Genomic DNA, 54677 nt, shown 5'->3' on the forward strand with positions numbered 1-54677 from the left:
CGACGATCGCGAGTCGGGTATTCATCTTCAGCGTACGGGTCACGGGACACAGCATCTCCCAGGGGAAGCGAACTGAGGACGGCGGCCCACTTCGCGAGCCGCAGGCAATAAAGACAGACTGAGGCTTATGCAAAACTCGCCCGAGCGTCACAAAACCCCAAGTCAGGAGCACCTTCATTGAGCGCGTGAAGCAATTTTGCATAACCCTCATGGCATCGAATTCGTGTCCCTCCTATCTAGCAGCTCTTCTGATTGCCGTCAATATCACAGTCATATTGACCATTCTCGGCATCCTCATCGCGAACGTAGTAACCGGATAGTTGCGTCGCGAGGACGTGCGCCGAGGCGCCGATAAGAGCGACGACGAACGGCTGGTTCCGATTCGCAGAGACCCTCGACCGCTCTTTCGCCACCGGGCTGATCACCGAGTCCACCTGCTGAGCCGTCTCGGTGCGCGCGCTCCCATAGGCATTCGCAGTATCGAACGTTTAGTATCCCCGATTCAATGCCGCCCTCATCATACGAAGCGCATCTCCCTCTGTGCGATGAAGCCATGTACAATACGTCAGTTCCGACACACGGAGCCTTGATCGCCCCACGTCCCTCGACTTCATGCCTGTTCCTCATTCAGTCTCTGAAACAACACGTGATCGCGCCATGCATCATTTATTCGCAGATACCCGGGCGCGCTCCCGAACAAGGAGAATCGCGCAGATCGGGGGACCTTCTGCGAGGCAACGTTGTCCGGCAGCGTTTCAGCCTGCACCCGATGAAGGCCCAACTCATCAAAGGCGTAGCTAAGGGCAAGACCTACGGCCCGAGTTGCGTGACCATGTCCCAGATGGCCCACGCCTACCCAGTAACTGATTGCACAGGAGCGGAACGCGCCAAGCGTCACGCCGTTGAGCATGATCTGGCCCACAATTCGCTCCTCCGCATCAACGATGACGAACGGCATGGAACGCCCCGCTTCAGCCGCGTCCAGCGGCCCACGTATCGTCACTAGCTGACCTGGCTCTGTGAAATACCGAGCATCACGGGCAGGCTGCCATGGTCGTAGATGATCAGCACTTGCCGCAAGGATCTTCGCTAGCTCAGCAGCGTCCTCGAGACGGACTTGCCGTAGTCGAGTCGCCGTGTCACACATCTGACAGCCTCCGATTGACAGCGAGACCTACACATGCACCGCTCGTGCCCGCACGCTACTCGTCAAGCGCGAGCTCCTTGGGCAGCTCGAACTCCTTGCGAGACAGCTCCTCCACATTAACGTCCTTAAACGTCAACACGCGCACCGACTTCACGAAGCGGTCGGAACGGTAGACGTCCCAGACCCACACGTCGCGCATGGTCAGCTCGAAGTAGAAGTCGTGCTCGGTGTCGCGGCGGACCAACTCGACCTCGTTTGCGAGGTAGAAGCGCCGCTCGGTCTCGACAACGTACGAGAACTGCGAGACGACGTCGCGGTACTCTCGGTACAGTGCCAGTTCGACCTCGCGGTCGTAGTCCTCGAATTCGTCCTCATCCATCGTTGGACAATCCTACGCCGGTGCCGAGACCCCGATTGCCGCTCGCCACCGGGCGGGCCGCCTCCCGCGACTTCGACAGCCACGTCACCCGGTGCAGCGGAGACGGGCCGACCCGCTCGATCCCCGCCCAGTGCGCGGCGCTGCCATAGCCCTTGTTGCTCTTCCACGCGTAGTCGGCGAAGTCGTCGTGGTGGCGCACCATCCGAGTGTCGCGGCTGACCTTCGCGAGCACGGACGCGGCGGACACGGCCGCGCAGTCACGGTCGGCCTTCACGCGGGTGACGATGGTGAGTTCCCCTGCCCAGGGTCCAAGCGCCGGCGACAGCCAATCGTGAGCACCGTCGAGGAGGACGACCGCGGTGCTGAGGTCGACGCCCTGGTCGGTCAGCTGCTCTATGCCCCGGGAGGCGGCGCGGCCGAGTCCGGCGATGATCCCCGTCTCGTCGATCTCGTCGGCGGAGGAGTCGCCGATCGCCCAGCCGGAAACCCATTTCACCACGCTGGGAAACAGGGCTTCGCGCCGCGCTGGCGCCAGCATCTTCGAGTCGCGCAGCCCCGTCGGGAACTTCCCGCAGCGGGACCGAATGGACACGACTCCCACCGACACAGGCCCAGCGATTGCACCACGGCCGACCTCGTCGCAGCCGATGACCGTCTCATAGCCCTGACGGAACAAGCGCCGCTCCTGGGTGAGGGTCGGATCCGCGACGACCACCTAGCCTTGCCCGCTCTGCGTGTCGTCCGGGCGCTCCTCGGCGGATGCAGTCTCGACTCCGCGGAACACCGACGGGTAGTCGTCGAGCCACGCCCACTGCTGCAGGGGCCAGGTGACCAGCACGGCGCGGCCGACGACGTTACTGATCGGCACGAAACCGCCGCCGGGCTTATCGGTGTTGTAGCGGGAGTCGGCCGAGTTGTAGCGGTTATCCCCCATCACCCAGAGCGAGCCCTGCGGGACGACGACGTCAAATGGCGTGGCCGAGACGGCCTGCACGCCATCGGGCAACTTCACATAGGGCTCGTCGATCGGATTGCCATTGATCTCGGCCTGGCCGAGCGGAGTGCAGCAGGTGACATGGTCGCCCGGCAGGCCGATCACGCGCTTGATCAGGTGATCGTTGCTGTCCGGAGCGGTGAGGCCGACGAGCGAAAGGGCCGAGTCGATCGCGGCCTGGATCGGGGGAACGGAGGGTTCGATGCTCGGAGAGAGCCACCCGCCCGGGTCTCGGAAAACGACGACGTCCCCGCGCGAGATCGGCACGACTCCGGGCACCAACTCATTGACGAGGATGCGGTCGTTCTCGACAAGAGTCTGCTCCATCGAGGAGGAGGGGATATAGAACGAGCGGATGAGGAAGGTTTTCACCAGGAAGGAGACCAGAACGGCGACGACCACGATGACGAGCACATCCCGCAGGAACAGCAGGACGCCCCGGCGGCGACGCGGCCGACCGGAGTGCTCCGCAGAGTGTCGGGCGTGCTCCTCGTCGCCGGGAAGGCGGACGGGGGCCGTACTATCTGTCATTGCTCGCGGTCGCCCCTACTGTGCATCGCCGGGTGGACTTCCCGGACGGGACCCCGGCGGAAACGAGGGAACCCCGGTCCATCATAGGTGGACCGGGGTTCCGAGAAGTCGTGAGGACGCCGCTCAGGCGTCGCGCTTTTCCTTGATTTTTGCCTTCTTGCCACGCAGGTTGCGGAGGTAGTAAAGCTTCGCGCGACGCACGTCACCGCGGGTGACGAGTTCGATGTGGTCGATGACCGGCGAGTGCACGGGGAACGTGCGCTCGACGCCGACCTGGAAGCTCACCTTGCGGACCGTGAAGGTTTCGCGAACGCCCTCGCCGGAGCGGCCAATAACGACGCCCTGGAAGACCTGGATGCGCGAGCGGTTGCCCTCAACGATGTTGACGTGGACCTTGACGGTGTCGCCAGCGCGGAACTCCGGGACATCGCTGCGGAGTGACGCCGCATCGACGGAATCGAGGATGTGCATGCTGTATCGCTCTCCGTGCCCGCCACAGGTCGAACACCGTGTCAATGATGGAAGTCGGTTGCGCACCCACGTCGTCGCGGCTCCCCTGTGGCAGAGCCTGCGCGGGCACAAGTGCTCATTCTGCCACGCGCGCCGACTCACGTCAAAACGACCAACTCGACGCTTCGCCCCTAATGATTTTCGCCCCTATCTGAAGGGAAGGTCATCGTCAGAGGACGATCGTCTGGCCGTCCTGTGGGCGCTCGGGGTCGAAGCCGTCGACCCGGCGGGGAGCGGCTTCCGTGTGCTCAGCGGATGCAGTGGCGAAGGCGAGCAGAGTGGCGCGGGCATCGCTCAGGAAGCGCCAGGTGGAGTACCACAGGGCGCCGACTCCGAGCACGACAGAGAGCAAACCCAGCGCTGCCCAGCCAGGAGGGACGAAGCCGAAGGCGACCAGGGAGACATGCCAGGCACCGACAACCGCGACGTCACTCCACTCGGGGGTGCGGGTTGGCCGCACGGTCACCCGGAAAGCGACGATGCTCGCCACGACGGCCAGGGCGACCGACAGAATGGGGAGGGCGATCACGAGACCGAGAACGGTCCAGCCGCTCGATCCTCCGAAGAGCCCGTATCCGAGGAGTATCCAGAGCGGCAGCACGATCGCCGCCGGAAACTGCCAAGAACCGAAGGCCCGTCGCGTGCGCATGCACCGACCGTACCCACCACCGCTGAGCAACGGCTCAGCGGACCCCGAGAGGATCAGGATGATCGAGCTACGAACGCCCGCCGAGATTGAGGAGATGCGTCCCGCCGGCCGCTTCGTCGGCGAGGTCCTGAAGGCCACCGCCGCTGCGGCAGCCGTCGGCGTCAATCTGCTGGAACTCGACCGGCTCGCGCACGACATGATCCGCCGGGCCGGAGCCGAATCCTGTTACATCGACTACCATCCCTCGTTTGGCGCCAGCCCGTTCGGCAAGGTCATCTGCACCTCCGTGAACGATGCCGTGCTGCACGGTCTCCCCTTCGACTACCGACTGCGCGACGGCGACCTGCTGACCCTCGACTTTGCCGCTTCCGTGAATGGCTGGGTCGCCGACTCCGCCATCAGTGTGGTCGTCGGGACGCCGCGGGACGAGGACGTGGCTCTGATCGACACCACCACGCGCGCGCTGGAGGCGGGCATCGCGGCGGCGCAGCCCGGCAAGCGGATCGGCGACATCTCGGCCGCGATCGCCGCGGTCGCGCGCGCCGACGGCCTCAGCATCAACACCGACTTCGGCGGCCACGGCGTCGGCCGGACGATGCACGGCGACCCGCACATCGCGAATGACGGTCGGGCGGGCCGCGGCTACCCCCTCCGCCCGGGCCTCGTGGTCGCGATCGAGCCGTGGTTCCTGCAGAGCACCGATGAGATCTTCACCGACAAGGACGGGTGGACACTGCGCAGCCGCGACGGCTCGCGCGGAGCGCACATGGAGCACACCATCGCGATCACCGACACCGGGAACATCGTCCTCTCGGCCCGCGACTGAGGCCACGGGGTGGGTCAGGGCAGGAGTTCGGGGCGGATGCGGCGGGTGCGCTCGACGCTCTGCTCGTGGCGCCAGGTGGCGATCGCTCCGTGGTTGCCACTGAGCAGCACTGGAGGCACGTCGAGTCCCCGCCACGACGCGGGCTTGGTATAGCTCGGGTACTCGAGCAGGCCGTCGGAGTGGCTCTCCTCCACCAGGCTCGCGGGATTGCCGACGACGCCGGGGACGAGGCGGCCGACCGCCTCGATCATCGCCATGACGGCGACCTCTCCCCCGTTGAGCACGTAGTCGCCGAGGCTGATCATCCGGACGCGGGCGCGCTCCGCGGTGTGCTCGATCACGCGCTGGTCGATGCCCTCGTAGCGGCCGCAGCCGAAGACGAGCGCCGACTCCTCCGCCAGTTCGCGCGCAGTGGCCTGAGTGAAGACCTCTCCGGCAGGCGAGGGAAAGATCACGACCGGATCCGCGGCGGGCGCCAGGATAGCGTCGAACGCCTCTCCCCACGGCTCCGGCCGCATGACCATACCGGCGCCGCCGCCATAGGGCGTGTCATCGACGGTACGGTGCCGGTCGTGGGTGAAGTCGCGCAGATCGTGGACGCCCAACTCGATGAGCCCGCTCTGGCGTGCGCGGCCGAGAAGGCTGATGTCGAGGACGCCGAAGAACTCCGGGAAGATCGTGACGATGTCGATCCTCACGACCGGGGCTCCTCCTCGGCGGGTGCGGAGTCATCGACCGGCGCCGCAGCGCTGAGCGTCGGATCTGCCAGATCGACCCCGCTGAGGTCAACGGCGGCGGGTTCCTCCTCCGGCGCCTCCTCGAAGAGGCCGACCGGAGGGGTCACGGTGACGACGCCCGCGACGGGATCGACGGAGGGCACGATCGCGTTGACGAACGGCACCATCACTTCGCCCGCGGGGGTACCGACAATGAGCAAGTCCTGCGCCGGGAAGTGGTCGACGCGACGCACGGTGCCGACCTCGACTCCCTCGCGGAGGACCTTCATCCCGACCAGCTGGTAGTCGTACCAGGAGTCGTCCTCGCCCGGCTGCGTCTGCACCTCCTCGTCAATCCAGAGGATCGCCTTGAGAAGGGACTCGGCGGCGTTGCGATCGTCGATGCCCCGGAAGAACGCGACCGCGTGGCTGTTGTACCAGCGCAACTCGACGAGCTCGAGTGTCTTCCCGTGCCATTCGGAGGTGCGAGGCACCTGCAACGTGAACGTGGCTCCGGGGGTGAAGCGCTTGTCGGGCTCGTCGGTGTAGAGCTCGAGCTTGATCGCGCCCTTGAGCCCGTGAGCTTTGGTGAGTCGGGCGACGCGGAGCTGCGTCGTGCCCGGACCGGGGACCGTCACCTCTACTTATCGGTGTCGACGACGTCGACGCGCACTCGACGGCCGTCGGCGAGGGCGGCGACGAGGGTACGGACGGCCTTGGCGGTGCGACCGGAGCGTCCGATCACGCGGCCGAGGTCCTCGGGGTGCACGCGCACCTCAAGGACCTCTCCGCGAGGGGAGCTCGTCGCCACGACGCGGACCTCGGCGGGATTTTCAACGATCCCCTTGACGAGGTGTTCGACGGCGGGAGCGAGCACGGACTACGCCTCGGTGGAGGTCTCGTCGGCGGCAGCCTCGGGCGCGGCGACCTTGGCGGGAGCCTCCGACTTCGGCTTGAGGACGGGCTTCTTCTTGGCGTCGACGACGAACGGAGCCTTGGGCTCCTTCACCTGGACGGTGCTGACAGCGTCGGCGTCGCCCTGGAAGCGGCCCCAGTCGCCGGTCAGCTTGAGGATGGCGGCGACCTGCTCGGTCGGCTGAGCGCCGACTCCGAGCCAGTACTGTGCGCGCTCCGAGTCGACCTGGATGAACGAGGGCTGCTCGGTGGGGTGGTACTTACCGATCTCCTCGATCACGCGACCGTCGCGCTTGGTGCGCGAGTCGGCGACGACGATGCGGTAGTAGGGCGCCCGGATCTTGCCGAGGCGCTTCAGACGAATCTTGACAGCCACAATTCTCCTATGTGGTCGTTGACCGGTGTGCGGTCGATGATGGATGAACTGAGCCGTGAGCGTGGGGGCACACCCGGCGGAAGCTCGAGGGGGTTTCGTCGGCGGTGAGTAGAGGGTCGACCGCCTCGGACCCGACGGATCATTCTGCCAGAAAAACCGCGCCGCCGCGGGCTCGGCACACCATCGCCGCACGCTGCTCCTGCAGGCCGGTCCTTTCGTGTCCCGGGGCCGAAGGCCGAGCGCGTCTACGCCGAGCCTCGGCGTCCGCCCTGGTGGCAGGTGCGAGGATGTCTGGGCGCGTCCCGAACTGGCGGACGCCCGGATCCGATGAGGACCACGCTATGGAGATCAGCTTCGCCGCGTCCGACCGCTCCACCCTCGGGATCGAGTGGGAGGTCGCGATCGTCGACGGGCAGACAGGCGACCTCGCCAACGTGGCTGACGTGGTGCTGGAGGCGCTGCGCGGCGACGACGGTGCCCCGCATCCGCACATCACCGGCGAGCTCTTGCGCAACACCGTCGAGCTGGTCTCCGGCGTGCACACGACTGTCAGCGATGCCGTCGCCGACCTGCAGGACCAGCTACGGCAGGTGCGCGAGATCACTGATCCGATGGGGCTGGACCTCGTCTGCGCGGGGACGCATCCGTTCGCCCAGTGGTTCGACCAGAGCATCACCGACAAGGAGCGGTACCACCGGCTCATCGACCGCACGCAGTGGTGGGGCAGGAACATGATGATCTGGGGCATTCATGTACACGTCGGGATCGAGCGCCGCGACAAGGTGCTGCCGATTCTGAACTCGCTGCTCGGCTACTACCCGCACCTGCAGGCGCTCTCGGCCTCCAGCCCTTTCTGGGGCGGAGTCGATACGGGTTACGCCTCCAACCGCGCGCTGATGTTCCAGCAGTTGCCCACGGCAGGACTGCCGCCACAGCTCGGCGCCTGGGCCAACTACGAGGAGTACGTCGATGACATGATGCGCACCGGCGTTATCGACGACCACACCGAGGTGCGCTGGGATATCCGCCCCTCGCCGCAGTGGGGCACCATCGAGATGCGCGCCTGCGACGGTCTCTCCTCCGCCCAGGAGATCGCAGCGGTCGCCGCGCTCATCCAGTGCCTCGTCGAGCACCTCTCCTCACGCCTGGACGCCGGTGAGGGCCTGCCGACGATGCAGCCCTGGTACGTCCGCGAGAACAAGTGGCGCGCGGCCCGCTACGGTCTGGACGCCGAGATCATCCTCGACTCGGCCGGAACGGAGCGGCTCGTCACTGACGACATCCGCGGTCTGCTCGTCACTCTCGCCCCGGTGGCCAAGCGGCTCCGCTGCGAGGAAGAACTGGCAGGCGTCGAACTCATCCTGGTCGCGGGGGCGAGTTACCAGCGCCAGCGGCGCACTGCCGCCGCGAATGACGGGGACCTGCCTGCGGTGGTGCGCGCGCTCGCCGGCGAACTGCGCGACGGACTCCGGGACCCGCGATCATGAAGCGCCGTGTCCCGGCCGCGGCGTCGGTGCTTGTCGTGCTCGCGCTCGGCCTCGCCGGCTGCTCGCCCCCCTCCAGCTTGACGATAGCGACCACGGCGTCGCCCGCGCCTGTGGCTCCGCCGATGGAAACGGAGGCGCCCGCGGAGACCGAGCCGTCCGGGGAGACCCCGCCCGAGAAGACGGCCGATCAGGAGCCTCCGGCGATCAGCGATTCGATTCCCGCGGGATCCCGCGTCACGGTCGTCGGCGACAGCATCGTCCGCGGGCTCGGAGTGGAGCCCGCGGAAGCGTGGCCTGCGCTGATTGGCGACGAGCTGGGCTGGAGCGTGACAGATCTCGGCTGCGACGGCGGCGGATTTATCGAGCCCGGCGCCTGCGACGCGGTGATCGGCGATCGCGCTGAGGAGATCGCGGAGACGGAGCCCGATGTCATTGTCCTGATTGCGAGCAGCAATGATCTGGGCTGGGATCCGGAGGATGTCACGGCGGCGATACCGCCCGCTGTGGACGCGATCGCCGCCGCCTCGCCTCACGCGCGCTTGATCGCAGTCGACTCCGTGTGGGGGCCCGATCCGCGGCCAAGCGATCTTGACGACTACGACGCTGCGCTGGTAGAGGCTGTCACGGCCGCCGGTGGCGAGGTGCTGGAGTACCCCGACCCGCTGCGCGAGGACGGTCTGCTCGCTGAGGACAATGTCCACCCGACCATCGAGGGACAGAAAATGCTGGCGGACGCCTTCGTGCGTGCGGCGGAGAAGGCGGGACTGGCGCACCCGGTGCCGAGCGACCAGCGCGCGACGGACGCTCCCGACTTCTGACCCGCTCGCGTCCGGGTCGTTTTTGCCGGGTCAGACCGCTTCGTGGGTCGATTTGGCGTTACGCCAGCTGAGCAGGTCGTGCACGGGGGCGAGGTCGATGGTGGGGCCGGAGATACCGAGCGTGAAGAGGCGCGCACCGAGATCGAACTGCTGATCGAGCACGTCAAAGGAGGCGTCGCCCACACCGCTACGGACGCTCGCGCCGGTGGAGATTTCGATGGCCGCGGGATCGCGGTCGACCCGGCCGCACCACTCGGCGAGGACGCCGAGCTTGCGCTCGAGAGTGGGGACGTCCGAGAAGCTGTGCCAGATGTCGGCGTGCTCGGCGACGATCCGCAGGGTCTTCTTCTCGCCGCCGCCCCCGATCATCACGGGGATGTCGCGGGTGGGAGCGGGGTTGAGCATCGACCAGCGGCTGCGAATGCGCTGCATCGAGTCGGAGAGCTCATTCAGGCGCGAGCCGGCAGTACCGAACTCGTAGCCGTACTCCTCGTAATCGCGCTCGAACCAGCCAGACCCGATGCCGAAGATCAGACGCCCTTCGGCGCCCTTGGCGCTGATGTGGTCGACAGTGCGCGCCATATCGGCGAGCAGATCGGGGTTGCGGTAGCTGTTGCAGGTGACGAGCGGGCCGAACTCGATGCGGCTGGTCTGCTCGGCCCAGGCGGCGAGCATGCTCCAGCCCTCGAAATGCAGGCCGTCGGGCTCGCCCGAGAGGGGGAAGAAGTGGTCCCAGTTGAACGCGATGTCGACGCCGAGGTCCTCGAGCTCGGCGAGGGTGTCGCGGATGACCTCGTAGGGCACGTGCTGCGGAGCGATCTGGACGCCGATGCGGACGGGGCGCGCGAGTGCTGTTGTCATGCCCTCACGCTAGCGAGCGGGGGCGCGCGGGGGGATCCCCGTTTTTCTGGTGAAACGCCTACTCCCCCGCGGGATTCGGGGACCCGGTCGGCGGCTGCTCGCTGGTCGAGCGGGCCAGCGTGACGGTGGTCGCGCCCTTGTCATCGAACAGGCGCAGGCGTCCTCCGTCGAGCGACGCCATTGCCGACTCCGAGAACAAGCGCGGCAGAGCGACTCCGTCGCAGGCGATGAAGGTGCTGGGGCCCGCGGTCACCGAGAGCGCGCCCTCGCCGTCGATCGACCACTCGCCCTGCGCGCCGTTGCAGCCGTCCGAGCCCGTCCAGGTGCCGTCCTCAGCGAGGAGGAGGAACGGGACGTCGGGCGCGCTGTACGCGACCCCGGTCACCCAGCGCCCTACGAGATCCGCTGGCGCAGGCACAGACCTCGTCTCCACGCCGGATCCGCCGGCGCACCCTGTGAGCGCGAGCGCGACAAAGGCGAGGACGCCGGCTGTCCTGGACCTGCGCGACCTCATCGGCCCAGGAGCTTCTGCAACTGCTCCAGCTCCTCCGGTGTGGGCTGCGCGCCCGTCGCGCCGCCACCCAGGCCGAAGCCGGAGCCGCCCGCGTCGCCGGAACGCGGTCCGGCCGTCAGCGCCGCGTTTTCGGCGGCCCGCTTGGCGGGGTTCCCCGACTTGCTGCCCTTCTTCTTCTGCGGCTTCGGACGGGCGGTGTAGCCCGCGCCGGGCACGGGGCCCATGCCCGGGACGTTCGGCATGCCGCCCTTGGCCACGGTCTTCATCATCTTGGCGGCCTGCTCGAAGCGCTGCACAAGTTGGTTGACGTCGGTCACGGTCATGCCGGAGCCGCGGGCGATGCGCAGGCGCCGCGAGCCGTTGAGCAGTTTCGGATTCTGCCGCTCCGCCTTCGTCATCGACTGGATGATTGCTTCGGTGCGCACGATCTCGTGCTCATCGAACTGGTCGAGCTGCTCGCGCATGCCCTTCGCGCCGGGCAGCATGCCGATCATCTTCTTGATCGAGCCCATGTTGCGCAGCTGCTGCATCTGGCCGAGGAAGTCGTCGAGCGTGAACGAGTCGCTCATGATCTTCTCGGCGACCTTGCGGGCCTCGTCCTCGTCGAAGGCGGCCTGCGCCTGCTCGATGAGGGTCAGCACGTCGCCGAGGTCGAGGATCCGACTCGCCATGCGGTCCGGGTGGAACTGCTCGAAGTCATCGAGCGACTCGCCCGTGGAGGCGAACAGGATCGGACGGCCGGTGAGCGACGCGACCGAGAGCGCAGCGCCTCCGCGAGCGTCGCCGTCAAGCTTGGACAGGACGACGCCGGTGAAGTCGACACCCTCCTGGAAGGCCTTGGCCGTCGCGACCGCGTCCTGGCCGATCATCGCGTCGATGACGAAGAGCACTTCATCGGGGTTCGTGACCCGGCGGATATCGGCGGCCTGCTTCATCATGTCGGCATCGACGCCGAGCCGCCCCGCGGTGTCGATGATGACGGTGTCGTACTGCTTGTCGGTCGCGAAGCGGATCGCGTCCCGGGCGACCGTGACCGGGTTGCCGACTCCGTTGCCGGGTTCCGGCGCGTACACCGCGACTCCGGCCTGCTCGCCGACGACCTGAAGCTGCTGCACTGCATTGGGACGCTGGAGGTCGGCCGCGACGAGGAGCGGCGTGTGCCCGTCCTTGCCGAGGTACTTGCCGAGCTTGCCGGCAAGCGTCGTCTTACCCGCGCCCTGGAGACCGGCGAGCATGATGACGGTCGGCGGACGCTTGGCAAACTCGAGACGGCGGGACTGACCACCGAGGATGCCGACGAGTTCTTCATTGACGATCTGGACGACCTGCTGAGCCGGGTTGAGTGCCTTATTGACCTCGTCGCCGAGCGCGCGCTCGCGCACCTTGCCGGTGAATTCCTTGACGACCTCGAGCGCGACGTCGGCATCGAGCAGCGCGCGCCGGATCTCGCGGACGGTGCCGTCGACGTCCGAGGCCGAGAGCTTGCCCTTGGTGCGGAGATTCTTGAAGGTCTCGACGAGTCGATCCGAGAGGGTGCCGAAAGTAGCCATGATGCGCCGAATTCTATCGGAGCCGCGTGAGAGGTCTCCGCGGGAGCGGGAGGCTTTATAGTCTCCGTTCAGCAACGGAGTTAGGGTAGCCCCATGATTGAGACTCTCGTCGCGGGCGACTCCGCTGAACCCCTCGACTACCGCGACGGCTGGGACCTCCAGCGCCGCCTCCATGCCGAGATCGCCGCCGGTGACCGGCCCGACACGCTCGTGCTCTGCGAGCACGCCTCCGTCTACACCGCGGGCAAGCGCACAGAGCCGCACGAACGCCCGGACGACGGCTCCCCCGTGGTCGATGTCGACCGCGGCGGGAGGATCACGTGGCACGGCCCGGGACAGCTGGTTGGCTATCCGATCGTGCGGCTGCGCGAGCCGGTCGACGTCCTCGCCTACGTCCGCTCACTCGAGGGGATCCTGATCGACGTGCTCGAGGACCTGGGCGTGCAGGGCAGCCGCGTCGAGGGGCGCTCGGGAGTCTGGGTCGTGCGGCCGGGAGGCGCGGAGAAGATCGCGGCCATCGGGATTCGAGTGGCGGCGGGTGTCACGATGCACGGCTTCGCGCTCAACGTCTCCAACAGCCTCGAGCCCTACTCCCGGATCGTCGCCTGCGGCATCGCGGACGCCGGTGTCACGACTGTGGAGCGCGAGCGTGGCGAGGCGCCACCGATGGCGGTAGTGCGGGCGCGGGTGATGGCGAGAGTCGCCCAGGCGGCGCCGGCTTTCGCGGCGCGAGTGGACGACACCGCTGGGGTGCGACGGAGTGCCTCCGGAGTCGCCGCGTGAGCGCCGAAGTGGGGGGGCGCAAGCTGCTGCGACTCGAGGTCCGCAACGCCGAGACACCCATCGAGCGCAAGCCCGAGTGGATCCGCACGAAGGCGTCGATGGGGCCCGAGTATCGGCAGTTGCAGTCGCTGGTGAAGAGCGAGGATCTGCACACGGTGTGCCAGGAGGCCGGTTGCCCGAACATCTTCGAGTGCTGGGAGGACCGCGAGGCGACGTTCCTCATCGGCGGCGCGCAGTGCACGCGGCGCTGCGACTTCTGCCAGATCGACACCGGCAAGCCGGCAGACTACGACGCCGACGAACCGCGGCGGGTCGGCGAGTCGGTGGCGCGGATGAAGCTCCGCTACGCGACCGTGACCGGGGTCGCGCGGGACGACCTACCCGACGAGGGCTCCTGGCTGTATGCCGAGACGATCCGGCAGATTCATGCCCAGGCGCCGGGCACGGGTGTCGAGATCCTCGTGCCCGACTTCACCGGGCGCGCCGAGCACCTCCAGCGCGTCTTCGACGCCCAGCCGGAGGTGTTCGCGCACAACGTCGAGACGGTGCCGCGGATCTTTAAGCGCATTCGCCCGGCGTTCCGCTACGAGCGCTCACTCGACGTCCTGACCCAGGGGCGCGAGGCGGGGCTGATCACGAAGTCGAACCTCATCCTCGGCATGGGCGAGGAGCGCGAGGAGATTTCGCAGGCGTTGCAGGACCTCTACGACGCGGGCACCGACATTGTGACCATCACGCAGTACCTTCGCCCGACTCCGCGGCACCTGCCGGTGGACCGCTGGGTGCACCCAGAAGAGTTCGTGGCGATCAAGGAAGAGGCGGAGGACATTGGCTTCCTCGGCGTGCTCGCGGGCCCTCTCGTGCGCTCCTCGTACCGGGCGGGCCGCCTCTGGGCGCGCTCGATGGACTCGAAGGGCCTGCCGGTGCCGGAGCACCTGCGCCATCTGGCCGACGCGGCGCTCGGCTTCTCGCAGGCGGTGTGAGGGCCTGCGCGAGATGTCTCGTGAGTACGCTTTCGTCGGCGTGTCGCGTACCCAAGTGACATCTCGCGGGTGGGAGGGCTGGGCGCGCGGAGGCTGAGGCGGGTGCGTATCCTGACAGCGTGGAACCCGTCACGGAGCGAGCGAAGACACTGCGAGCGGCAGTGCAGGCACACCATGCTGCACTCGCTGACGTTCTCGTTCGCTATGGAGCGAGCAACCCGAGGCTTTTCGGTTCCGTTGCGCGGGGCGACGCGCACGCGGAAAGTGACGTCGATCTCTTCGTTGATCTGGAAAGCGGGTCGGGTAACCCTCTGCTGCGTCTCGCCGGCATCGGCGAGGAACTTAGTCGCATTCTTGGAGTGCGGGTCGACGTCGTGGCCGAGTCGCTCCTGCGTGCGTCAGTCTCTACGTCCGCGCACCGCGACATGGTTCCCCTGTGAGCAGATCGTTGTGAGCAGATCATCGACCGAACGTTTCTCCGATATTCTCGCGGCGATCGAGCGTTGTCGTGAGTACCGGGCGTATCTCGATGGGGACGACGGTGCAGTCGCCGGAATGGCACTCGACGCAGTTCTGCGCAATCTCGCGGTGATCGGCGAGGCAGTGCGGGCCCTCCCCGATCCAGAGTTGAACGCCCTTGCCGATGTACCGTGGCCGGCCATCGCGGGGCTCCGGAACATCATCGTGCACGAGTACTTCCGAATCCAGCCCGCGCTGATCATGGAGATTCTCGACGAGGAACTCCTCCCCCTCGCCATCGCCCTCCGCGCACGGCACACCTGAGCAACGCGGAGGCTGGTCTGGGAGGGCTGGGCGGGGCGCGGGGTCAGGCGACCAGTTGCTGGGCGAAGACGTGGGGGGTGAAGCCGGCGAGGTCGCCGATGCCCTCGCCCTGGCCGACGAGCTTGATGGGGATGCCGGTGCGCTCCTGAACGGCGAGGACGAAGCCGCCCTTGGCCGAGCCGTCGAGCTTGGTGATGACCAGGCCGGTGACGCCCGCGTGCTCGATGAACGCCTCCGCCTGACTGAGGCCGTTCTGGCCGGTGGTCGCGTCGAGCACGAGCAGGATCTCGGAGATCGGGGCCTGCTTCTCGATGACCCGCTTGATCTTGGTGAGCTCATCCATCAGGCCGCCCTTGGTGTGCAGTCGTCCGGCCGTGTCGATGATGACCATTTCGACGCCGTTGTCCTTGGCGAACTGCACGGTCTGGAAGGCCACGGAGGCGGGATCCTGACGCTCCTGCTGCGGGCGAACGATCTGCGCGTCGGCCCGCTGGGCCCAGGTAGCGAGCTGGTCGACAGCGGCGGCGCGGAAGGTGTCCGCGGCTCCGACGACTACGCTGCGGCCGTAGTTGCGAAGGAACTTAGCGAATTTACCGATGGTGGTCGTCTTGCCGACGCCGTTCACGCCGACCACGAGGATCACGGCGGGGCGCTCGCTCAGCTTGAGTGTCGTGTCGTACTTGGACAGGCGCTCCTCGAGTGACTCGCGAAGCATCCGCTGGAGGTCGCGGGGGTCGGTCGTGGAGTAGCGGGCGACTTTCGACCGGAGGTCCTCCACGATGTCCTCGGTGATATCGGGACCGAAGTCAGCCGTAATGAGGGCCGTCTCGAGGTCGTCCCAGGTCTGGTCGTCAATTGTGCGCTTCTCGAACAGTCCGCGCAGTGCGCGACCGAGCGACCAGGAGGTGCGTTCTGCCATGCGTCCAGGCTACCGGCGCCGCCGCGGCCGGGTCCGCGTGCCGAGCGCGGAGGCGACCCATCCCGCGAGGGCCTGGCGGCCCAGACTCGGGTGGCGGAGCCACAGGGGCACCAGCGCGGCCATCGACACGAGGCGCTCCGCGAGGAGGCGAAGCGGAGGCACATCTCGCCGGAAGCCGAGCGACACGTCGAAGGATTGCTCCGCCGCCCTCGGGTGCACGCGCACGCCACGAATGTCGTTCATCAGATTACTGCCGTGAACGACCTGCAGCCACAGGGGTTCGACGCGGAGGGAGCGGACGGGGGCATGGTCGCGCGCACTGCTGTGCCGGCCGTCCTGAAACACCGTGCGGGGCGGGACCGAGGGGGTGCGGGCCTCGACGAAGCTGAGAAAGGGGTTCACTGCGTAGTCGTACCGATAGATGCGGCCGGAGCGATCGAGCTGGAGGCCACGAGTGGCGTTGAGGTAGAGGCCGTCGGCGCCGAGACCGGCGGCGATCGCCTCCGTCGCCTCCCGCTGAATGGTCTCGACGAAGCGGATTCCCAGCGCGTCGTCGCTGTCGAGCCGGGTGGTGATGAGCGGCGCTGCGGAATCGCTCCCGATGGCACGCCGGACGGCGTCGACGGAGAAGGGGCCGGACAGGTAGACCGGCTCGAACAGGCCGGCGGCGGCAGACATCCGCTCGCGCAGCCAATCGGGCGCGCGGTCATCGAGGAAGACGAGCCAGCGGAACGAGTGGACGGATTGCGACTCGAGGGAGGCGATCGTCGCCTCCTCGAAGAATGCCCATCGGTAGCGCAGCCAGTCGTCGGAGGCCGGCGCCTGCTCGGGCACGAAGACGACACTGAAGCGGGTCAGGATGACGTGATCCAGGGTCGGCACGACGTCACGGTAGTCGAGCGGGTCCCTACCACCGACTGGTGGCGCGGGAGACGGCGTGCGGCGCCGCGACCTCACGCGGGGGGCGCCGCCACACGCTGGCCGACCACTGCCGAGACGCCGTCCTGGCGCATCGAGACGCCGTAGAGCGCATCCGCGATCTCCATCGTCCGCTTCTGGTGCGTGATGACGATGAGCTGGCTCGAGGTCCGCAGGGTCTGGAAGATGCTCAGTAGCCGGCCGAGGTTCGCGTCGTCCAGGGCTGCTTCCACCTCGTCCATGATGTAGAAGGGGCTTGGCCGCGACGTGAAGATCGCGACCATGAACGCCACCGCGGCGAGCGAGCGCTCCCCTCCCGAGAGCAGCGACAGCCGTTCGATCTTCTTGCCTGCTGGGCGCACCGCGACCTCGATCCCAGTCGTGAGCAGGTTCTCCGGGTCGGTCAGGCGGATGCTGCCCGTGCCGCCCGGGAAGAGGACGGGGAACACCTCCGCGAACGCTGCTTGCGTGTCATCGAAGGCGGAGGCGAAGACCGTCTGCATGGTCTCGTCGAGCTCCTCGATGATGGTGAGCAGGTCGCGGCGAGTGCTGGTGAGGTCGGCGAGCTGCTCCGTGAGAAAGACGTGCCGCTGCTCCAGCGCCGCGAACTCCTCGAGAGCGAGCGGATTCACGCGGCCCAATTGGCCAAGCTGCTTCTGCGCTGTCGCGAGGCGCCGCCGCTGCTCCTCGCGGACGTACGCCCGCGGCTCCTCGTGCTCGCCCGTCTCGTCCGGGACGCCGACGTCTGGCCCGTACTCGGCGACCAGCACGTCCTCGCTGAGACCCAGCTCGGAGCCGGCGCGCTCCAGGAGCCCGGTCAGCTGTAGCCGCTTCTCGTAGATCTGGAGCTCGATCCCGTGCACGCTCTCGGTGACGGACTGGAGGCGGTCGCGCAAGGCAGCCTCCTCGCGGCGGAGCGTCTGCAACTCGGCGTTCTGCTGCGAGCGGGCCGCCTCGGCGGCGACGAGCTGTGCACGCGCCTGGTGAACGGAGCGGTCGACGGAGGCGAGGACGCCCGGGAGCGCGGCGGTCACCTCGGCCGCGGCGTCTCGCTGACGGCGGCGGATCACGGCGCGGCGGGCGGCTTCGTCGGCGGCGGCACGATCAGCGGCCAGCTGCCCGGCCAGAGACTCGCCGCGGGACTGCTCCGCGCGCACGCGCTCCTTCGCCGTCTCGACGGCCAGGCGCGCCTCGATCTCGCGCTCGCGCGCGACGTCCACCTCACGCTGAAGGCCGTCGCGCGCGCCGGCGTCGAGGACCGGCCTCGGGCGCGCGCGGGCGGTCTCGAGCGCGCTCTTCGCGTTCTGCGCGGCGGTCTCGGCGTCGCCGACCCGCTCGGAGGCGGTGGCCAGCGCCTTCTCGCCGCGGCCGTGCTCAGCGGTCGCCGCCTCCAGTTGGGCGCGCACCCGCCCCAGGCGCTCCGTCTGCGCCGCCCGAGCGGCGTCGTGCTCGCGGAGAGCCGACAGGGCGAGCGTCGACTGCTCCTTCGCGGCCCGCAGCACACCGGTCTGCTCGGCCAGCTCGAAGCGGAGGCGGTCGATGCCTTTCTCCACCTCCTCCAGCCGGTTCGCGGCGGAATCACGCTCGGAGACAAGCTCGATGCGACTGCGCTGTCCGCCCGACCCAGCACTGAGCACGACATCCGAGACCGCCGCTCCGTCGCGAGTGACGATGAGCAGACCAGACCCGCCGAGACCTGCGCGGAGGCGGCGCGCAGCGGCGACGTCATCCACCACGAGCACGCGCTCCAGGAGGGACAGGATCCCGGGCGGCGCGGTCACGAGCTCGCCAGCACGGACCGCGCCGTCCGGGACGTCGAGGTCGAAGGGCGGGCGGGCGGAGTCGGCGACCAGCAGCTCGACGCGGCCGAGTTCGCCCTCGAGCGCGGCGTCGAGCGCCGCGTCAGCCTGCACGGTCGAGTCAACGAGCACGGCGTCGGCGATCGCGCCAAGCGCGGCGGCGATCGCGGCCTCATTGCCGGGACGCACCTGGATCCGCTCGGCCACCCGGCCGCGGACGCCGTCGAGCCGTGCGGCGATCAGTTCGGCGGACCCGTCGGAGACGTCGAGGGCGAGGGAGAGGGCGCCAGTGCGGGCGGCAAGGGCGTCGCGCTCGCGCTCCAGCGCGTGCAACGTGTCACGGAGCCGCTCGATCTCGCGCTCCGCCTCGGACACCGCCACCTGGGCGCGCTCGTAGTCCTCGTCGAGGCCGCCGTCCGGCCCGTGACCGGCGTCACCGAGCTCGTCCTCGAGTGCCTCCAGGGCGTGCTGGGCAGCGTCCCTCCTCTGCACCGCGGACTCGAGTGTGTTCTGGGCGCGCAGGACCTCGCCGCGCACCGACGCCAGACGGGAGGCGGCAGTCTCGGCCTGGCCCGTCAGTGTGGAAAGTTCGAGGTCGTAGCGGGAGACGAGTGCCGATTGCGCGGCGATCTCCTCGTCGACCGCGTCGAGAGCGGAGCGGGCGGCAACCGTGCCGCCCTGGGCCGCGATCCAGGCCGCTTCGGCGTCGAGCACGCGCTGCCGCAGGCGCTCCACCTCGGCCCTGACGTCCTCAAGCTGCTGCACGGTGACCCGCGGGGCGGTCTGCGGCTGCTCGGACTCAAGGTCGAGCATCGCGAGCCGCTGCCCGGCGAGCGCCGACAGGTTGCGCAACCGCTCCTGCACCGACTCCAGCTCGAAGGTCGTGCGCCGCGCGTCGTCCACGGCGTCGCCGATCATCTCCGCTTCGATCCGCGCCATCCGCAGCGTCGCCTGCTCCAGCTTCTCCTGCAGGACGACGCGCTCGCTGTGTCGCTCGCTCTCGGAGCGCGCGAAGCCGTCGAGCGCCGCGCGCAGTCCGACCACGTCATCGGCGAGCAGGCGCGCCCGGGCGTCGCGGACGACGGCGGCGATGGTCTGCGCTTGCCTGGCCACTTCCGCCTGGCGTCCGAGCGGCTTCAACTGGCGCCGGATTTCGCCCGCCAGATCGGAGAGGCGCGTCAGATTCGCCTGCATGGCGTCGAGCTTGCGGAGGGTCTTCTCCTTGCGACGGCGGTGCTTCAGGATGCCGGCGGCCTCCTCGATAAAGCCGCGCCGCTCCTCCGGGGTCGCGTGCAGCACCGCATCGAGTTGCCCCTGCCCCACGATCACGTGCATCTCGCGGCCAAGACCCGAGTCGCTCAACAGCTCCTGCACATCGAGCAGCCGGCAGCCGCGCCCGTTGATCGCGTACTCGCTCCCGCCGTTGCGGAAGAGCGTGCGGGTGATGGTCACCTCGGTGTACTCGATCGGCAGGGCGCCGTCGGAGTTGTCAATGGTCAGCGAGACTTCGGCGCGACCCAGAGGACCGCGGGTAGAGGTGCCCGCAAAGATGACGTCCTCCATCGTGCCGCCGCGGAGCGTCTTGGCACCCTGCTCCCCCATCACCCAGGCGAGCGCGTCGACCACGTTGCTCTTGCCCGAGCCGTTGGGGCCCACGACGCACGTGACACCGGGCTCGAAGGCGAACGTGGTCGGCTGAGCGAAGGACTTGAAACCCTTGAGGGTCAGGCTCTTCAGGTACACCTGGCCGCCTCGCTCCTGTCCACAACGCTCCTACGGTAGCCGATGGGGTGACAGCGGGCCGAGGTGTTCGCAACGAAGGTTGAGAGCTCGGATGACGGCACGAACGGGCACTTTCGGTGATCTCAACCTCGGTTGCGTACGCGGCAGCACTGGGCGCCGGACTGAGACCTCGATCCGACGCCGATGAATCCGGCGTCTCGCCTGAGGGGCGGGCGTGCAGACTGGGGAGGTGACCCGAGCTTTCGACCTGCAACGACCTCTCCCCGAGCAGCCGGGCGTGAACCTACCGATCGAACCGGGTCCTGCGCTGACCGACGCCGAGCGCGAGCGGTTCGCGCGGCAGATCCGCCTCTCGCCGATCGGCGAGCTCGGACAGCGGCGGCTGCGCAACGCGCGCGTGCTGGTGCTGGGCGCGGGCGGGATCGGCTCCCCCGTGATCACGGCGCTCGCCGCGGCGGGGATCGGGCGGCTGGGCATCGTGGACGCAGACGTGGTCGAGCTCTCGAACCTGGCGCGGCAGACGGCGCACGACGACTCCGCAGTGGGGCTGTCGAAGGCCGAGTCGGCGGCGGCGACCGCGCGACGGCTCTCCCCTGGCATCGATGCGCGGGCGTTCCCCGTCGCGCTGACCTCGGCCACCGCCGACGAGCTGGTAGCCGGCTGGGATGTCGTGGTTGACGGCTTCGACACCTTCGGCGCCCGCTACCTCGCCTCCGACGCAACCACCCGGGCCGGGGTTGCGCACGTCTGGGGATCGGCGCTCGGCTTCGACGGGCAGCTCTCGACGTTCTGGGCGCACGCGCCGGGCGGAGGAGTCACGCTGCGCGCCCTCCATCCCCAGGCCGAGGACGCGGCAGACAGTTGCGCGACGGTCGGGGTACTCGGGGCGCTGTGCGCGACGATCGGCTCGGCGATGGCGGCCGAGGTGGTGAAGCTGGTGACCGGAGTCGGGACACCCCTGTTCGGGCGGGTACTGCTGCACGACGCGCTGGACGGATCGTGGAGCGAACTGGCGCTGGCACGCAGCGTTCCTCCCGTCACTGCGGTGCATGCGGCGGCGGGCTCGATCACGGCGGCGCAGCTGCAGGTACGGCTGGCGGGGCCTCAGCCTCCGACGGTCATCGACCTGCGGGAGGACGACGAGGACCGCTCGGTGGCAGTGCCGGGTGCGGTGCGGATGCCGATGTCCCGCTTTGACCCGCGGGCGCTGCCGGCCGGCCCGCTGGTGCTGCACTGCGCGTCGGGCATGCGGTCACAGCTGGCCGCGGAGCGCGCGGCGGAGGCGGGAGTCGCCGCCGACTCACTCGTGGGAGGCATGGCCGGCTGGGACGCCTGAGGAACGAGTCAGCCGCCCGCGAACGGCGGCAGGACGTCGACCGACGCGTCCGCCGGCAACGGCGTCGCACGGTCGGTCGTCGAGACTCCGCTCACCAGGAAGGTGCAGCGGGCGAGAACTGGCGCCGCGGCGGGTGAGGAGGCGACCAAGTGCGCTTCGAGAGCGGCGAGGTCCTCGAGGGAGTCGAAGTCGTCGGTGGCACGGCCGAGAGCGGCCTTTGCCGCGGCAAAGTAGCGGACCCGCACGCTCATCCGCCGATCGCGCTCATCGTACGCTCGGGCTGGACGAAGCCCGCCCGGTTCATCTCGTGGCCCGCGGGCTTGGCCCACATCGCGCCGCGCCAGAGCTGCGCGACCTCGTGGTCATCGACGCCGGCGCGCATCGGGCCGAGCAGATCGGTCTCCTCGTTCGAGAAGAGGCAACTGCGGACTCCGCCCTCCGCGGTCAGCCGGGTGCGGCGGCAGTCGGCGCAGAAGTTTTCGGTGACCGAGGCGATGATCCCCACCTGACCGAGAACCTCGGAGCCACCCGTCTCGCGCACGTCGAACAGCTCGGCGGGAGCCCCGTCGCGAGGGGCGGAGTGCGGGCTTAGCGCGAAGCGCTGGGACAGGAGGGCGCGGATGTCGGCGGCGGTGATCATGGTCGCGCGATCCCAGCCGTGGTCGGCGTCGAGCGCCATCTGTTCGATGAAGCGCAGCTGGTGGCCGCCGGCCAGAGCCCAGGCGAGCAGCTCCGGCGCCTCGTGGTCGTTGACCCCGGGCAGCAGGACAGCGTTGATCTTGGTCTGCTTCAGACCCGCCGGGGCGAGCGAGTCGATGCCGGCGAGAACGCGATCGAGGAACGGACGCCGGGTGACCTTCGCGAACGTCTCGGCGCAGATCGAGTCGAGCGAGACGTTGACACGGTCCAGGCCCGCCGCGGCGAGCGCCTCCGCCCGTCCCGCGAGGCCGATGGCGTTTGTCGTGAGCGAGATCTCGGGGCGGGGATCGAGGGCGGCAACGTCGCGGATGATGTCGACCAGATCTTTCCGCAGCAGCGGCTCCCCGCCGGTGAAGCGGATCTGGCGGACGCCGAACTGCTCGACGGCGATCCGCGCCAGACGCACGATCTCGTCGCGAGTCAGCAGCGACGCGGGCGGGAGGAACGGGAGTCCCTCGGCGGGCATGCAGTATGTGCAGCGCAGATTGCACTTGTCGGTGAGCGAGATCCGCAGGTCATCGGCGACGCGGCCGAAGGTGTCGAGCAGGAGCGGACTCGCGGGCCGCTCGGCCGGGAGGACGGCGCTGCGCTGTCGGGGCCGGAGCCCGGGGATCCCCAGTGCTGTACTCATCCACTCACACTACGCCGCGGAAAGTGGGCGCGACCCGGCAAGATGGACGTGGCCCGTCCGCCGGTCGGGCGCCCCGCGCGAGAGGACACGATGAGCTCGATCGATCTGCACGCCGCCCGGGTGCGCGCTCTGCTCGCTCCTTTAGCGACGCGGGGAGCACACGAGACGCTTGTGCTCGATCCGAGCGTCGTCTCCGCCGACCCCGGAGCCTACGATCGCCGGGTGCTCGCCCGCTCGGTCATCTCTCCGCTCGATCTGCCGCGCTTCGACAACTCGCAGATGGACGGCTTCGCGGTGCGCGCGGCGGACGTCTCTGCCGCGACCCCCGAGCAGCCCGTGTCGTTGCCGGTCGCGGCGCCGATCCCCGCCGGCGACCGGGCGCCACGGCATGCGGCGGGCTTCGCGAGCCCGATCATGACCGGCTCGCCGCTGCCCGCCGGGGCCGACGCGGTCGTGCCGGTCGAGCGCGTCGATCCGCCGCGATTCCCAACCGAGGGCAGCGTCGCCTTTGCGCATCCGGTGGTCCCCGCGACCTTCGTGCGGGCCCGGGGCAGCGATGCCCGCGCAGGCGAACTGGCCCTGCCTGCCGGGACGGTCCTCCGCGCGGCACACTACGGCCTGCTCGCGTCGCTCGGGTTGACCGAGGTGGAGGTGCTTCCGCGCCTACGAGTGCTGATCGTGCCGACCGGGAACGAGATCCGGCCCGGAGGAGCGGTGCTCGAGGACGCGCAGATCTACGACGCGAACGGCGGTCTGCTCGCCGAGGCGGTGCGCGAGGCGGGCGGCTTGCCGATCGTCGCTGCGTGCACGAGTGACCGAGCCGAGGAGCTGCTCGCGCTGCTCGAGACCCACGCCGCCGAGGCGGACCTCGTGATCACGGTCGGCGGAGTCAGCGCCGGGGCGTACGAGGTCGTCCGCGACGCGCTCGGCCCGGCGGGGTCGGAGTTCGGTCACGTCGAGATGCAGCCGGGCGGTCCGCAGGGGCTCGGCCTGGTGCGGGTGGCCGAGGGCGTGCACCTGCCGGTCGTGTCGCTTCCGGGTAACCCCGTGAGCGCGCTGGTGTCGTTCGAGGTGTTCCTGCGTCCGGTGCTGCGCTCGCTCGCGGGTCGGGTGCCGGCCGAGCGGCCTCGGCTCCGGGCCAGGCTCGGCGCGGCTCTGGAGTCGCCCGCGCATCTGCACCAGATCCGTCGCGGGGTCCTCGACGACGAGGGCCTCGTGCGTGCCGTCGGCGGGCCGAGTTCGCATCTACTGGCGTCGTACGCTCGGTCGACGGCGCTCATCCATCTCCCGGTCGGGATCGACCACGCAGCGACCGGCGACACGGTCGAGATCTGGAGGATCGATGACTGAAGGCCACGAGCTCACCCATGTTCGCGGCGACGGAGCTGTGCACATGGTCGACGTGAGCGCTAAGGAGGTGACCGCGCGCACCGCGGTCGCCGAGGGGTACGTCGAGACGACGTCGGAGGTGGTGCGGCTGCTCGCACAGGGCGAGCTACCCAAGGGCGAGGCGCTCGGTGTCGCTCGGATCGCCGGGATTCTCGGCGCGAAGGCGACCTCGACGCTCATCCCGCTCTGCCACCCGCTCGTGCTCGACGGCGTCGACATCGACGTGGAGCCACAAGACGGCCGGGTCCGCATTGAGGCGCGGGTGCGTACCAGCGGACGCACGGGAGTCGAGATGGAGGCGCTGACCGCGGTCAGCGTCGCCGCGCTCACCGTCTACGACATGATCAAGGCCGTCGACCGCGCTGCGGTCATCACCGGCATCCGGGTGCTCGCGAAGGCGGGCGGGAGGAGCGGCTCGTGGACGAGCGAGTGAGCAGGGAGCGAATGGGCACGGAGCGAGTGGTCACGGAGCAGACGCGGCGGGCAGTGGCGGTCGTCGCCTCGACCCGGGCCGCGTCGGGCGTCTACGAGGACCGGACCGGGCCGGCGCTGCGAGCGTGGTTCGCGGGTCGGGGCTGGGAGTCGCGGGTGGTCGTGGTCGCGGACGGCGACGCGGTGGGCGAGGCGATCGCCGACGCAATCGGCAGCGGGATCGACGTGGTAGTCACCACGGGCGGGACCGGCGTCGCGCCGAGCGACGTCACTCCGGAGCAGACCGCGCCTCTTCTGGAGCGGGTGCTGCCGGGACTCGCCGAGGCGGTCAGGGCGCGCGGATCGGGCCAGGTGCCGACCGCAGTGCTCAGCCGCGGGCTGGCGGGCGTCAGCGGCCGCACCGTCGTGGTGAATCTGCCCGGCTCGCCGGGCGGCGTGCGCGACGGGATCGACGTGCTCGACCCCGTGATCGGGCATCTGCTCGATCAGCTCGGCGGCGGCGACCATGCCCGCTGAGCCCGTCGCTCTCGCGCGACTTTCGGCCGAGCCGATCACGCTCGACGAGTGCGAGCAGGCGGTCGACTCTCCCGCGCACGGCGCCGTTGTGACGTTTGCGGGAGTGGTGCGCGACCACGATGAGGGGCGCGGGGTGGTGAGGCTGACCTACGAGGCACATCCCGACGCCGGCGGCGCAGTGCGTGCCTCCGCGCGGCGTATCGCGCAGCGCTGGCCCGAGGTGCGGATCGCCGCGGTGCATCGGGTGGGCACGCTGGTCGTCGGTGACCTGGCGCTGGCATGCGCGGTCGCCTCGGTGCATCGGGCGGCGGCGTTCGAGGCCTGCGCGGCGCTAGTGGACGACATCAAGGCGACGGTGCCGATTTGGAAAGAGCAGGCGTTCCGAGACGGCACGTCGGAGTGGGTCGCCTCGCTCGGGTGAGCGCGGCGCGTCCTCGGGCGCTGTGGCGCGGTATCGGCGAGAAACCGCGGGAAGTACCCAGGCGCCGCGCCTCGAGATGTGTCTCGGCGGGAGCGGGACGCCTCGCGGGGTTCGGGGCTTGGGGATCGGCGGATCAGAGTGAGGAGGGGAAACACTCGTGTCACAGGCGTGGGGTTCACTGGAGGGACGCGCACGACGAGTGCGGCGGGCGGGAGGTGCGGAATGGATCTGAACACGATCCAGCGCGTCCGGGTGGTACGCGAGCGCGGCGAGCTGGCAGCGATGGGGCCGCGGTCCGCGGTGATCGGCGGCGGCTCCTGGGTGTTCTCGCTCCCGCACGACCACCTCGATGAGCTGCTCGACCTGCAGGGCTTGGGCTGGGAACCGATCCGACACACGAGCGAGGGGCTCTCGATCGCCGCGACCTGCACGCTCAGCGAGCTCGCGGCGATGCCCGATGTGGGCCACGCCGCTCATCCGCTCTTCTTCCAGTGCTGCACGGCGCTCCTCGGGTCGTTCAAAATCTGGAACGTCGCGACGGTCGGCGGCAACATCGCCAACGCCCTGCCTGCGGGGCCGATGATCAGCCTCGCCGCCGCGCTCGACGCCTCCGCTCTCGTCTGGCGTGCCGACGGTTCGGACGTGCTCGTGCCGGTCGCCGAGCTGGTCACCGGCAACATGCGCACCGCGCTCCGACACGGTGACGTGATCCGCTCGATCGAGTTCCCGCTGGCCTGCCTCGCGGCCCAGACCGCGTTCCGCAAGACGGCGCTCTCGCCGCTTGGCCGCTCGGGTGCGGTGGTGATCGGTCGACTCGACGTGGACGGCGGGTTCGTGCTGACGGTGACCGCGGCGACTGTTCGGCCGGAGCTGCTTCGCTTCGCCGAGGCTCCCACCGCCGCCGCCCTCGGCGACGCGGTCGACGGCATCGAGAGCTGGTTCACCGATCCGCACGGCGCGGCCGATTGGCGCCACGCAGTCGTGCGGGTACTCGCCGAGGAGATCCGCACCGAACTGGCCGGAGGCATCGTATGAGGTTCACGGTGAACGGCGAGCAGGTCGAGGCTGTGCCTCGGCCCGGCCAAGTCCTGCGCACGCTGCTGCGCGATCACGAGCACTTCGAGGTCAAAAAGGGCTGCGATGCCGGCGATTGCGGCGCCTGCTCCGTCCTGGTCGATGGCACGCCGTTCCACTCCTGCCTCTACCCGGCGCATCGTGTCGAGGGCCGCGAGGTCACCACCGCCGCCGGTGTGGGCACCGGAGAGGAGCCGAGCGCGGTGCAGGAGGCGTTCGTCGATGCCGGTGCGTTCCAGTGCGGCTTCTGCACCGCAGGGATGGTCGTCACCGCCGCCGCTCTCGAGGGCGTACGGGTCGAGGACGTGCCACGGCTCATGAAGGGCAACCTCTGCCGGTGCACGGGGTACCGAACGATCCGCGAGGCGGTGACCGGGGTGTGTGCGTCCGGCGATCACGGCGCGGTTGCGGCGCCGGCGGCGAGGCTGACCCCGGTCCGGCGCACCGGTCGCCCCTCCGCCGAGCAGTCGCGGGTCGGCCGCTCGCTCGGCGCACCGGCCGGACGCCGAATCGTGCAGGGCCGTGAGCCGTTCACCCTCGACGTCGCGGTGCCCGGCCTCCTGCATCTGAAGGTGCTTCAGAGCCCGCATGCCCACGCTCGCATCCGCTCGATCGACACCGCCGCCGCCCGCTCGCTCCCCGGGGTGGTCGCAGTGCTCACCGCGGCCGATGTGCCCGACGTCCTCTACTCCACCGCCCGGCACGAGTCACGACTCGATGACCCCGACGACACCCGGATGCTCGACACCGTGCTGCGGTTTCGCGGCCAGCGGGTTGCCGTGGTGGTCGCGGAGTCGGTGGGGCAGGCCGAGGCGGCATGCCGCGCGATTGAGGTCGACTACGAGGTACTGCCCGCGGTCTATGACCCCGAGGAGGCCCGCTCGCCCGGCGCTCCGCTCCTGCACGGCGAGAAAGACCCGATCGCCTCCCGAATCGCCCGGCCCGAGGCGAACGTGGTCGCGGAGCTGCACGGCGAGTACGGCGACGTGGCCGTGGGGCTCGCCGACGCCGACGTGGTCGTTGAGGGCCGCTACTGCACGTCCCGAGTCGCCCACACCGCGCTCGAGACGCACGGCACGATCGGCTGGCTCGAGGGCGACGAGCTGGTGCTGCGGACCTCGACGCAGGTGCCGTTCCTGGTGCGTGACGAGATCGCACGGATCTTCGACCGTGAGCCCGCGAGCGTCCGAGTGTTCACTGCGCGGGTCGGCGGAGGCTTCGGCGGCAAGCAGGAGATCCTCACCGAGGACGTGGTCGCGCTCGCGGTCCTCGCCACCGGCCGGCCGGTACAGTTCGAGTTCACTCGGAGCGACGAGTTCACGATGGCGCCGTGCAGACATCCGATGCGGGTCGACGTGACCCTCGGTGCTCGGAGCGACGGGCGCCTGACCGCTCTCGCGGTGGACGTGCTCTCGGATACCGGCGCCTACGGCAACCACGGGCCAGGAGTCATGTTCCACGGCACCTCGGAGTCGGTAGCCGTCTACTCCGCGCCGAACAAGCGCGTCGGCGCGCAAGCGGTGTACACGAACAACCTGCCCTCGGGAGCGTTCCGCGGCTACGGGCTGGGCCAGGTGATCTTCGGCATCGAGTCGGCGATGGACGACCTCGCGCGCGAGCTGGGCATCGATCCGTTCGAGCTGCGGCGGATCAACGCGGTGCGTCCCGGCGAACCGCTCGTCGTGACGCACGTCGAGGGCGACGACATCGGCTTCGCCTCCTACGGGCTCGACCAGTGCATCGACCTCACCGAGGCGGCCCTCGCGAGCGGCTCCGGCTCGCCCGCCCCCACCGGGCCGGGCTGGCGGACAGGGCAGGGCATGGCGCTCGCGATGATCGCGACGATCCCGCCGCGGGGCCACTTCTCGGAGGCGACGGTCACCGTCGATGCCGAGGGTCTGCTCACGGTCGGCGTCGGTACGGCCGAGTTCGGCAACGGCACCACGACCGTGCACACCCAGCTCGTGGCCAGCGCCTTCGCGGCGTCCGCCGACCGGGTACGGATCCGCCACTCCGACACCAACGCCGCCCGTTACGACACCGGCGCCTTCGGCAGTGCGGGCACGGTCGTGGCGGGCAAGGCCGTCTACGCCGCCGCGACCAGACTGCTCGCCGACCTGCGCTCGCTCGCCAAACGCCTCACCGGACACGACGACTTCGAGCCGGATGACGAAGGGCTGATCGCCGAGGACGGAACCCGGGTCGCGTTCGCCGATCTGGTGAGGGCAGCGGGCGGGCCGGTGACGGCAACCGGTACCGAGGACGGCGCCCAGCGTTCGCTTGCGTTCAATGTGCAGGGGTTCCGCGTCGCGGTTCACGAGCCGACCGGCGAGGTGCGGATCCTTCAGTCGGTGCAGGCGGCCGATGCGGGGTTCGTGATCAACCCGGCGCAGTGCCGCGGGCAGATCGAGGGCGGGGTCGCGCAGGCGATCGGCACGGCCCTTTACGAGGAGGTGATCCTCGACGGCGAGGGGACGGTCACCACGGCAATCCTGCGGAACTACCACATCCCGCAGATGGCGGACGTGCCGGACACCGAGGTGTACTTCGCGGAGACGTCGGACGAGCTCGGCCCGTTCGGCGCGAAGTCGATGAGCGAGGCCCCCTACAATCCCGTGGCGCCGGCGTTGGCCAACGCGGTCCGCGACGCGGTCGGCGTGCGTCCGCACGAGCTTCCGCTCTCCCGCGATCGCGTCTGGCGGCTCCTGCACCCCCGCGCCGCCCCGGTCACGACCGTCACCGCCGAGGCTCCCCCGGGCTGACCGCGTGGTCCCGCCGGTCGAGAAGCGGATGCACTGCCGTGTCCGCGGAGTAGGTGTCGCTCACGTCAGAGTCGCGACCCAGGTTCCGCGCCCGCTATCGGCAGGGGGGCGTCCGATGTGCAGGAGGTGCGATCGACTCCGCGTTCGATGTGCAGGGGATTTATGCGGCGATGGCCGTCTTCTCGTGGGGTGACCCAGGGATTCCTGCGGCGGAGGAGCGGGATGTCCTGCACATCGCACCGAGGCATCCTGCAGATCGCACGCGGCCCTGCAGATCGCACGCGGGTCAGCGCGCCGCGTGGATCGGACCCGAGCGCCCCGCAAGCGGCTCTCCCGACGTCCCCGTTCGCGCCGCCAGCACCTCCGCGAGGATCGACACCGCCGTCTCCTCGGGCGTCGACGCACCAATGTCCAGGCCGATCGGCGAGTGCAGGCGGGCGAGCGCCTCCGCCGGCACCCCCGCCGCACGCAGCAACCCCAGCCGCCGGTCGTGCGTGCGCCGCGAGCCCATCGCGCCGATGTAGGCGACCGGGAGGGATAGCGCCGTCTCGAGCAGCGGCACGTCGAACTTCTCGTCATGGGTCAGCACCGCAATCACCGTCCGCGCGTCGACCGGAGTCTGCGCGAGATAGTCGGCGGGCCACTCCACGACGACCTCGTCCGCCCCCGGGAAGCGCTCGGCCGTCGCAAACACCGGACGCGCGTCGCAGACCGTAACCCGGTAGCCGAGCAGCGCCCCGGCCGAGCAGAGCGCTGCGGAGAAGTCGACGGCGCCGAAGATCAGAAGCCTCGGCTTCTCGGCGTGCACGACGAAGGCGACCTCCAACTCCACTCCCTGACACGCGATGGCGACCGTCGCCGACCGGCCCGAGACGAGCCTCGCCTCCCGCTCGGCCTGGATCCGCCGCACCGTGCCGCCGTCGAGTTGCGGTCCCACGACGTCCTGCTCCCGAGTCGCACCCGTGAGCACGAGGCCCACCAGCGCCTCGGGGCCGCTAACGACGAGTGCGAGCGCGGCGCTGTGCCCGGCCCGCGCTGCGCGCAGCTCGGCCAGCACGGCGGTCGAGCCGGAGTCGACGATCTGGCTGAAGACGCGCAGCTGCCCGCCGCAGGAGAGACCGGCGGCGAAGGCGGCCTCGTCGTCGAAGCCGAAGTGCTCCGCTGCGCTGCCCGAGCCGCCGAGGACCGCCTGGGCCAGCGCATACGCCTCCGCCTCCACGCAGCCGCCAGAGATGGAGCCGATCGCCCGACCCTCCGTGTCGACCGCCATCGAGGAGCCGAGTGCGCGCGGAGCCGAGCCGAGCACGTGGGTCACGGTGACCACGCCGACACTCCGGCCCGCCTCGACGCACTCGAGCAGGGCGGCGGCGAGTTCGAGCACGGCGGCCTCCTCGAATCGGGGGAGGCTCCGGGGCCTCAGGACCGGCGACGCCCCGCAGCCGAAGCGCGCACACACGCAGGAAACATCCCGAGTATATGGTCAAGCCATGCCTGACGACGCTCCCTTCCTCGACCTGGTGATCCGCTCCTCCGCCGTGCTCACCGAGAACGGCCGGCGCCCGGCGAGCGTGGCGATCGCCGAGGGCTTGATCGTTGCGGTCGGCGAGGTCGACGCTCCGTGGCGCACGTCCGAGGAGATCGTGCTTCCCGAGGGTCAGGTGCTGATACCGGGCATCGTCGACACGCACGTGCACGTCAACGAGCCGGGTCGCACGGAGTGGGAGGGCTTCGCCTCCGCCACGCGCGCCGCTGCGGCCGGAGGCGTCACCACGATCATCGACATGCCGCTGAACTCGATCCCACCGACCACGACGGTGGCTGGCCTCGACGCCAAGCGCGCGGCCGCGGCCCCGCAGGCACGGGTCGACGTGGGCTTTTGGGGCGGAGCGATCCCGGAGAACCTCGGCACCCTTCGCGAGCTGCACGACGCGGGTGTTTTCGGCTTCAAGTGCTTCCTTTCGCCGAGCGGAGTGGACGAGTTCCCGCCCCTGACCCGGGAGCAACTGGTCGAGGCGATGCGCGAGATCGCTGCCTTCGACGGCCTGCTGATCGTGCACGCGGAGGACCCGGCTGAGTTGGAGGCCAGTGCGAACGAGCCGGGAGCCTCCTACGGCGCCTTCGTCACGTCCCGGCCGCCGGTCTCCGAGAACCTCGCGATCCTGCACGTGATCGAGTCGGTTCGCGAAACCGGTTGCCGCGCGCACATCCTGCACCTCTCCTCCGCCGAGGCCCTGCCGCTGCTGCGCGAGGCGAAGGCGGAGGGACTACCGATCACCGCGGAGACGTGCCCGCACTACCTGACGTTCGATGCGGGTTCGATCCCCGACGGCGGCACGCAGTACAAGTGCTGCCCGCCCATCCGGGACGAGCGCAACCGCGAGCTGCTGTGGAAGGGCCTGCTCGACGGCACGATCGACATCATCGCCTCTGACCACTCCCCCGCGACCGCTGAACTCAAGCTGACCGGCGACTTTGGCGGAGCATGGGGCGGCATCTCAGGGCTTGAACTGAGCTTCCGCGCGGTGTGGACGGGTGCGCGCGAGCGGGGCATCCCCCTCGAGCAGGTGGTGGTGTGGATGTCGACCGCTACCGCCGCGTTCGCCGGGCTTGGGCAGAAGGGCCTGCTGCATGCGGGCTCCGACGCCGATCTCGTGGCGTTCGATCCGGAGGCGCAGTGGCGCGTCGACGCCAAAGCCCTGTCCCACAAAAATCCGGTCTCGGCCTACGAGGGCCGCGTCCTCCGCGGCGCCATCGCCGCCACCTGGGTCGGCGGCACCCTCGTCACCCCGACTTCGGCCCCCACGAGCTTCCCCGCCCGCCTCCTCCCCCGCCCATAACCCGCGGGGCGGCGGGGGAAAGCCAGGAGACTCGGGAGCGACCACCAGATGACAGGAGCGGACATGGCGATCATCCTCGGAGACCACCAGTACGGGAAGGCCGAGAACCGCATCGTGCGGATCTATCGCGATACGCCGCGGCACGAGATCCACGACGTGACCGTCTCGACCGCGCTTCGCGGCGACTTCGAAGCGGCGCACCGTGAAGGCGACCAGTCCACGGTGCTGCCGACCGACACGCAGAAGCAGACTGCATACTCCTTCGCCAAGGAGAAGAGCCTGCGCTCGATCGAGCCGTACGGCCTCGAACTCGCCCGGCACTTCGTCGACGGCTATGCACCCGTGAGTGGCGCGCGGATTGAGATCGAGGAGTTCGCCTGGGAGCGCGTGCTGGTCGACGGTCAGGAGCACGACCACACGTGGATGCGCACGGGCCGGGAGACACGGATCGCGTCGATCACCGTCGAGGGCCGCGGTGACGAGCGGCAGGTCTGGATCACCGGCGGCTTCAAGGACCTCACGATCCTCAAGTCCACCGGCTCCGAGTTTCACGGCTTTCTCACCGACCCGTACACGGTCCTCCAACCCACGAACGACCGCGTGATGGCCACCTCCCTGGTCGCGAAGTGGCGTTTCGCACTGACGGAGGAGGACATCGCCGCAATGGACTGGGAGGCCGTCTACGCGGGGGTGAAGACGCTGATGGTGAGCCGCTTCGCGACCGTGCACTCGCTCGCGTTGCAGCAAACGCTGTTCGAGATGGGGAAGGCGGTGCTGGAGGAGTTCCCACAGATCGTCGAGATCCGTCTCTCCGCGCCCAACAAGCACCACTTCCTCTACGACCTGGCGCCGTTCGGCGTCGAGAACGACAACGAGGTCTTCCACGCCGACGACCGTCCCTACGGGCTGATCCAGGCGAGCATCACCCGCGACGACGCGCCGCCCGCCGGATCGGCCTGGTCCACCTACACGGGTCTGGTGTGAGCCGGGGCGTCCACCGCGGTCACGTCCTGCACATCGCGGGGCGGGCCGCGCTGGCGACAGCGGAGGCGTCGCTCGTCTCGATCCCGGACGGCGCGCTCGTCGTCGATGACTCCGGCACCATCGCCTGGGTCGGACCGTACCGCGAGCTACCGCGCAACTACGCGTCCTGGCCGGTAACAGGTGACGCCTCCGCGTTCCTCCTGCCCGGCTTCGTTGACACGCACGTGCACTTCCCGCAGACGTTCTCGACCGACGGCTTCGGCGGCGGTCAGCTGCTCGAGTGGCTCGACCGGACGGTGTTCCCGGCGGAGGCGCGCCTCGCCGACCCGGACTTCGCGGATGTGGTCGCGCGCGCCTTCACCCGGCGGCGCGTCCAGGCCGGTACGACGACAGCGCTGGTGTTCGGTTCGGCGTTCCCCGCTGCTCAGGATTCTCTCTTCGAGCGCACCCGTGAGGCGGGCCTGCGGATCGTCTCGGGCCGAGGCATCCAGACCGTCGGACCCGGCTCCGCAGCCCCGCTGATCACGTCGGAGCAGGAGGCGCTCGCTCTCACCGCCGACGAGATCGCGCGCTGGCACGGCACGAACCCGCTCCTCCACGTCGCGATCGTCCCACGGTTCTCGCTGTCCGTGACTCCGACGACCCTCGCCGCTCTCGGCGACCTCTACGACGACGTCCGTGCCAGCGGCGTCTACGTGCACAGCCACCTGAACGAGAACGACCGCCCCGGCGACGGCGAGATCGCGGCGGTGCTCGGCTCCTACGGCACCCGCAGCTACCTGGACACCTATGACGGCCTGTTCCTCCCGGGCTCCGTACGCGGCGGGTCGTCGCTGCTCGGGCCGCGTACCATCCTCGCCCACGCCGTGCACTGCCAGGATGCGGAACTGCACAGGATGGCCGAGACCGGTACGTCGATCGCGCACTGCCCTACCTCGCAGCAATTCCTCGGCTCTGGCACGATGCCCTGGCGCCGGACCGCTGCGTCCGGAGTGACGATCGCGCTCGGCAGCGACATCGGCGCGGGCGACGAGTGGCTGCTCCCGCGCGTGGCGAACGACGCGTTTAAAGTGCATCTGTCGGAGCCGGGCGACGCCGCGGTGGCGCTGCACCCGGCCGAGTTGCTGTTCACCGCGACCCTCGCGGGGGCGCGGGCGCTTGATCAGGAGGAGCGCTTCGGCAACTTCGACGTCGGAAAGGACGCCGATTTCCTCCGCATCGAGCCGGACCGGTGGGAGCCGCTCGCCGCTGTCCTGGCGCACGGCATTCGGGCGGACGACGAGGCGGAGGCGACGGCGCAGGTGCTCTTCGCGCTGCTGATGACACTGCGCGAGCCGGCGATCGCGGCGGTGCATGTGCGGGGGCGGCCGGTGGGAGCTCCGGAGTAGCGCGGGCGTGCGATTTGCAGGGGATCCTGCGCCGAGAGCGCTCTCCTCCGCACTCGCCGCGACGGGACGGCCGGATCCCCTGCAAATCGCACCCACTCCTGGAGCAGCGTCAGCTCCCCCGGTAGGTCGAGTAGGCGAACGGGCTGAGCAGGAGCGGGATGTGAAGGTGCGCCGACCTCCCGTCGACGCGGAACACCACGGCGACCTCGGGGTAGAACGACTCCGTACCCGCCGCCGCGAACCAGGCGCCCGTGTCGAAGACGACCCGGTAGACGCCGGCGCTCAGCCACTCCGGCCCGAAGGCGCTCACCCGGCCGTCCGCGTCGGTGCGCGCCTCGGCGAGCCGCTCCCAGTCGGACCCGGCTCGCGACTCGAGCGACACCGGCACGTCCTGCGCCGGCCGGCCGCGCACAGCGTCAAGCACGTGGGTACTCACGTAGCTGGCGGACCCGGTCATCGCGCCGGCTCCGCCTCGACGACGAGCCTGTCGGCGAGCCCCCGCACACGCAGAACAGCGATCTCGCGCAGCTGCTCGGCGACGATCCGCTCCTCTGTCGCGGCATCGAGTTCGAGCCGCCGCTCCAGCTCCGCCACGATCGCGGCGCGGTCACGACCGGCCGCGCGGATCAGGAACACTCGCCCGAAGCGCTCCTCGTAGGCGCGGTTGCCGACCAGTAGCCGGTCAGTCAGCGCTTCGTCGGTTGCCAGACTCGCCGCCTGCTCCGACGCCGAAAACGCGGAGGAGCGGCCCGCGCCCCCGTGCCGCTGCCCGATCCGCGGGTGGTCGGCCAGCGCTGCCTCCACCTCGTCGGCGCTGAGCGTGCGCGCGACGCGGTCGGCCGCCTCGGCGAGGGCGTCGACGGAGGCGTAGGGCGCGCCAGCGGCCAGTTCGTCAGCCCAGCGCGGGACGGCCAGGCAGGCGAGCAGCGCGTCACGCGGAGTCTCGTCTGGAGCATCGGGGGTGGTGCGGGCAGTCATGCAATCTCCTTCGTCGGGCGGGTCGGGCTAGGGCACGATGATCGAGTGGATGCGGTGGTCGGAGTGGTGCTCGCGGCGGGCGCGGGACGTCGGGCGGGCGGTCCGAAAGCGCTCCGCCGCGACGACGCCGGGACTCCGTGGGTGGAGCACGCCGTGCGGCGGCTCGAAGCCGTCGGGTGCCGGCGAGTACTGGTCGTGCTCGGCGCCGAGGCCGACCGGGCGCGCCTCCTGGTACCCGTGAGTGCTGGGATCGTCGTGGCGGAGGACTGGTCGGGCGGCCTCTCGGCCTCGCTCCGAGCGGGTCTCGCCGCGGCACGAGCTGATGCGGCCCGAGGCGATGCGGCCCTGGTGACCCTTGTCGACCTGCCGGACGAGCCCGCAAGCGTCGGAGCGCGACTCCTCGCCAGCGCTCCGCCCACACCCGGCGTGCTGGCCCGCGCCGTCTTCGCCGGGCGCCCCGGCCATCCGGTGCTGCTGGGCCGCGAGCACTGGCCGGCGCTGATCGCGACGGTCCACGGCGACTCCGGTGCCCGCGATCTGCTGCGCGCGGCGGGCGCCCGTGAAGTCGAATGCGGTGACCTGTGGTCGGGAATCGACCGCGACGGGCCACACTAAGCCAGTCATGCGAGCCCCGCGTCCTCGAGCGCGGCGGCGAGCGCCCGCCAGGCGAGCGTGGCGCAGACCGAGCGGACGGGATTGCCTGCCACCGCGAGCAGCGCCTCCTCGTCACCTGCGAGCGGACCAGAGCGGCTGGCCATTCCCGCGAGAAACGCGTCGATCCGTCGGCGCACCTGAGCAACCGGGAGCCCGTCGAGCCCGTCCACCAGCAGCGACGCCGAGCCCTGCGACACCTCGCACCCGCGCCCGCTCCAGGTGAGCCGAACGTGTTCGGCGGCGCCGTCGACCCGCACCTCGAGGCGATCGCCGCAGGTCGGCGTGATGAGCTCTGCCCGTCCGAGCGCCGGAGCCGGGTCGCTCCGACCAACCGGGTGCTTCGCGTGCGCGCGGATCAGCTCCGCCGCCTCGATCACGGCCGGTCCTCCAGCTCGGCCAGCTCGGCGTAGGCGGCGCTGATGCCCGCGATCCGCTCCCGTGACTCGCGAACCGACGCACCCAGCACTCCGGAGGCGAGCGCCGCGACCACGCTCATCGCCGCCGCATAACTATCGAACGCCGCGTCGCTGTCGACGGGGCACTCCAGCCAGACGGCCGCCTGCTCGGCATAGCGGCGAGCGGGCGAGTCCGCGAGCAGCACCACCGGCACGCCCCGCGAGGCGAGCGCGTCGACCAGCGCGGCGAACGACGCGGGGCGCCGGCGGAACCCGACCAGCACGACCGCGTCCTCGGCACCCAGCCCAACGAGCTCCTCGCCGAGCGACTGACCCGGCTGAGGCGCGATGCGCACCCGCCCCCGCGCCTGCGCGAGCTGCTGGCGCAGGTGCAGCGCCACCGGGTAACTGTTGCGCAGGCCGATCACGACCACGTCCCGAGCGCCCGCGATCACCCGCACGGCCTCCTCCAGCCGCCCGTCGCCCAGCGCCGCAGCGAGCCGCACCAGGTTCGCCCGCTCGCTCTCGAGATGCGCCGTGAGCGCGTGGCCCTGGCCGTGCACGGGCCCTACCGGCACGCCCGAGTTGCGCAGCGCCCGCGCGTGCTCGCGCACCTCCTGCGAGTTCGAAAATCCGAGGCGACGGAACAGCCGCGAGACCGTGGCCTTCGACACTCCGCTCTGCTGGGCGAGCTCGGTCGCCGTGTAGACCGCCAGGTCAGCGAGGTGATCGAGGATGAAGTCGGCCGCCCGCTGCTCCTGCCGCGAGAGCCCCGCATAGCCCGCATCGATGCGGTGGCCGATGCTCGGTGGGGAGGAGGGTGCCGGGGTCACGCCGGGTGCGCTCCCGCGTCGGCGGCAAGCGCCAACGCTGCGGCCTCGAATGCGTCGAGCGCAGTCGCGACGTCGGCCTCGGTGACGTTCTCGTCCGGGTGATGGCTGACCCCGCCCTCGCAGCGGATGAACAGCATCGCGTACTCGGTGAGGTCGGCGACCGCCATCGCGTCGTGTCCCGCCTTCGAGAACAGCACCATCGGCTCGTCGTCCCCCGTCGCCCGGATGCCCGCGCGGACGACGTCCTGCAGCGACGCGGACGCGACGACGGCGGGGGCGGAGTGGGTCTCCTCCACCGTCAGCGCGAGGCGACGGCGCGAGGCTGACTCGGACATCGCGTGCTCGATCGCGTCCCACGCTCCGTCGCGCTGCTCATCGGTCTCGGCCCGCAGATCGAGGCTGAATTCCACGCGACCGGGGATGACATTGACGGCTCCCGGGAACGTCTCGAGTCGCCCGACCGTCGCGATCACGCTCCGCTCGCGCGCGATCCGCTCGACGGCGAGCACCGCCTCCGCCGCACCCGTCAGGGCATCCCGGCGGCGATCGAGCGGCACTCCTCCCGCATGCCCCGCCTTGCCCGTGAGGGTCAGGGCGAAGCGGCGCGCGCCGGCGATCGACGAGACAACGGCGAGTGCGCGGTCCGCCTCCTCCAGATACGGGCCCTGCTCGATGTGCGCCTCGAGGTAGGCGACGACATCCTGCGCGTCTCGGGCGGCCTCGCCAATCCGGGAGGGATCGAGACCGAACTCGCGGAACGCCTCCACGAGCGACGTGCCCGCTGCGTCCTCCAGCTCCCACCAGTGCGGGTCCCAGGTGCCGGCCAGGGCGCGCGAGCCGAGGAGCGCCGTGCCGAAGCGGGTGCCCTCCTCGTCACCGAACGCCACGACCTCGACGGCGAAGGGGAGCCTGGTCCCCGCGGCGTGCAAGCGCGACACGACACCGATCGCGAGGAGCACTCCGAGGATCCCGTCGTAGCGTCCCGCGTCGGGCACCGTATCGAGGTGGGAGCCGAGCAGCAGAGCGGGCAACCCTGGCTTGGCGCCCTCGTAGCGGCCGCACTGGTTGCCCGCGGCGTCCTGCCAGGTACGCATCCCGGCGTCGGTCATCCAGCGTGCGGTCAGCGCGTTCACGCGCGCGTGCTCCGGCGAGAGGTAGACCCGCTCGATCCCGCCGCGGGTGCTCGAGACCGCGGCGAGTTCGTCGCAGCGGGCCAGGATCGTCGCGGCGTCGATCATGCGCGAGCCGCCCCGTAGACGTCGTACGCTCCGGCAACTCCGCCGCCGACCGGCGCGGAGGCGCCCGCGCGACGCAGCACCGCCTCCAGTGCCGCGAGCGTGGTCAGCACCGCATCGGTGCGTGCGTTGTACCCCATGGTGCCGATCCGCCAGACCTTCCCGTGCAGCGGACCGAAGGACGTGCCGATCTCGATACCGAAGTCCGTCAGCATCTCGCCGCGGACCGCATCGCCGTTCACGCCCTCGGGAATGTGGACCGCGACGACATTGCTCATCTTGTGCGCCAGGTCACCGAAGACCTCCAGGCCCAGGCCCTGCACACCCGCGAGCATCGCGGCACCGTGCAGCGCATGCCGCGCGATTGTGACGTCCAGCCCCTCCTCCACGATGAGGCGCGCGCACTCGCGGGCACCGTAGAGCATCGTGGTCGCCTCCGTGTGATGGTTCAGCCGGCGAGGGCCCCAGTAGTCGAAGACCATGCCGAGATCGAAGTAGTTCGAGCGGACGGGATGCGCGCTCACGGCGTCGCCCTCGTCGCGAATCCCGGCCTCGATGCTCTTGCGCGACTCGATCACGGCGACGGCCCGCTCCGAGAACGTCACGGGAGCGGAGCCCGAGGGCCCGCCGAGGCACTTCTGCAACCCGGCCGAGACCGCGTCGAGCCCGAGCTCGTCGGCGCCGAACGGGTTGCCCGCGAGCGACGCCGTCACGTCGGTGTAGAACAGCGCGCCGTGCTTCTGGCACAGGGCGCCGAGTTCCTCGAGCGGCTGCGCCATCGTGGTGGACGTGTCGCCGTGCACCACGGCCAACAGAGACGGCTTCACTCGGGCGAGCGCCTCCGCAATCGCCGACACGGGAAACACCTGGCCCCACTCCGCCTCGATCACGTGCACCTCGGCGCCGCAGCGCTCGGCGATCTCGCGGAGGAGGTGGCCGAAGCGGCCAAAGACGGGCACCAGCACTCGGTCGCCCGGCTTGAGCATCGAGACGAGGGCGGCCTCGATACCGGCGCGGCTCGTGCCGTCGATGAGCATCGTCTTCTCGTTCCGGGTGCGGAAGACCTGCCGGTACAACTCCTGCGTCTCGGTCATCGTTGCTGTCATGAACGGGTCGTACTGGCCGACGAGCTGCGCCGACATCGCACGCAGTACCCGCGGATCCGCGGTGATCGGGCCGGGCCCCATCAGCAGACGTGGCGGCGGGTCGATCGGGAGGAACGTCGAGGGCGCGGACACGGGACCACCTCTGCGGGAGCGGGAGCGGGAGAAAAAGCTGTTTCAGTCGCCCAGAGTACGCAACAGACGTTTCGTCGGTGTTTCGCGGCGGGAGCGGCGTCCCTCCACAGGCGCCGTTCGGGGTCGACTTGTCCGGCCGGAGCGGTATCGACCCCTCCCGTGTCGGTGGTCGCTGGTTCAATACCTATATGGCACACGCAGCAATGGCACACGAAACGGAGACAGGACCTGCGGAGGTTCGCGCGCTCGGCGACCGCGCCGCCCGGCTGGCCCGCTCAGCTTCCCCGCTGCACCTCGCCTCCGCCGAGGCCCTGCACGCGGGGTATCGGGCGGCGCTGAGGTGTCCGGAGTCGTTCGCGTCCGGTCAGTCCCGCCGGGAGTCGAGCGACCTGGTCGAGCGCTCGATCCGGGCCGAACTCGCGGTCGCGCTGGGCGTCTCCGAGCGAGTCCTGACACGAGAACTCGAGCACGCACGCCTCCTCGTCGACGACCTTCCGTGCACGCGAGACGCTCTGGCGCGGGCACGTCTGCGCTGGGAGGCCGGGCAGCTGATCTGCAGTGTCGCAGGCACCCTACCGGCTGCGTCCCGCGCCGAGTTCGACAAGCGTGCCGCCGCACTCGCCGTCACACTGACGCCCACGCAACTGCGTCGTCGGCTGACGCGGCTGCGGGACGAGCTGCACGACCAGCCGCTCGCTGAGCGCCATGCGCGCGCGTGTGGCGATCGGGCCGTCTGGGTCACGCCCGAGCACGATGGCATGGCGATGCTGTGCGCCTACCTCCCCGCGCCCGTCGCGGTCGGTGCTCACGCCCGGCTCGACCGGATCGCGCGCATCCTTCGCGAGGGCGCCGGTTCCGGTTCCGGTTCCGATGACGAGCGCACCCTGGCCCAGCTCCGCGCCGACGCCCTAGCCGACCTGCTGTGCGACGGAGATGTCACCGGCACTACCCCGGTCCAGGACGACCCGCCAGGTGCACCGACGTTCGTTCCCGGGGTGCGCGCCGACGTCAGGCTGACCGTCTCAGCGAGCACGGCCGCGGGCCTCGACGACACTCCCGCCGATCTCGACGGCTACGGGCTTGTCCCCGCCGATGCCGCCCGCCAGCTACTCGACACAGGCGCCTCGTTCACCCCGGTCCTGACGCACCCGAGCACCGGCGCGGTCATCTCCGTCGGACGGACGCACCGCCTCCCTCCCCCTCGCATGCGCCTCGCCCTGCATCTGCGCGATCAGACGTGCCGCTTCCCCGGCTGCACGAGGCCCGCCGCCTCCGCCGAGGCCGACCACACCATCGAGTGGCGAAACGGAGGCGCTACCGCCCTCGACAACCTCGCCTCGCTCTGCGTCGCCCACCACCATGTCCGTCACGGCGACCGCTGGACCTACGTCCTGCATCCCGACGGCGCAGCCGACTGGACCACTCCCACCGGACGCCGCGTCACCACCCGCCCGCCCGATCCGCCGGCCTGCGCACAAGCGCCGCACTTCGCCGACCCTCCACCGCCGTTCTGATGCCGAGCTACTCCTCCCAGTCGGCCGCCACGTCGAGCAGCGCCACATCCGACCCCCTCGGGCCCACCAGACACAGTCCGACGGGCCCACCGGCGACTCTCAACCGCGGCATCGACAGTGCCGGATACCCGCCGATCCCGGCGAGACAGGTCAGCCGGAGGGTCGCCATCCGCGCCGCCTCGACGACCTCCGCAGAGGCGGCGAGGGCAGGCGCGACCGACGACGCCGACGGCAGGAGCAGCACGCGGCCACCGAGCGCGGTATCCAGCGCCTCGCGGAACTCCGCCACGTGGGCCCGCGCCCTCGCCTCCGTCGCGGCGTCCACCTGCGAGGCCGCGTCGAAACGGGCCTGCACATCCGGCGCCAGCACTCCGGGGTGCGCCGCGACCCACGCGCCGTCCGATGCCCACGCCTCCGCCGCCTGGACCAGCCGAAAGGCCTCCAGCATCTCCCGCAGCGGAGGCAGCTCGATGCGCTCCGCCCCGCGTCCGTCGATCGCCGCCGCGAAGGCTGCCCGCACGGGAGCGTGCACCCGCTCGAGCAGCGCCTCGGCGACCACGAAGCCGCCGATCGGCACAGTCGCTCCCGGCACAGTCGCTCCCGGCACACCGACGAGCGCCACCCGCCGCAGCGTCGAGAGGTCCCGCGTCAGCCAGCCGATCGCGTCGAAGCTCGGCGCAAGCGGAAGCAGCCCCTCGACCGGCACCGCCCCGTGCGTCGTCCGTAGGCCCCAGAGCCCCTGGTACGAGGCCGGCACCCGGATCGACCCGGCCGTGTCGGTCCCGAGGCCGATCGCGGCCTGCCCGAGCGAGACCGCGGTGGCGGATCCGCTGGAGGACCCGCCGGGCACTGCGCCCGGAACGGCCGGATTCGGCGGTGTCCCGTAGCCGGAGTTGCGCCCCGCGATGCTGTACGCGAATTCGTCCGTCTGCGCGATCCCACGCACCGAGGCGCCGGCCGCGAGCAGCTGCGCGACGGCCGGAGCAGTCGCCGCCTCCACCCGTGCCCCGGCGAAGTAGGCCGGCACTCCCGCGCCGATCCGCTGCCCCTCGATCGCGAAGAGGTCCTTCACCGCAACATCGAGCCCGCCGAGGGGTCCGGATCCAGTCGCCGAGACGAGCGGAGCCCCGGCGGCCCGCCACACCCGCGCGTCAAGGCTCGGCGCGGGCGCCTGCACCTGGGCGGCGCGCACCCGCCAGACACCGGATTGGCGCGACCACAGTTGCGTTACAAGCCCGCGCCCGCCGCGTGTCGGTGCGTTCACGGTCACCGCGAGCGCCGTGTCCGTGTCGATCGCCCGCACGTGCAGCTCGACCAACCGCCGCTCCGGCGCTCCCCCGCGTCGACCGCGGAAGCCCGTGATTGCCCCGTGCCCCACCAGCAGTCCGCCGGCGTCACCCCGGAGCGTCGTCGGCGCATCGACGAACGCGTCCGCGAGGGCCGCGACGTCGTCCGCCGCGAGCGCCGCCTCGTACGCCTCCACCGCGTCGACCAGCCCCTCCGGCAACTCGCCCTCCAGCGTCGTCACCTGCGGATCAGGCATCGAAGTCCGCCGTCCGCACTCGGGCATGCACGCCCTTCACCAGGTCGACCACCTGCGAGATGTCGAAGTCGGTCGCCGCGCTGAGGTAGGCGTAAGCGTGACCCGGGTCCATGCCGAACCGCGCAACCAGCAGCGCGATCGCCGCCCGCACGCACTTCTGTACGGCGACATCGAGGTCCTCGTCCAGGCCCGTGGACACCAGGAATTCGTCGGTCTCGCCCATCGGACCGACGATCTCCCCCCACGTTGCCAGCGCCTGCGCCCGCGGAACGATCTCGAATCGCACCCGCACCCGCAAGCTCGCCTCCATCGCGGTCAGCGCCACCTCACCGTCGCCCTGCGCGAAGTGCGGATCACCGACGTAGGCGAGTGCGCCGGGCACCTGCACCGGCAGGTAGAGGCTCGTGCCCGCGGTGAGCAGCGCGATGTCGATGTTGCCGCCGTGCACCCCGGGCGGCACCGAGTGCGGGCGCTCCCCTCCCGCGACGGCGACACCCATGATCCCGAGGAACGGCCGCAGCACGAACCGCGCCGCCCGTTCACCGCCGGGCACGAGCGGGATGACGCCACGCCGCACACCAGCGTCGTCCTCGTCCACGTGCACGAACACGCTGAACGGCCCCTCCTGCAGCGGATACTCGCCGGGCAGCGCGCCGCGGCCGTGCCGATTCGAGACCACCCCGTAGGGCACCCGCGGCTCGGCCTCGAGCAGCGTCATCCGCAGCAGGTCGCCGGGCTCGGCACCGCGGAGGGCAATTGGCCCAGTGATCACGTGCGGGCCGTCGTACTCCTGGTGACGGAACGGCCCCTGCGCCGCGAGGGCGATCGCATCGCGCAGCACGCCCTCGGGCGCGACGCCGTGGCGGCCGAAGAAGGCGAGCGGATCGCGCCCCTGGTCCTCCAGCACCCCCTCGTGACTGAGCGTGTCAATGACGACCTCGGCCCCCGAGTCGACCGTCAGCACCGGCGCATCCGCCGCGCAGGGGAGCCGTCCCCACAGCACGGTCCCCCGCGTCGCGGGCAGATACTCGACCCCCGCCGGAACTCCTTCGCCGGGCTGGATCGCCCACACCGCCTGCCGCATGTGCGCCCACTTCCCGCACGGCCGGTCCGCGCGCTCCGACCCTAGCCAGCGCGTGTTTCGGCTATATGCACCCGTATGCAACGATTGCGAGTCGTACAGAACAGGCCCCTCGCCGCCCTCCCAGGACAGGACTTCCCGTGCTCCGACGCCTCCGCTCCCGCACTGAGGACGCAACCCTCGGCCTGATGCTCGCCCTCACCTTCTCAACCGGCATCATCGACGCTGTCGGCTACCTCGGCCTCGACCGCGTCTTCGCGGGCAACATGACCGGCAATGTCGTCATCCTGGGCATGGCGCTGTCGGGAGTCGCGGACCTGCCAGTCGTCGGCCCGACGATCGCGCTTGGCGCGTTCATTGTCGGCGCCGTGATCGGCGGACGCGTGCTGCGACCGGTGAAGAAGGGCTGGACCTCCCGCTCCACCTGGCTCTTCGCCGTGGTCGGGCTGCTGCTCGCTGCTCTCGCGATCGTGCTCGCCGCCGCGCCCGACCACCCCGAGCCCCTGGCACTCGCCGTCACCGGGATCCTCGGCGGAGCGATGGGCCTTCAGGCCGCGACCGCGCGCCACCTCGCCGTGAAGGACGTCACCACCGTCGTCGTCACTTCGACCATCACCGGCCTCGCCGCCGACTCGCGCCTCGCGGGCGGCTCTGGTCAGCCCTGGTTCCGTCGCGCCGCCGCCATCATCCTCATTGCAGCGGGTGCCGGAGTCGGCGCGCTCGCCCTACTCGTCGGACTCTGGTTCGGCCTCGCGATCGCCGCCGTGATCACGCTCGTCGCGACGCTCCTCGGCGAGCGTGTCGTGCACTCCCGCTACGCCCCAGCGCCCGCCGACGCGTCAGCCTGACGCCTCGGCAGCCTCGACTTCCGAATACATTCCGAATACGCTCAGACGTATGACTATCACCGCCACTGGTCCCTCCGCGCACACCCGGCGGTCCTCCGATCTCAGCAAGCATTCGGCTCAGGTGTTCGCCGAGGCCGAAGACCACCCCGTAACGGTCACCCGTCGCGACGGCGAGGCCCTCGTGCTGATGTCGCAGCGAGAAGCGGACGCACGCGCGCAGCTCCTCCAGCTGGCAGCCCAGCTACTCACCGCAACGCTGGACGACGGCGGGTCACTCGAAGACCGCATGTCCGCCCTCTTCCCGTGGATGCTTGCGCTCTCCCCCAACGGTCGGCTGACCTGCTCACGAGCCCTGGTCGATGCCGCCCGAGCGTCGTTTTCGACCGGACAGCCGCACCTCGCCGTCGCCGAGCTCACCTCGTGGCAAGAGACTGCCAGCGCCCTCGCGGCAGGCCTCGGCAACGAGCAGGTGACCTGGCTGGACACAGAGGACCTGCCCACGGCAGATCTCGTCGAGCGTCCCTGACCGTGGCAAAGGAGACCTCTGTCCCTCGCCCACGGAAAAAATCGGAGTACGAGATCCGCTTCGCGACCACGGGAGCGCAGAAGGGCTGGCGCGACCTGATTGCGACGATCCGGAAGCCGATGGCCGACGCCTGGGATTTCCTGACGACGACACCACTCGCGAGGACTGAGACGAACTATCCACTCAAAGATACCCTCGGCACCATCGTGCGAGGCGCTACCGCTTACGAGCGCTGGCAGCACAAGCCGACGGCAAAGGGGACAGCACGTATCTGGTTCTACGTCGATGGTCATACCGTTTACCTCGAGCAGGTGCACACGAGCCACCCGAGCGAGACGAAGTAGTGGCAGCCTGACATTCGCGCTCAGTGCGGCAGCCTCTGGCAGTGCGGGCAGAGGTGCGAGGAACGGTTCATGAACGGCACCCGCACGATCAGCTCACCGCAGCGGGAGCACGGCTTGCCCGTCTGCCCGTACACGTGCAGGCTGTGCGAGAAGTACCCCGACGCCCCGTTCACGTTCACGTACTGCGCGTCGAAGCTCGTCCCGCCCTCGGCCAGCGCTCGCTCCAGCACCGCCCGCACCTCCGCGAAGAGTCGGCGGACGCGTGCCTCGCCCAGCGCCGACGTCGCCCGCTCCGGATGCAGCTCGGCCGCCCACAGCGACTCGTCCGCATAGATATTGCCGATCCCGCTCACCAACTTCTGGTCGAGCAGCGCGCGCTTGATCCCGCTGTTCCGCCGGGCGAACGCTGCGATCACGCCACCTAAGTCGAAGGAGGGGTCGAGCGGATCGCGGGCGATGTGCGCCACCTGCGAGGGCACCGCGCGCAACCAGTCGCCGCCGCGCGCCTCCTCCCCCGCGTAACCGCCGGGCGCGCCGTCGGGCGTCGGCACGAGAGCATCGACCGCCATCGAACCGAAGATGCGCTGGTCGACGAAGTGCAGCGCGAGCTCGCCGTGGTCGGGATGCTCGATGCCGATCCGGATGCGCGCGAGGCGAGGCAACGGGGCGTCGGCCGCGCGCAGCAGCACCTGCCCGCTCATGCCCAGGTGCATCAGCAGTGCCTCGTCGCGGCCGGCGGGCAGCCAGAGGAACTTGCCGCGCCGCACAGCGCCCTCAAGCCGACGCCCGACCAGCAGGCGCTCAAAGGTCCCGTGCGGATGCACGTGGCGCTTGAGCGAGCGCTCGTCGACGATCTCGACACCGGTCACCAGCGACCCGGTGACGGCGGGCGCAAGCCCTGCTCGCACCACCTCGACCTCGGGAAGCTCGGGCATGGCTAATCCGTCACTCCGCCGTCGCAGGAGTCGCCAGCCGCGTCCACGCGTCCAGCGCAGCGGCCATCTCGGCCGCCTTCTTGCTCGTGCCCTCACCGCGGGCGCTCACGAGCCCGCCAACGGTCACGGTCGCCACGAACACCTTGTCGTGGTCGGGCCCGGTGGCGGCGATCTCGTAGCGCGGAGCAGGCGCACCGCGCTCGGCCGCCGCCTCCTGGAGGCTTGTCTTCGGGTCCATCGAGACACCGAAGCGCAGCGGATCGGCCCGCAGCGGCGCGATCAGCCGCAGCACCAGATCGCGCGCAGCATCCGGGCCAGTGCCGAGATAGACGGCGCCGATGATTGCCTCGACGGTGTCGGCGAGGATCGACGCCTTGTCACGACCGCCGGTCAGCTCCTCGCCACGGCCCAGACGAAGGAACTCGCCGAGCCCAATGCCACGGGCAATCTCAGCCAGAGCGACGGTCGAGACCAGGCTTGCACGACGCTTGGCCAGGTCGCCCTCACTGAGGGCGGGGTACTCGGTGTAGAGCATCACGGTGACGGCCTGCCCGAGGATCGAGTCGCCGAGGAACTCGAGTCGCTCGTTGTGCGGGATGCCGCCGTGCTCGAACGCGAACGACCGGTGCGTCAGGGCAAGCTCGAAGAGTTCACCGTCGAGGCTCACGCCGAGCGTGGCCTCCAGACGCGACCGGTCGTCGCTGGAGGGTCGTGCAGAGGTCTGGTTCACCTTGAACCGCGGGACGGCACGGGAGCGAATCAGACGTCGGCGACCTTGCGGCCCTTGTACTCGAGGAACAGCGCGGTGCCCGCGGAGTCCTCGACGACCTTGGCGCGGTGGGGAAGGCTGTAGACGACCTTGCCGTTCTCGATGGTCTTGACCAGGGGAGGGACCTCCGCCTTCCACTGCGAGCGGCGGGCGTGGGTGTTCGCGCGGGACTTCTTCCTCTTGGGAACAGCCATGATTCTCTCTTCTCTACCTCTAGTCGGATTCGGTGCGGGCGGTCGCGCCCTCACCACTGTCTGCGGAAACGCTGTCTGCGGAAGCCCTGTCGGCGAGCACAGCCCACCGGGAGTCGCGCGGCGCCTCGGGTTCGGGCGTGGCGGAATCGGCCAGCCGCTCCCCCGTGACGGGGTCGAGGCCCGGACAGTCCGGCCGGCAGACCGGCTGGAACGGCAGCGACAGAACCACCGCATCCCTGACCAGAGGTTCAAGATCCACGTGGTCGTCGTGAACCTCATAGTCGAAAGCTTCGTCAGAAGAGTACGCGAAAAGTTCCTGGAACTCGACTTCGACAGGCAGAGAGATGTCGGTCAGGCAGCGGCTGCATTCACCGACAGCCAGGGCCGAGACCTCGACGCTGGCCAGAATCCCCTCGTGCACCGACTCGACGCGGACGTCGAGATCGAGCGCCGAGCCCGTCCGTACCGCGACGATCCCCTCGCCGAATTGCTCCGGCGCCTCGAGTTCGAGGCGATGCTCCCGCATCTCGCCCGGGCGCCTCACGAGGTCGCGTACATTCACGCTGAACGCCGTCTTCTTGAAGTGAGTCACAAGGATCGAGCTTACTCCCCCGCCGGTGAGCCGCAGTGACGGTGCTAGGGTGAGTCTGGCTCACCTAAAGAATTGGTCGCTCCACAGTGGGGTGACCGTCAGTGAAAGGACCTTCACATGGCCGGCACTTCCGCAGACCCCGGACACGATACCTACGTCCACCGCGACGAGGTGGGCGCCGCTGGGGGTGTCGCGCCGCTGGGGGACGACAAAAAGGTTCCCGTCGACAACCTCCCGGATCGGGTGCTCACGACGACGGGCGCACGTCCGGTCGGCAAGGGCGAACTGCTCATCAACGCCGTCGATAACGGAATCCAGTCGGGCTCGGCGCCGATCGACAATACTGCCGCGCTGCAGGCGCTGATCGACTCGGTGACCGCGAAGGGAGGCGGCATCATCGCCTTCCCGCCGGGGTCCTACCGGATGAACTCGGTGACCGTGAAGTCGGGCGTGCATCTCGCCGGTCTTGGCTCGCGCGGTGCGGCATTCAACGTGAACCCCAACCATGGGCTCGAGAACACGGTGAATTTCGTGCACGTGAGCGACAACACGGGTGCCATGCTGCGGATCGCAGGCGGAGGAATCTCCATCACCAATATCGCGCTGCGCGGCAACAACTATCCTGCGACCGGCTTCCCACTCATGCATGTTCTCGACGGTTTCGAGTTCACCATGGCCCATGTCAACTTCTTTTCCAAGTTTGGGACCGTCCTCCTCATCGACCACATGAACAACAATCACTGGCTGGATGTGAAGATCACCGATGGCAAGTCCGTCGACGGTTCCGCCGCAGTCGTGCTTCGCGGGCCGACGGAAAAAGGCTTCGCCAATGGCGAGAACAACACGGTCGACTTCGCTGGGCTGACCATCGAGAGGTACGTCGGCGGTCCCCAATTTGATATCGCGTACGGCAAGAGCGGCAACTACTGGGCCGAATTCGTCCGGATCCTGCACCTTCACGTCGAAGCCGAGGCGTCGAAATGGCCGACCGAAAGCGTGAAAGCGGATTCTGCCATCGTTCGAATCGGCAACGTCATGGGTCTCGAACTCGTCTCGCCCTTCATCTTCGGCGGCGGCCCGATCCCGGTCGTCCTCGTGCAGCGTCAGATGACCCGGGAAGAGGCTCCTCTGGACATGGGCGTCCGTTTCATCGGTGGTCAGATTCTCGGCACGAAGAACGACGAATCCCACAAGCCCACACCGACGCTCGTCGACCTCCGGGCGGGTAATGATGTCGCCTTCATCGGCACCCAGTTCGGCCGGTGCACCTCCTCCGCGATCGTCATCCGCCCGGAATTCGGCGCGAACGTCACTCTCGACCCGTCAACCACGATCGCGACCTCGGACGTCCCACTGGTCATCGACAACCGACCGGCGAACGTCTACCGCACCTGGACGCATCAGGGCACGCTGCGCACGACGCGGGACGTCCTGGTCGGGCGCCACGTCAAGGGCAGCCTGACCCTCGGCGTAGGCGCCGTCACCGTCGGCCCGAACGCTGGCAGCGGCGGCACCATCAGTGTCGTGGGTACCGACCTTGCCGGTCAGATCACGATCACGACCGGATCGGCTCCGTCCCCCGGCGGAATCGGCGAGATCGCCTTCGCCGTGCCGTACGACCGCATGCCCGTCGCGCAGATCACGCCGGTCGACCGAGCGACCGCCGCTCTTCGCGCGTATGGCACCGCGAAATCCGATGGCACCGGCTGGGCGTTCGGCTTCGACGGCACGCCCGCCGCGGCGACTACCTACCGCCTCGCCTATCAGGTACTCGGCTAGGCGCCTGCGCCACGATGTGCTCGCGCAGGGCCGGGATGACGCGCTCGCCGTACACACGGAGCGTCTCCTCCTTGTTGTCGTGCTGGAGGTAGCCGGCGAACTGCGTGACGCCAATCTCAGCGAGCGCCTGGAGCTTCTGGATGTGCTCCTCCGCCGTGCCGAGCACGCAGAAGCGCTCCACGATCTCGTCCGGCACGAACGACGTGTGGCTGTTCCCGGCCCGCCCGTGCTCGTTGTAGTCATAGCTCTCGCGCCCGGCGATGTAGTCGGTGAGCGCCTGCGGCACCGCCCCGGAGGCGCCGTGGCGCCCTACGATGTCGGCGACGTGATTGCCGACCATGCCGCCGAACCAGCGGGTCTGGTCGCGCATGTGCTCGCGGTCGGTTCCGATGTACATCGGGGCCGCCGCGCAGAACTGCAGCGACTCCGGATCGCGGCCCGCGTTCGCCGCAGCCTCCTTGACCGCCCCGATCATCCAGCGCGCGATGTCGACGTCGGCCAGCTGGAGGATGAAGCCGTCACCAAACTCGCCCGCCAGCTTCAGCGCGAGCGGGCCGTAGGCGGCGACCCACATCTCCAGCGATGAGCCTCGGCTCCACGGGAACTGCAGCGTCCGGCCGTTGTACTCGACCGGGCGGCTATTCGCCAGCTCGCGGATGACGTGGATCGACTCCCGCAGCGTCCTGAGCGTCGTCGGGGCACCGCCGGTCACGCGCACGGCGGAGTCACCGCGACCGATCCCACAGACCGTGCGGTTGCCGTACATCTCGTTCAGCGTCGCGTGCAGCGAGGCGATGACCGTCCAGTCTCGCGTGGCCGGGTTAGTGACCATCGGGCCGACCGTGATCCGGTGGGTCTTCTCGAGGATCTGCGAGTAGATCACGTAGGGCTCCTGCCAGAGCAGGTGCGAGTCGAAAGTCCACGCGTAGTCGAAGCCGTAGGTCTCGGCGAGAACGGCGAGCGCGACGGTGCGCGAGGCGGGCGGGTTGGTCTGGAGAACGACTCCGAAGTCCATGGGATTCCTTTTTCAGATCAGATACTGCTTTATCAGATCAGATACTGCGAGAGGCCGCGCGGGATGTACTTCCCGTCACCCTTCGCTCCGATGTACTCGCGGGAGTCGACGACGACCTTGCCCCGCGAGATCACGGTGTCGACGTGCCCGTCGATCTCGAATCCCTCCCAGGCCGAGTAGTCCATGCTCATGTGGTGGCTGCGGCCCTCCCCGATGCCAATCGAGGTGTGGCCGTTCGGGTCGTAGACGACGACATCGCCATCCGCGCCCGGCTGAATGACACCTTTCTTCCCGTACATCCCGAACATTCGGGCCGGCGTGGTCGAGGTGAGCTCCACCCAGCGCGGGAGGGTGATCTGCCCCGAGACGACCCCCTGGTACATCAGGTCCATCCGGTGCTCGACAGAGCCGATCCCGTTCGGGATCTTCGAGAAGTCGCCAAGGCCCATGTCCTTCTGGCCCTTCATGCAGAACGGGCAGTGGTCGGTCGAGACCATCTGGATGTCGTTCGTCCGCAGCGACTGCCACATATGGTGCTGATGCCCCTGGGCCCGTGAGCGCAGCGGAGTGGAGCACACCCACTTCGCGCCGTCGAACCCGGGAGCGCCGAGCTGCTCCTCGAGCGAGAGGTAGAGGTACTGCGGGCAGGTCTCGCCGAACACGTTCATCCCGCGGTCGCGAGCCTGCGCGATCTGCTCCACCGCCTGCTTCGCCGAGACGTGCACGACGTAGAGGGGCGCTCCGGTGAGGTCCGCAATCATGATCGCGCGGTGCGTCGCTTCCTCTTCCGCCTGCCACGGCCGCGAGGTGCCGTGGAAGTAGGGAGACGTGTTTCCCGCCGCGAGCGTCTGCTGCACTAGCTCATCGATGAGGGCGCCATTCTCGGCGTGCATCATCATCATCGCGCCGTTCTCGGCACCCTTCTGGAATGCCCGCAGGATCTGCCCATCATCGGAGAGAAACACGCCCTTGTAGGCCATGAACAGCTTGAAGCTCGTGACCCCCTCGCGCATCAACTCGTCCATTGCGACCAGTGACGAATCCTGAACGTCGGACAGGATCTGGTGGAAGCCGTAGTCGATCGCGCAGTTCCCCGCCGCCTTCTCCTGCCACGCGTGATAGCGATCCACGACGTTCTCACCCGGATACTGCACCACGAAGTCCACGATCGAGGTGGTGCCTCCCCAGGCCGCAGCCCGCGTGCCCGTCTCGAAGGTGTCCGAGGCGAAGGTGCCGCCGAACGGCATTTCCATGTGTGTGTGCGCGTCGATTCCGCCGGGGATGACGTACTTGCCCGTGGCGTCGATCACGCGGTCAACGTGGGCCGGCAGATCGAAGCCCAGGAGCGTCGATCCGGGAGCGAGGACCGCGGCGATGCTCTCGCCATCGATCAGGACATCGGCTGCTCCAGTTCCGGTCGCGTTGACGACCGTGCCGCCGGTGATAAGGGTCTTCATCGGTGCTCCTTCTCTCGCTAGGCAATTACGGCTTCGGAATGCTGGTGTACGACTCCGGCCGACGGTCGCGGTAGAACTGCCAGTCGTCGCGCATCTGCTGCACCATGTCCATCTCCAGATCGCGGATCAGGATGTCCTCGCTCTCGCCCGAGCCCCGCTCACCGACGAAGTTCCCACGCGGATCGATGACCTGGCTCGTGCCGTAGAAGTTCACGGCGAGCTCGCCGTACTCGTTGTCCTCAAGACCGACCCGATTGGGCTGGAGCACGAAGTAGCCGTTCGCCACCGCGGCCGCCGGGCCCTCGACCTCCCACAGCCGGTTCGAGAGGCCGGGCTTGGTGGCGTTGGGGTTGAAGACCAGGTGCGCGCCGTTCAGCCCGAGCTCGCGCCAGCCCTCCGGGAAGTGGCGGTCGTAACAGATGTAGACGCCGACCTTTCCGACGGCGGTATCGAACACCGGATAACCGAGATTGCCGGGGCGGAAGTAGAACTTTTCCCAGAACCGGTCGAGGTGCGGGATGTGGTGCTTGCGGTATTTGCCGAGAATCGTCCCATCCGCGTCGACCACGACCGCGGTGTTGTAATAGACGCCGGTGATGTCCTCCTCGTAGATCGGGAGCACCATCACCAGGTGCAGCTCAGCGGCGAGTGCGGCAAAGCGCTGCACGATCGGGCCGTCAGCGGGCTCGGCGTAGCGGTAGTACTTCTTATCCTCGGTGATCCCGAAGTACGGGCCGTAAAAAAGCTCCTGAAAGCAGAGGATCTGCGCACCCTGGGCGGCCGCGTCCCTGGCGAACTGCTCGTGCTTGTCGAGCATCGACTCCTTGTCGCCGGTCCAGGTGGTCTGGGTGATCGCTGCGCGGACGATGGTCATCGGTACCTCCATGCTCGGGCGTCCCGGTCGGGCTCCGGTCCTGCTTCGCCTGGCAGTGCGGAGCCGGGGGCGTGGACCCACTGTGGTCCCCGTCGAGCCCGATGGCAATCACAACCGGCCCGACTCCGCGCAGAGGCCCCGCGCTAGCGTGAACGGATGCGCATCACGATCCTGGCCGGCGGCGTCGGCGGAGCCCGCTTCACTTCGGCGGTTCGCGAGCACCTCCGCGATGTCGAGGCGGCGGGAGGCGAGGCGAGCGAGATCACCGTCATCGCCAATACGGGCGATGATTTGTGGCTCACCGGCCTTAAAGTGTGCCCCGACCTCGACTCGCTCACCTATGCGCTCGGCGGCGTCAATGACACCGAGCGTGGCTGGGGGCGCGCAGGCGAGAGCGAGCGGGTCTCAGCCGAACTCGCCGCCTTCGGCGTCGGCTGGCCGTGGTTCACCCTCGGCGACCTTGATCTCGGCACTCACCTCGCGCGCACCTCGATGCTGCGCGACGGGCTCACGCTCTCGGAGGCGACCGCCCGCATCACCGCGCGCTGGCCGCTCGGTGTGCGCCTTCTCCCGATGTCCGATCAGGACGTGGAAACGCACGTCGAGGTCGACCTCCCCGGGGAGGGGGTGCGACTTCTGCACTTCGAGGAGTGGTGGGTGCGTCTGCGCGCCTCGGTCCCCGCCCGCCGCTTCGTGCAGCGCGGCGTGGAGAGCGCCCGTCCGGCACCGGGGGTGCTGGCGGCGATCGCCGACACCGACGCGGTCCTGATCGCGCCCTCGAATCCCGTCGTGTCGATCGGGACCATTCTCGGTGTCCCCGGCATCGCGGATGCCCTCCGCAGCACCGCCGCTCCCGTCGTGGGAGTGTCACCTGTGATCGGTGGGGCCGTGGTACGCGGCATGGCGGACGCCTGCCTCGCGGCGATCGGAATCGAGACATCGGCCGAGGCCGTCGGACGGCACTACGGTGCGCGCCGCGAGGGCGGGCTCCTCGACGCGTGGCTCGTCGGTGAGGAGGACGCGGACGCGGTCGCATCCCTCGCTTCGGCGGGCGTGCACGCGGTCTCGGTACCGCTGTGGCTCCGCGACCGCAAGGAGTCCGTCCGTCTCGCTGCCGACGCTCTGGCTGCCGCGAGGGCGTGAGCCGACGCTCCTGCACAGCCCTTCGCACCGCGGAAGTTTCCGCCTAGCGGTCACGCCTTG

58 protein-coding genes are annotated in these 54677 nt (G+C 69.5%); 24 read left to right on the top strand and 34 right to left on the bottom strand.

Going from position 1 to position 54677, the window contains the following annotated elements:
- Positions 1–610 precede the first annotated feature (610 nt).
- The 6 genes from HRF29_RS02455 to HRF29_RS02480 all read right to left on the bottom strand — a co-directional run bounded on the left by HRF29_RS02455 (position 611) and on the right by HRF29_RS02480 (position 4210).
- The gene (locus HRF29_RS02455; RefSeq protein WP_173244123.1) at positions 611–1147 is read right to left on the bottom strand and encodes a GNAT family N-acetyltransferase; all 537 of its coding nucleotides are present in this window, start codon (positions 1145–1147) and stop codon (positions 611–613) included.
- A gap of 55 nt (positions 1148–1202) precedes the next feature.
- Entirely contained in the window at positions 1203–1526 is a 324-nt protein-coding gene (locus tag HRF29_RS02460) for a DUF2469 family protein (protein ID WP_056044100.1), read from the bottom strand.
- Entirely contained in the window at positions 1519–2241 is a 723-nt protein-coding gene (locus HRF29_RS02465; RefSeq protein ID WP_173244126.1) for a ribonuclease HII, read from the bottom strand. Before HRF29_RS02465 ends, HRF29_RS02460 begins: the two co-directional genes overlap by 8 nt.
- Positions 2242–3051, bottom strand: coding sequence for a signal peptidase I (gene lepB / locus HRF29_RS02470; RefSeq protein ID WP_173244129.1), 810 nt, complete (start codon positions 3049–3051; stop codon positions 2242–2244). It abuts the gene before it with no gap.
- 123 nt (positions 3052–3174) lie between these two features.
- Entirely contained in the window at positions 3175–3522 is a 348-nt protein-coding gene (gene rplS, locus HRF29_RS02475; RefSeq protein WP_068210700.1) for a 50S ribosomal protein L19, read from the bottom strand.
- A gap of 208 nt (positions 3523–3730) precedes the next feature.
- Complete coding sequence (locus HRF29_RS02480) at positions 3731–4210, bottom strand: hypothetical protein (RefSeq protein WP_173244132.1); 480 nt, start codon at positions 4208–4210, stop codon at positions 3731–3733.
- Positions 4211–4268: 58 nt separating this feature from the next.
- On the opposite strand from HRF29_RS02480, the gene map reads away from it, so the two are divergent.
- A complete protein-coding gene (gene map / locus HRF29_RS02485; protein ID WP_173244135.1) occupies positions 4269–5036 on the top strand; it encodes a type I methionyl aminopeptidase in 768 nt (255 codons plus the stop codon).
- 14 nt (positions 5037–5050) lie between these two features.
- Here the strand turns inward: map and trmD are convergent, their stop codons facing one another.
- From trmD to rpsP, 4 genes are read right to left on the bottom strand one after another with little or no spacing between them, the layout of a single operon-like run.
- Positions 5051–5734 (bottom strand): tRNA (guanosine(37)-N1)-methyltransferase TrmD, encoded by a 684-nt coding sequence (gene trmD / locus HRF29_RS02490; RefSeq protein ID WP_173244138.1) that lies wholly within the window; start codon positions 5732–5734, stop codon positions 5051–5053.
- Positions 5731–6390: a ribosome maturation factor RimM gene (gene rimM / locus HRF29_RS02495; RefSeq protein ID WP_173244141.1), complete on the bottom strand. Its 660-nt coding sequence runs from the start codon at positions 6388–6390 to the stop codon at positions 5731–5733. The genes trmD and rimM overlap by 4 nt, the downstream gene beginning before the upstream one ends.
- 2 nt (positions 6391–6392) lie before the next feature.
- Positions 6393–6629: an RNA-binding protein gene (locus tag HRF29_RS02500; protein WP_104264637.1), complete on the bottom strand. Its 237-nt coding sequence runs from the start codon at positions 6627–6629 to the stop codon at positions 6393–6395.
- Between the two features lie 3 nt (positions 6630–6632).
- Positions 6633–7043, bottom strand: coding sequence for a 30S ribosomal protein S16 (gene rpsP, locus HRF29_RS02505; RefSeq protein ID WP_173244144.1), 411 nt, complete (start codon positions 7041–7043; stop codon positions 6633–6635).
- 341 nt (positions 7044–7384) lie between these two features.
- On the opposite strand from rpsP, the gene HRF29_RS02510 reads away from it, so the two are divergent.
- Positions 7385–8530, top strand: a complete 1146-nt coding sequence (locus HRF29_RS02510) for a glutamate--cysteine ligase (RefSeq protein ID WP_173244147.1) — start codon at positions 7385–7387, stop codon at positions 8528–8530.
- Positions 8527–9348, top strand: a complete 822-nt coding sequence (locus HRF29_RS02515; RefSeq protein ID WP_173244150.1) for an SGNH/GDSL hydrolase family protein — start codon at positions 8527–8529, stop codon at positions 9346–9348. The genes HRF29_RS02510 and HRF29_RS02515 overlap by 4 nt, the downstream gene beginning before the upstream one ends.
- A gap of 30 nt (positions 9349–9378) precedes the next feature.
- Here the strand turns inward: HRF29_RS02515 and HRF29_RS02520 are convergent, their stop codons facing one another.
- The 3 genes from HRF29_RS02520 to ffh form a co-directional block, all read right to left on the bottom strand.
- Positions 9379–10209, bottom strand: coding sequence for an LLM class F420-dependent oxidoreductase (locus tag HRF29_RS02520; protein ID WP_173244153.1), 831 nt, complete (start codon positions 10207–10209; stop codon positions 9379–9381).
- A 58-nt stretch (positions 10210–10267) separates the two neighbouring features.
- A complete protein-coding gene (locus tag HRF29_RS02525) occupies positions 10268–10594 on the bottom strand; it encodes an META domain-containing protein (protein WP_173244156.1) in 327 nt (108 codons plus the stop codon).
- 125 nt (positions 10595–10719) lie between these two features.
- Positions 10720–12273: a signal recognition particle protein gene (gene ffh, locus HRF29_RS02530; protein WP_173244159.1), complete on the bottom strand. Its 1554-nt coding sequence runs from the start codon at positions 12271–12273 to the stop codon at positions 10720–10722.
- A 93-nt stretch (positions 12274–12366) separates the two neighbouring features.
- On the opposite strand from ffh, the gene lipB reads away from it, so the two are divergent.
- The 4 genes from lipB to HRF29_RS02550 all read left to right on the top strand — a co-directional run bounded on the left by lipB (position 12367) and on the right by HRF29_RS02550 (position 14822).
- Positions 12367–13056 carry a lipoyl(octanoyl) transferase LipB gene (lipB, locus tag HRF29_RS02535; RefSeq protein WP_173244161.1) on the top strand — a complete coding sequence of 230 codons (690 nt, stop codon included), beginning with the start codon at positions 12367–12369 and terminating at the stop codon, positions 13054–13056.
- Positions 13053–14039, top strand: coding sequence for a lipoyl synthase (lipA, locus tag HRF29_RS02540; RefSeq protein ID WP_173244165.1), 987 nt, complete (start codon positions 13053–13055; stop codon positions 14037–14039). Before lipB ends, lipA begins: the two co-directional genes overlap by 4 nt.
- 119 nt (positions 14040–14158) lie before the next feature.
- Positions 14159–14479 (top strand): nucleotidyltransferase domain-containing protein, encoded by a 321-nt coding sequence (locus HRF29_RS02545; RefSeq protein WP_173244168.1) that lies wholly within the window; start codon positions 14159–14161, stop codon positions 14477–14479.
- A gap of 10 nt (positions 14480–14489) precedes the next feature.
- On the top strand, positions 14490–14822 hold the full coding sequence (locus HRF29_RS02550; protein ID WP_173244171.1) for a HepT-like ribonuclease domain-containing protein: 333 nt from the start codon (positions 14490–14492) through the stop codon (positions 14820–14822).
- Positions 14823–14865: 43 nt separating this feature from the next.
- Here the strand turns inward: HRF29_RS02550 and ftsY are convergent, their stop codons facing one another.
- The 3 genes from ftsY to smc all read right to left on the bottom strand — a co-directional run bounded on the left by ftsY (position 14866) and on the right by smc (position 20201).
- The gene (ftsY, locus tag HRF29_RS02555; protein WP_173244174.1) at positions 14866–15741 is read right to left on the bottom strand and encodes a signal recognition particle-docking protein FtsY; all 876 of its coding nucleotides are present in this window, start codon (positions 15739–15741) and stop codon (positions 14866–14868) included.
- Between the two features lie 9 nt (positions 15742–15750).
- Complete coding sequence (locus tag HRF29_RS02560; protein WP_173244178.1) at positions 15751–16623, bottom strand: glycosyltransferase; 873 nt, start codon at positions 16621–16623, stop codon at positions 15751–15753.
- 71 nt (positions 16624–16694) lie between these two features.
- Entirely contained in the window at positions 16695–20201 is a 3507-nt protein-coding gene (gene smc / locus HRF29_RS02565) for a chromosome segregation protein SMC (protein ID WP_173244181.1), read from the bottom strand.
- Positions 20202–20430: 229 nt separating this feature from the next.
- Between smc and HRF29_RS02570 the strand changes: the two genes are divergently transcribed.
- On the top strand, positions 20431–21537 hold the full coding sequence (locus HRF29_RS02570; protein ID WP_343043613.1) for a ThiF family adenylyltransferase: 1107 nt from the start codon (positions 20431–20433) through the stop codon (positions 21535–21537).
- 8 nt (positions 21538–21545) lie between these two features.
- Here HRF29_RS02570 and HRF29_RS02575 read toward each other — a convergent pair whose 3' ends face one another.
- Both HRF29_RS02575 and moaA read right to left on the bottom strand, forming a co-directional pair.
- On the bottom strand, positions 21546–21788 hold the full coding sequence (locus tag HRF29_RS02575; protein WP_173244185.1) for a MoaD/ThiS family protein: 243 nt from the start codon (positions 21786–21788) through the stop codon (positions 21546–21548).
- Positions 21785–22867, bottom strand: a complete 1083-nt coding sequence (moaA, locus tag HRF29_RS02580) for a GTP 3',8-cyclase MoaA (protein ID WP_173244188.1) — start codon at positions 22865–22867, stop codon at positions 21785–21787. Before moaA ends, HRF29_RS02575 begins: the two co-directional genes overlap by 4 nt.
- 90 nt (positions 22868–22957) lie before the next feature.
- Between moaA and HRF29_RS02585 the strand changes: the two genes are divergently transcribed.
- The 6 genes from HRF29_RS02585 to HRF29_RS02610 all read left to right on the top strand — a co-directional run bounded on the left by HRF29_RS02585 (position 22958) and on the right by HRF29_RS02610 (position 29461).
- Positions 22958–24217 carry a molybdopterin molybdotransferase MoeA gene (locus HRF29_RS02585; protein ID WP_173244191.1) on the top strand — a complete coding sequence of 420 codons (1260 nt, stop codon included), beginning with the start codon at positions 22958–22960 and terminating at the stop codon, positions 24215–24217.
- Complete coding sequence (gene moaC / locus HRF29_RS02590; RefSeq protein ID WP_173244194.1) at positions 24210–24689, top strand: cyclic pyranopterin monophosphate synthase MoaC; 480 nt, start codon at positions 24210–24212, stop codon at positions 24687–24689. The genes HRF29_RS02585 and moaC overlap by 8 nt, the downstream gene beginning before the upstream one ends.
- Positions 24674–25204 carry a MogA/MoaB family molybdenum cofactor biosynthesis protein gene (locus HRF29_RS02595; protein ID WP_343043614.1) on the top strand — a complete coding sequence of 177 codons (531 nt, stop codon included), beginning with the start codon at positions 24674–24676 and terminating at the stop codon, positions 25202–25204. The genes moaC and HRF29_RS02595 overlap by 16 nt, the downstream gene beginning before the upstream one ends.
- On the top strand, positions 25194–25625 hold the full coding sequence (locus tag HRF29_RS02600; protein WP_173244198.1) for a molybdenum cofactor biosynthesis protein MoaE: 432 nt from the start codon (positions 25194–25196) through the stop codon (positions 25623–25625). The genes HRF29_RS02595 and HRF29_RS02600 overlap by 11 nt, the downstream gene beginning before the upstream one ends.
- 222 nt (positions 25626–25847) lie before the next feature.
- On the top strand, positions 25848–26660 hold the full coding sequence (locus HRF29_RS02605; protein ID WP_173244201.1) for an FAD binding domain-containing protein: 813 nt from the start codon (positions 25848–25850) through the stop codon (positions 26658–26660).
- Entirely contained in the window at positions 26657–29461 is a 2805-nt protein-coding gene (locus HRF29_RS02610; protein ID WP_173244204.1) for a molybdopterin-dependent oxidoreductase, read from the top strand. The genes HRF29_RS02605 and HRF29_RS02610 overlap by 4 nt, the downstream gene beginning before the upstream one ends.
- A gap of 286 nt (positions 29462–29747) precedes the next feature.
- Here HRF29_RS02610 and HRF29_RS02615 read toward each other — a convergent pair whose 3' ends face one another.
- A complete protein-coding gene (locus HRF29_RS02615; RefSeq protein ID WP_173244207.1) occupies positions 29748–30842 on the bottom strand; it encodes an XdhC family protein in 1095 nt (364 codons plus the stop codon).
- A gap of 106 nt (positions 30843–30948) precedes the next feature.
- Between HRF29_RS02615 and allB the strand changes: the two genes are divergently transcribed.
- From allB to HRF29_RS02630, 3 genes are all read left to right on the top strand, one after another.
- Positions 30949–32298, top strand: coding sequence for an allantoinase AllB (allB, locus tag HRF29_RS02620; RefSeq protein ID WP_173244210.1), 1350 nt, complete (start codon positions 30949–30951; stop codon positions 32296–32298).
- Between the two features lie 63 nt (positions 32299–32361).
- A complete protein-coding gene (gene pucL, locus HRF29_RS02625; protein ID WP_173244213.1) occupies positions 32362–33282 on the top strand; it encodes a factor-independent urate hydroxylase in 921 nt (306 codons plus the stop codon).
- Positions 33279–34670 (top strand): amidohydrolase family protein, encoded by a 1392-nt coding sequence (locus tag HRF29_RS02630; protein ID WP_173244216.1) that lies wholly within the window; start codon positions 33279–33281, stop codon positions 34668–34670. The genes pucL and HRF29_RS02630 overlap by 4 nt, the downstream gene beginning before the upstream one ends.
- Positions 34671–34779: 109 nt before the next feature.
- Here HRF29_RS02630 and uraH read toward each other — a convergent pair whose 3' ends face one another.
- Entirely contained in the window at positions 34780–35127 is a 348-nt protein-coding gene (uraH, locus tag HRF29_RS02635; RefSeq protein ID WP_173244219.1) for a hydroxyisourate hydrolase, read from the bottom strand.
- Positions 35124–35648, bottom strand: coding sequence for a 2-oxo-4-hydroxy-4-carboxy-5-ureidoimidazoline decarboxylase (gene uraD / locus HRF29_RS02640; protein WP_173244222.1), 525 nt, complete (start codon positions 35646–35648; stop codon positions 35124–35126). The genes uraH and uraD overlap by 4 nt, the downstream gene beginning before the upstream one ends.
- Positions 35649–35693: 45 nt before the next feature.
- Between uraD and HRF29_RS02645 the strand changes: the two genes are divergently transcribed.
- Positions 35694–36263, top strand: a complete 570-nt coding sequence (locus HRF29_RS02645) for a nucleotidyltransferase family protein (protein ID WP_343043615.1) — start codon at positions 35694–35696, stop codon at positions 36261–36263.
- A gap of 5 nt (positions 36264–36268) precedes the next feature.
- Here HRF29_RS02645 and HRF29_RS02650 read toward each other — a convergent pair whose 3' ends face one another.
- The 4 genes from HRF29_RS02650 to HRF29_RS02665 are packed head-to-tail and all read right to left on the bottom strand — an operon-like array spanning position 36269 to position 39952.
- Entirely contained in the window at positions 36269–36679 is a 411-nt protein-coding gene (locus HRF29_RS02650; protein ID WP_173244225.1) for an iron-sulfur cluster assembly scaffold protein, read from the bottom strand.
- Positions 36676–37530, bottom strand: a complete 855-nt coding sequence (locus HRF29_RS15260; RefSeq protein ID WP_173244228.1) for an SIS domain-containing protein — start codon at positions 37528–37530, stop codon at positions 36676–36678. Before HRF29_RS15260 ends, HRF29_RS02650 begins: the two co-directional genes overlap by 4 nt.
- Positions 37527–38768, bottom strand: a complete 1242-nt coding sequence (locus tag HRF29_RS02660) for an allantoate amidohydrolase (RefSeq protein WP_173244232.1) — start codon at positions 38766–38768, stop codon at positions 37527–37529. Before HRF29_RS02660 ends, HRF29_RS15260 begins: the two co-directional genes overlap by 4 nt.
- The gene (locus HRF29_RS02665; RefSeq protein ID WP_173245862.1) at positions 38765–39952 is read right to left on the bottom strand and encodes a pyridoxal-phosphate-dependent aminotransferase family protein; all 1188 of its coding nucleotides are present in this window, start codon (positions 39950–39952) and stop codon (positions 38765–38767) included. Before HRF29_RS02665 ends, HRF29_RS02660 begins: the two co-directional genes overlap by 4 nt.
- Positions 39953–40191: 239 nt before the next feature.
- On the opposite strand from HRF29_RS02665, the gene HRF29_RS02670 reads away from it, so the two are divergent.
- A complete protein-coding gene (locus HRF29_RS02670) occupies positions 40192–41517 on the top strand; it encodes an HNH endonuclease signature motif containing protein (protein WP_173244235.1) in 1326 nt (441 codons plus the stop codon).
- Between the two features lie 7 nt (positions 41518–41524).
- On the opposite strand, the gene HRF29_RS02675 is transcribed toward HRF29_RS02670, so the two are convergent.
- Both HRF29_RS02675 and HRF29_RS02680 read right to left on the bottom strand, forming a co-directional pair.
- The gene (locus HRF29_RS02675; protein ID WP_173244239.1) at positions 41525–43060 is read right to left on the bottom strand and encodes an AtzH-like domain-containing protein; all 1536 of its coding nucleotides are present in this window, start codon (positions 43058–43060) and stop codon (positions 41525–41527) included.
- Positions 43053–44144, bottom strand: coding sequence for an acetamidase/formamidase family protein (locus HRF29_RS02680; protein WP_173244243.1), 1092 nt, complete (start codon positions 44142–44144; stop codon positions 43053–43055). Before HRF29_RS02680 ends, HRF29_RS02675 begins: the two co-directional genes overlap by 8 nt.
- Before the next feature lie 137 nt (positions 44145–44281).
- On the opposite strand from HRF29_RS02680, the gene HRF29_RS02685 reads away from it, so the two are divergent.
- Genes HRF29_RS02685 through HRF29_RS02695 form a run of 3 tightly spaced genes read left to right on the top strand, consistent with a single transcriptional unit; the run spans position 44282 to position 45859 of the window.
- Positions 44282–44989 carry a YoaK family protein gene (locus HRF29_RS02685; RefSeq protein ID WP_343043617.1) on the top strand — a complete coding sequence of 236 codons (708 nt, stop codon included), beginning with the start codon at positions 44282–44284 and terminating at the stop codon, positions 44987–44989.
- A gap of 49 nt (positions 44990–45038) precedes the next feature.
- Positions 45039–45515 (top strand): prevent-host-death protein, encoded by a 477-nt coding sequence (locus HRF29_RS02690; RefSeq protein ID WP_173244250.1) that lies wholly within the window; start codon positions 45039–45041, stop codon positions 45513–45515.
- Between the two features lie 2 nt (positions 45516–45517).
- Entirely contained in the window at positions 45518–45859 is a 342-nt protein-coding gene (locus tag HRF29_RS02695) for a hypothetical protein (protein ID WP_173244253.1), read from the top strand.
- Positions 45860–45879: 20 nt separating this feature from the next.
- Here HRF29_RS02695 and mutM read toward each other — a convergent pair whose 3' ends face one another.
- The 4 genes from mutM to HRF29_RS02715 form a co-directional block, all read right to left on the bottom strand.
- Positions 45880–46794 (bottom strand): bifunctional DNA-formamidopyrimidine glycosylase/DNA-(apurinic or apyrimidinic site) lyase, encoded by a 915-nt coding sequence (mutM, locus tag HRF29_RS02700; protein ID WP_173244256.1) that lies wholly within the window; start codon positions 46792–46794, stop codon positions 45880–45882.
- A gap of 10 nt (positions 46795–46804) precedes the next feature.
- Positions 46805–47479, bottom strand: a complete 675-nt coding sequence (gene rnc, locus HRF29_RS02705) for a ribonuclease III (protein WP_222929600.1) — start codon at positions 47477–47479, stop codon at positions 46805–46807.
- Positions 47480–47553: 74 nt separating this feature from the next.
- Positions 47554–47757 carry a 50S ribosomal protein L32 gene (rpmF, locus tag HRF29_RS02710; protein ID WP_097165773.1) on the bottom strand — a complete coding sequence of 68 codons (204 nt, stop codon included), beginning with the start codon at positions 47755–47757 and terminating at the stop codon, positions 47554–47556.
- A gap of 19 nt (positions 47758–47776) precedes the next feature.
- Positions 47777–48349 (bottom strand): YceD family protein, encoded by a 573-nt coding sequence (locus HRF29_RS02715; RefSeq protein ID WP_343043618.1) that lies wholly within the window; start codon positions 48347–48349, stop codon positions 47777–47779.
- Positions 48350–48466: 117 nt separating this feature from the next.
- Between HRF29_RS02715 and HRF29_RS02720 the strand changes: the two genes are divergently transcribed.
- The gene (locus HRF29_RS02720) at positions 48467–50128 is read left to right on the top strand and encodes a pectate lyase family protein (protein ID WP_173244262.1); all 1662 of its coding nucleotides are present in this window, start codon (positions 48467–48469) and stop codon (positions 50126–50128) included.
- On the opposite strand, the gene HRF29_RS02725 is transcribed toward HRF29_RS02720, so the two are convergent.
- Genes HRF29_RS02725 through HRF29_RS02735 form a run of 3 tightly spaced genes read right to left on the bottom strand, consistent with a single transcriptional unit; the run spans position 50094 to position 53474 of the window.
- Positions 50094–51143: a TIGR03842 family LLM class F420-dependent oxidoreductase gene (locus HRF29_RS02725; RefSeq protein WP_173244265.1), complete on the bottom strand. Its 1050-nt coding sequence runs from the start codon at positions 51141–51143 to the stop codon at positions 50094–50096. The two genes, HRF29_RS02720 and HRF29_RS02725, sit on opposite strands and share 35 nt — an antisense overlap.
- A gap of 32 nt (positions 51144–51175) precedes the next feature.
- Positions 51176–52600 carry a dihydropyrimidinase gene (gene hydA, locus HRF29_RS02730; RefSeq protein ID WP_173244268.1) on the bottom strand — a complete coding sequence of 475 codons (1425 nt, stop codon included), beginning with the start codon at positions 52598–52600 and terminating at the stop codon, positions 51176–51178.
- Positions 52601–52625: 25 nt separating this feature from the next.
- Positions 52626–53474, bottom strand: coding sequence for a nitrilase-related carbon-nitrogen hydrolase (locus HRF29_RS02735; protein WP_173244271.1), 849 nt, complete (start codon positions 53472–53474; stop codon positions 52626–52628).
- 156 nt (positions 53475–53630) lie between these two features.
- Here HRF29_RS02735 and cofD point away from each other — a divergent pair, with 156 nt between their 5' ends.
- Complete coding sequence (gene cofD / locus HRF29_RS02740; protein ID WP_173244274.1) at positions 53631–54617, top strand: 2-phospho-L-lactate transferase; 987 nt, start codon at positions 53631–53633, stop codon at positions 54615–54617.
- Positions 54618–54677 lie beyond the last annotated feature (60 nt).

It is taken from the genome of Rathayibacter agropyri, from assembly GCF_013249015.1.
GTDB classification, from domain to species: Bacteria; Actinomycetota; Actinomycetes; order Actinomycetales; family Microbacteriaceae; genus Rathayibacter; species Rathayibacter agropyri.

What these genes read in the sequence shown, in the direction of transcription:
- HRF29_RS02455 (WP_173244123.1), bottom strand. Translation starts at nt 1,147, where the DNA reads ATGTGTGACACGGCGACTCGACTACGGCAAGTCCGTCTCGAGGACGCT.
- HRF29_RS02460 (WP_056044100.1), bottom strand. Translation starts at nt 1,526, where the DNA reads ATGGATGAGGACGAATTCGAGGACTACGACCGCGAGGTCGAACTGGCA.
- lepB (WP_173244129.1), bottom strand. Translation starts at nt 3,051, where the DNA reads ATGACAGATAGTACGGCCCCCGTCCGCCTTCCCGGCGACGAGGAGCAC.
- rplS (WP_068210700.1), bottom strand. Translation starts at nt 3,522, where the DNA reads ATGCACATCCTCGATTCCGTCGATGCGGCGTCACTCCGCAGCGATGTC.
- HRF29_RS02480 (WP_173244132.1), bottom strand. Translation starts at nt 4,210, where the DNA reads ATGCGCACGCGACGGGCCTTCGGTTCTTGGCAGTTTCCGGCGGCGATC.
- map (WP_173244135.1), top strand. Translation starts at nt 4,269, where the DNA reads ATGATCGAGCTACGAACGCCCGCCGAGATTGAGGAGATGCGTCCCGCC.
- HRF29_RS02510 (WP_173244147.1), top strand. Translation starts at nt 7,385, where the DNA reads ATGGAGATCAGCTTCGCCGCGTCCGACCGCTCCACCCTCGGGATCGAG.
- HRF29_RS02515 (WP_173244150.1), top strand. Translation starts at nt 8,527, where the DNA reads ATGAAGCGCCGTGTCCCGGCCGCGGCGTCGGTGCTTGTCGTGCTCGCG.
- HRF29_RS02520 (WP_173244153.1), bottom strand. Translation starts at nt 10,209, where the DNA reads ATGACAACAGCACTCGCGCGCCCCGTCCGCATCGGCGTCCAGATCGCT.
- ffh (WP_173244159.1), bottom strand. Translation starts at nt 12,273, where the DNA reads ATGGCTACTTTCGGCACCCTCTCGGATCGACTCGTCGAGACCTTCAAG.
- lipB (WP_173244161.1), top strand. Translation starts at nt 12,367, where the DNA reads ATGATTGAGACTCTCGTCGCGGGCGACTCCGCTGAACCCCTCGACTAC.
- ftsY (WP_173244174.1), bottom strand. Translation starts at nt 15,741, where the DNA reads ATGGCAGAACGCACCTCCTGGTCGCTCGGTCGCGCACTGCGCGGACTG.
- HRF29_RS02575 (WP_173244185.1), bottom strand. Translation starts at nt 21,788, where the DNA reads ATGAGCGTGCGGGTCCGCTACTTTGCCGCGGCAAAGGCCGCTCTCGGC.
- moaA (WP_173244188.1), bottom strand. Translation starts at nt 22,867, where the DNA reads ATGAGTACAGCACTGGGGATCCCCGGGCTCCGGCCCCGACAGCGCAGC.
- HRF29_RS02585 (WP_173244191.1), top strand. Translation starts at nt 22,958, where the DNA reads ATGAGCTCGATCGATCTGCACGCCGCCCGGGTGCGCGCTCTGCTCGCT.
- moaC (WP_173244194.1), top strand. Translation starts at nt 24,210, where the DNA reads ATGACTGAAGGCCACGAGCTCACCCATGTTCGCGGCGACGGAGCTGTG.
- HRF29_RS02600 (WP_173244198.1), top strand. Translation starts at nt 25,194, where the DNA reads ATGCCCGCTGAGCCCGTCGCTCTCGCGCGACTTTCGGCCGAGCCGATC.
- HRF29_RS02605 (WP_173244201.1), top strand. Translation starts at nt 25,848, where the DNA reads ATGGATCTGAACACGATCCAGCGCGTCCGGGTGGTACGCGAGCGCGGC.
- HRF29_RS02610 (WP_173244204.1), top strand. Translation starts at nt 26,657, where the DNA reads ATGAGGTTCACGGTGAACGGCGAGCAGGTCGAGGCTGTGCCTCGGCCC.
- allB (WP_173244210.1), top strand. Translation starts at nt 30,949, where the DNA reads ATGCCTGACGACGCTCCCTTCCTCGACCTGGTGATCCGCTCCTCCGCC.
- pucL (WP_173244213.1), top strand. Translation starts at nt 32,362, where the DNA reads ATGGCGATCATCCTCGGAGACCACCAGTACGGGAAGGCCGAGAACCGC.
- uraH (WP_173244219.1), bottom strand. Translation starts at nt 35,127, where the DNA reads ATGACCGGGTCCGCCAGCTACGTGAGTACCCACGTGCTTGACGCTGTG.
- uraD (WP_173244222.1), bottom strand. Translation starts at nt 35,648, where the DNA reads ATGACTGCCCGCACCACCCCCGATGCTCCAGACGAGACTCCGCGTGAC.
- HRF29_RS02660 (WP_173244232.1), bottom strand. Translation starts at nt 38,768, where the DNA reads ATGATCGACGCCGCGACGATCCTGGCCCGCTGCGACGAACTCGCCGCG.
- HRF29_RS02665 (WP_173245862.1), bottom strand. Translation starts at nt 39,952, where the DNA reads ATGGGGCCCGGCCCGATCACCGCGGATCCGCGGGTACTGCGTGCGATG.
- HRF29_RS02670 (WP_173244235.1), top strand. Translation starts at nt 40,192, where the DNA reads ATGGCACACGCAGCAATGGCACACGAAACGGAGACAGGACCTGCGGAG.
- HRF29_RS02675 (WP_173244239.1), bottom strand. Translation starts at nt 43,060, where the DNA reads ATGCCTGATCCGCAGGTGACGACGCTGGAGGGCGAGTTGCCGGAGGGG.
- HRF29_RS02680 (WP_173244243.1), bottom strand. Translation starts at nt 44,144, where the DNA reads ATGCGGCAGGCGGTGTGGGCGATCCAGCCCGGCGAAGGAGTTCCGGCG.
- HRF29_RS02690 (WP_173244250.1), top strand. Translation starts at nt 45,039, where the DNA reads ATGACTATCACCGCCACTGGTCCCTCCGCGCACACCCGGCGGTCCTCC.
- mutM (WP_173244256.1), bottom strand. Translation starts at nt 46,794, where the DNA reads ATGCCCGAGCTTCCCGAGGTCGAGGTGGTGCGAGCAGGGCTTGCGCCC.
- rpmF (WP_097165773.1), bottom strand. Translation starts at nt 47,757, where the DNA reads ATGGCTGTTCCCAAGAGGAAGAAGTCCCGCGCGAACACCCACGCCCGC.
- HRF29_RS02720 (WP_173244262.1), top strand. Translation starts at nt 48,467, where the DNA reads ATGGCCGGCACTTCCGCAGACCCCGGACACGATACCTACGTCCACCGC.
- HRF29_RS02725 (WP_173244265.1), bottom strand. Translation starts at nt 51,143, where the DNA reads ATGGACTTCGGAGTCGTTCTCCAGACCAACCCGCCCGCCTCGCGCACC.
- hydA (WP_173244268.1), bottom strand. Translation starts at nt 52,600, where the DNA reads ATGAAGACCCTTATCACCGGCGGCACGGTCGTCAACGCGACCGGAACT.
- HRF29_RS02735 (WP_173244271.1), bottom strand. Translation starts at nt 53,474, where the DNA reads ATGACCATCGTCCGCGCAGCGATCACCCAGACCACCTGGACCGGCGAC.
- cofD (WP_173244274.1), top strand. Translation starts at nt 53,631, where the DNA reads ATGCGCATCACGATCCTGGCCGGCGGCGTCGGCGGAGCCCGCTTCACT.